The sequence below is a fragment of the Phyllobacterium zundukense genome (assembly GCF_025452195.1).
Lineage (GTDB): Bacteria > Pseudomonadota > Alphaproteobacteria > Rhizobiales > Rhizobiaceae > Phyllobacterium > Phyllobacterium zundukense_A.
This window is the reverse complement of record NZ_CP104970.1, coordinates 57,672-115,342: the sequence shown is the minus strand read 5'-3', so window position 1 is coordinate 115,342 and position 57,671 is coordinate 57,672. Positions and strand designations below refer to the sequence as shown.

General features: G+C 55.7%; 43 protein-coding genes and 7 pseudogenes (2 of these 50 cut by a window edge). 13 read left to right on the top strand and 37 right to left on the bottom strand.

The window, feature by feature from the left end:
- The 4 genes from N8E88_RS02315 to N8E88_RS02300 all read right to left on the bottom strand — a co-directional run.
- On the bottom strand, positions 1–807 hold the 5' portion of the coding sequence (locus N8E88_RS02315) for a MurR/RpiR family transcriptional regulator (protein WP_262290921.1). It extends 15 nt beyond the left edge of the window; 807 of the gene's 822 nt are visible here — the first part of the coding sequence; its start codon is at positions 805–807; its stop codon lies beyond the left edge, outside the window.
- Positions 808–1,183: 376 nt separating this feature from the next.
- A complete protein-coding gene (locus tag N8E88_RS02310; protein ID WP_262290920.1) occupies positions 1,184–1,930 on the bottom strand; it encodes a metallophosphoesterase in 747 nt (248 codons plus the stop codon).
- Between the two features lie 562 nt (positions 1,931–2,492).
- Positions 2,493–3,194 (bottom strand): HAD-IA family hydrolase, encoded by a 702-nt coding sequence (locus tag N8E88_RS02305; protein WP_262290919.1) that lies wholly within the window; start codon positions 3,192–3,194, stop codon positions 2,493–2,495.
- Between the two features lie 803 nt (positions 3,195–3,997).
- Positions 3,998–5,218, bottom strand: coding sequence for an ROK family transcriptional regulator (locus N8E88_RS02300; protein WP_262290918.1), 1,221 nt, complete (start codon positions 5,216–5,218; stop codon positions 3,998–4,000).
- A gap of 167 nt (positions 5,219–5,385) precedes the next feature.
- Here N8E88_RS02300 and N8E88_RS02295 point away from each other — a divergent pair, with 167 nt between their 5' ends.
- From N8E88_RS02295 to N8E88_RS02270, 6 genes are all read left to right on the top strand, one after another.
- Entirely contained in the window at positions 5,386–6,603 is a 1,218-nt protein-coding gene (locus N8E88_RS02295; protein ID WP_262290917.1) for an extracellular solute-binding protein, read from the top strand.
- Positions 6,604–6,766: 163 nt separating this feature from the next.
- Positions 6,767–7,522 carry a carbohydrate ABC transporter permease gene (locus tag N8E88_RS02290; RefSeq protein WP_262290916.1) on the top strand — a complete coding sequence of 252 codons (756 nt, stop codon included), beginning with the start codon at positions 6,767–6,769 and terminating at the stop codon, positions 7,520–7,522.
- Positions 7,519–8,367 carry a carbohydrate ABC transporter permease gene (locus N8E88_RS02285; RefSeq protein WP_262290915.1) on the top strand — a complete coding sequence of 283 codons (849 nt, stop codon included), beginning with the start codon at positions 7,519–7,521 and terminating at the stop codon, positions 8,365–8,367. Before N8E88_RS02290 ends, N8E88_RS02285 begins: the two co-directional genes overlap by 4 nt.
- A 7-nt stretch (positions 8,368–8,374) precedes the next feature.
- Positions 8,375–9,436: an ABC transporter ATP-binding protein gene (locus N8E88_RS02280; RefSeq protein ID WP_262290914.1), complete on the top strand. Its 1,062-nt coding sequence runs from the start codon at positions 8,375–8,377 to the stop codon at positions 9,434–9,436.
- 23 nt (positions 9,437–9,459) lie between these two features.
- Entirely contained in the window at positions 9,460–10,833 is a 1,374-nt protein-coding gene (locus N8E88_RS02275) for an aminotransferase (protein WP_262290913.1), read from the top strand.
- A 267-nt stretch (positions 10,834–11,100) separates the two neighbouring features.
- Positions 11,101–12,579: a sulfatase family protein gene (locus N8E88_RS02270; protein ID WP_315975195.1), complete on the top strand. Its 1,479-nt coding sequence runs from the start codon at positions 11,101–11,103 to the stop codon at positions 12,577–12,579.
- A gap of 443 nt (positions 12,580–13,022) precedes the next feature.
- Here the strand turns inward: N8E88_RS02270 and N8E88_RS02265 are convergent, their stop codons facing one another.
- The 8 genes from N8E88_RS02265 to N8E88_RS02230 all read right to left on the bottom strand — a co-directional run bounded on the left by N8E88_RS02265 (position 13,023) and on the right by N8E88_RS02230 (position 21,554).
- Positions 13,023–13,256 (bottom strand): hypothetical protein, encoded by a 234-nt coding sequence (locus N8E88_RS02265; RefSeq protein ID WP_262290912.1) that lies wholly within the window; start codon positions 13,254–13,256, stop codon positions 13,023–13,025.
- A 413-nt stretch (positions 13,257–13,669) separates the two neighbouring features.
- Positions 13,670–15,082, bottom strand: a complete 1,413-nt coding sequence (locus N8E88_RS02260; protein ID WP_262290911.1) for a Glu/Leu/Phe/Val family dehydrogenase — start codon at positions 15,080–15,082, stop codon at positions 13,670–13,672.
- 311 nt (positions 15,083–15,393) lie between these two features.
- Positions 15,394–15,873, bottom strand: a complete 480-nt coding sequence (locus N8E88_RS02255; protein ID WP_262290910.1) for a UPF0262 family protein — start codon at positions 15,871–15,873, stop codon at positions 15,394–15,396.
- A gap of 15 nt (positions 15,874–15,888) precedes the next feature.
- Positions 15,889–17,070, bottom strand: coding sequence for an acetyl-CoA C-acetyltransferase (locus N8E88_RS02250; RefSeq protein WP_262290909.1), 1,182 nt, complete (start codon positions 17,068–17,070; stop codon positions 15,889–15,891).
- Positions 17,071–17,135: 65 nt separating this feature from the next.
- On the bottom strand, positions 17,136–17,765 hold the full coding sequence (locus N8E88_RS02245) for a 3-oxoacid CoA-transferase subunit B (protein WP_262290908.1): 630 nt from the start codon (positions 17,763–17,765) through the stop codon (positions 17,136–17,138).
- 18 nt (positions 17,766–17,783) lie between these two features.
- Positions 17,784–18,482: a CoA transferase subunit A gene (locus N8E88_RS02240; RefSeq protein ID WP_262290907.1), complete on the bottom strand. Its 699-nt coding sequence runs from the start codon at positions 18,480–18,482 to the stop codon at positions 17,784–17,786.
- Positions 18,483–18,589: 107 nt separating this feature from the next.
- Positions 18,590–19,999 carry an aldehyde dehydrogenase family protein gene (locus N8E88_RS02235; RefSeq protein WP_262290906.1) on the bottom strand — a complete coding sequence of 470 codons (1,410 nt, stop codon included), beginning with the start codon at positions 19,997–19,999 and terminating at the stop codon, positions 18,590–18,592.
- A gap of 151 nt (positions 20,000–20,150) precedes the next feature.
- Positions 20,151–21,554: an aspartate aminotransferase family protein gene (locus tag N8E88_RS02230; protein ID WP_262290905.1), complete on the bottom strand. Its 1,404-nt coding sequence runs from the start codon at positions 21,552–21,554 to the stop codon at positions 20,151–20,153.
- A 199-nt stretch (positions 21,555–21,753) separates the two neighbouring features.
- Between N8E88_RS02230 and N8E88_RS02225 the strand changes: the two are divergent.
- A pseudogene (locus N8E88_RS02225) lies at positions 21,754–22,040 on the top strand (winged helix-turn-helix transcriptional regulator); the annotation flags it as partial.
- A gap of 325 nt (positions 22,041–22,365) precedes the next feature.
- Here the strand turns inward: N8E88_RS02225 and N8E88_RS02220 are convergent.
- The 11 genes and pseudogenes from N8E88_RS02220 to N8E88_RS02170 form a co-directional block, all read right to left on the bottom strand.
- Positions 22,366–23,052 (bottom strand): aspartate/glutamate racemase family protein, encoded by a 687-nt coding sequence (locus N8E88_RS02220; protein WP_262290904.1) that lies wholly within the window; start codon positions 23,050–23,052, stop codon positions 22,366–22,368.
- A gap of 261 nt (positions 23,053–23,313) precedes the next feature.
- Positions 23,314–24,394: pseudogene (locus tag N8E88_RS02215) on the bottom strand (tartrate dehydrogenase).
- Between the two features lie 25 nt (positions 24,395–24,419).
- Positions 24,420–25,874 carry an NAD-dependent succinate-semialdehyde dehydrogenase gene (locus tag N8E88_RS02210; RefSeq protein WP_262290903.1) on the bottom strand — a complete coding sequence of 485 codons (1,455 nt, stop codon included), beginning with the start codon at positions 25,872–25,874 and terminating at the stop codon, positions 24,420–24,422.
- 83 nt (positions 25,875–25,957) lie between these two features.
- Positions 25,958–27,331 carry an aminotransferase class III-fold pyridoxal phosphate-dependent enzyme gene (locus N8E88_RS02205; RefSeq protein WP_410010520.1) on the bottom strand — a complete coding sequence of 458 codons (1,374 nt, stop codon included), beginning with the start codon at positions 27,329–27,331 and terminating at the stop codon, positions 25,958–25,960.
- A gap of 18 nt (positions 27,332–27,349) precedes the next feature.
- On the bottom strand, positions 27,350–28,132 hold the full coding sequence (locus tag N8E88_RS02200; protein WP_262290901.1) for a gamma-glutamyl-gamma-aminobutyrate hydrolase family protein: 783 nt from the start codon (positions 28,130–28,132) through the stop codon (positions 27,350–27,352).
- A 1-nt stretch (position 28,133) separates the two neighbouring features.
- The gene (locus N8E88_RS02195; RefSeq protein ID WP_262290900.1) at positions 28,134–29,150 is read right to left on the bottom strand and encodes a D-2-hydroxyacid dehydrogenase; all 1,017 of its coding nucleotides are present in this window, start codon (positions 29,148–29,150) and stop codon (positions 28,134–28,136) included.
- Positions 29,147–30,322, bottom strand: coding sequence for a M24 family metallopeptidase (locus N8E88_RS02190; RefSeq protein ID WP_262290899.1), 1,176 nt, complete (start codon positions 30,320–30,322; stop codon positions 29,147–29,149). The genes N8E88_RS02195 and N8E88_RS02190 overlap by 4 nt, the downstream gene beginning before the upstream one ends.
- Entirely contained in the window at positions 30,315–32,087 is a 1,773-nt protein-coding gene (locus tag N8E88_RS02185) for an ABC transporter permease subunit (protein ID WP_262290898.1), read from the bottom strand. The genes N8E88_RS02190 and N8E88_RS02185 overlap by 8 nt, the downstream gene beginning before the upstream one ends.
- A gap of 11 nt (positions 32,088–32,098) precedes the next feature.
- Positions 32,099–33,082 (bottom strand): ABC transporter substrate-binding protein, encoded by a 984-nt coding sequence (locus tag N8E88_RS02180; protein WP_262290897.1) that lies wholly within the window; start codon positions 33,080–33,082, stop codon positions 32,099–32,101.
- A gap of 120 nt (positions 33,083–33,202) precedes the next feature.
- Positions 33,203–34,351, bottom strand: coding sequence for an ABC transporter ATP-binding protein (locus N8E88_RS02175; RefSeq protein ID WP_262291061.1), 1,149 nt, complete (start codon positions 34,349–34,351; stop codon positions 33,203–33,205).
- Between the two features lie 28 nt (positions 34,352–34,379).
- Positions 34,380–35,126, bottom strand: a complete 747-nt coding sequence (locus N8E88_RS02170; RefSeq protein WP_262290896.1) for a GntR family transcriptional regulator — start codon at positions 35,124–35,126, stop codon at positions 34,380–34,382.
- A gap of 189 nt (positions 35,127–35,315) precedes the next feature.
- On the opposite strand from N8E88_RS02170, the gene N8E88_RS02165 reads away from it, so the two are divergent.
- Positions 35,316–36,029 (top strand): GntR family transcriptional regulator, encoded by a 714-nt coding sequence (locus N8E88_RS02165; RefSeq protein WP_262290895.1) that lies wholly within the window; start codon positions 35,316–35,318, stop codon positions 36,027–36,029.
- A 117-nt stretch (positions 36,030–36,146) separates the two neighbouring features.
- Here N8E88_RS02165 and N8E88_RS02160 read toward each other — a convergent pair whose 3' ends face one another.
- From N8E88_RS02160 to N8E88_RS02105, 11 genes and pseudogenes are all read right to left on the bottom strand, one after another.
- The gene (locus N8E88_RS02160; protein WP_262290894.1) at positions 36,147–36,386 is read right to left on the bottom strand and encodes an aspartate/glutamate racemase family protein; all 240 of its coding nucleotides are present in this window, start codon (positions 36,384–36,386) and stop codon (positions 36,147–36,149) included.
- 314 nt (positions 36,387–36,700) lie between these two features.
- Positions 36,701–38,194 (bottom strand): amidohydrolase family protein, encoded by a 1,494-nt coding sequence (locus N8E88_RS02155; RefSeq protein ID WP_262290893.1) that lies wholly within the window; start codon positions 38,192–38,194, stop codon positions 36,701–36,703.
- A 70-nt stretch (positions 38,195–38,264) separates the two neighbouring features.
- Positions 38,265–38,613 (bottom strand): annotated as a pseudogene (locus N8E88_RS02150) (RidA family protein).
- A gap of 139 nt (positions 38,614–38,752) precedes the next feature.
- On the bottom strand, positions 38,753–40,045 hold the full coding sequence (locus tag N8E88_RS02145) for an NAD(P)/FAD-dependent oxidoreductase (RefSeq protein ID WP_262290892.1): 1,293 nt from the start codon (positions 40,043–40,045) through the stop codon (positions 38,753–38,755).
- Positions 40,042–40,771: pseudogene (locus N8E88_RS02140) on the bottom strand (amino acid ABC transporter ATP-binding protein). The gene N8E88_RS02145 and the pseudogene N8E88_RS02140 overlap by 4 nt, the downstream one beginning before the upstream one ends.
- A gap of 86 nt (positions 40,772–40,857) precedes the next feature.
- Positions 40,858–41,833: pseudogene (locus N8E88_RS02135) on the bottom strand (amino acid ABC transporter permease).
- A 61-nt stretch (positions 41,834–41,894) separates the two neighbouring features.
- Positions 41,895–42,728 (bottom strand): transporter substrate-binding domain-containing protein, encoded by an 834-nt coding sequence (locus N8E88_RS02130; RefSeq protein ID WP_262290891.1) that lies wholly within the window; start codon positions 42,726–42,728, stop codon positions 41,895–41,897.
- A gap of 820 nt (positions 42,729–43,548) precedes the next feature.
- Positions 43,549–43,809 (bottom strand): annotated as a pseudogene (locus N8E88_RS02125) (transposase); the annotation flags it as partial.
- 315 nt (positions 43,810–44,124) lie between these two features.
- Positions 44,125–44,808 carry an aspartate/glutamate racemase family protein gene (locus tag N8E88_RS02115; protein WP_262290890.1) on the bottom strand — a complete coding sequence of 228 codons (684 nt, stop codon included), beginning with the start codon at positions 44,806–44,808 and terminating at the stop codon, positions 44,125–44,127.
- A gap of 268 nt (positions 44,809–45,076) precedes the next feature.
- Positions 45,077–46,516: an amidase gene (locus N8E88_RS02110; RefSeq protein WP_262290889.1), complete on the bottom strand. Its 1,440-nt coding sequence runs from the start codon at positions 46,514–46,516 to the stop codon at positions 45,077–45,079.
- Between the two features lie 374 nt (positions 46,517–46,890).
- Entirely contained in the window at positions 46,891–48,696 is a 1,806-nt protein-coding gene (locus N8E88_RS02105; protein WP_262290888.1) for a CocE/NonD family hydrolase, read from the bottom strand.
- A gap of 725 nt (positions 48,697–49,421) precedes the next feature.
- Here N8E88_RS02105 and N8E88_RS02100 point away from each other — a divergent pair.
- A complete protein-coding gene (locus N8E88_RS02100) occupies positions 49,422–50,606 on the top strand; it encodes a serine hydrolase domain-containing protein (protein WP_262290887.1) in 1,185 nt (394 codons plus the stop codon).
- Positions 50,607–50,845: 239 nt separating this feature from the next.
- Positions 50,846–51,556, top strand: a complete 711-nt coding sequence (locus tag N8E88_RS02095; RefSeq protein ID WP_315975194.1) for an ABC transporter substrate-binding protein — start codon at positions 50,846–50,848, stop codon at positions 51,554–51,556.
- Here N8E88_RS02095 and N8E88_RS02090 read toward each other — a convergent pair.
- Together N8E88_RS02090 and N8E88_RS02085 are read right to left on the bottom strand one after the other, a co-directional pair.
- Positions 51,526–51,633: pseudogene (locus N8E88_RS02090) on the bottom strand (gamma-glutamyl-gamma-aminobutyrate hydrolase family protein); the annotation flags it as partial. The gene N8E88_RS02095 and the pseudogene N8E88_RS02090 sit on opposite strands and share 31 nt — an antisense overlap.
- A 335-nt stretch (positions 51,634–51,968) precedes the next feature.
- On the bottom strand, positions 51,969–53,573 hold the full coding sequence (locus tag N8E88_RS02085) for an ABC transporter substrate-binding protein (protein ID WP_262290886.1): 1,605 nt from the start codon (positions 53,571–53,573) through the stop codon (positions 51,969–51,971).
- 512 nt (positions 53,574–54,085) lie between these two features.
- Between N8E88_RS02085 and N8E88_RS02080 the strand changes: the two genes are divergently transcribed.
- Both N8E88_RS02080 and N8E88_RS02075 read left to right on the top strand, forming a co-directional pair.
- Positions 54,086–55,381 carry a beta-propeller domain-containing protein gene (locus N8E88_RS02080; protein ID WP_262290885.1) on the top strand — a complete coding sequence of 432 codons (1,296 nt, stop codon included), beginning with the start codon at positions 54,086–54,088 and terminating at the stop codon, positions 55,379–55,381.
- Positions 55,382–55,550: 169 nt separating this feature from the next.
- Positions 55,551–56,252 carry a prolyl oligopeptidase family serine peptidase gene (locus tag N8E88_RS02075; RefSeq protein ID WP_262290884.1) on the top strand — a complete coding sequence of 234 codons (702 nt, stop codon included), beginning with the start codon at positions 55,551–55,553 and terminating at the stop codon, positions 56,250–56,252.
- A gap of 656 nt (positions 56,253–56,908) precedes the next feature.
- On the opposite strand, the gene N8E88_RS31635 is transcribed toward N8E88_RS02075, so the two are convergent.
- On the bottom strand, positions 56,909–57,199 hold the full coding sequence (locus tag N8E88_RS31635) for a M24 family metallopeptidase (RefSeq protein ID WP_410010519.1): 291 nt from the start codon (positions 57,197–57,199) through the stop codon (positions 56,909–56,911).
- A gap of 336 nt (positions 57,200–57,535) precedes the next feature.
- Between N8E88_RS31635 and N8E88_RS02070 the strand changes: the two genes are divergently transcribed.
- Positions 57,536–57,671, top strand: the 5' end (the start) of a protein-coding gene (locus tag N8E88_RS02070; protein WP_262290883.1) for an ABC transporter substrate-binding protein. It continues 1,469 nt past the right edge of the window; the window shows 136 of its 1,605 coding nt (coding positions 1–136); it begins with the start codon at positions 57,536–57,538; its stop codon lies off the right edge, out of view.

The following is a 57,671-nucleotide window of genomic DNA, read 5'->3' as shown; positions in this document are numbered from 1 at the left end:
CTCCACCAATGTCTGAATGAGGCTCTCGATCACGAAGATCTTGCCGACCACAGGGGTCAGTGTGCCACCGATGGGGCGGTCATGAAGCCCCGATGCCTGCAGCGTAAAGTCTGCTGCCGTACCCAGCGGACTGCGAGCCCGGTTGGTAATGGCAACGGTCAGGGCACCCGCGGAGCGAGCGCCCTTCAGAAACTGCACGGTGTCGACCGAAAGCCCTGAGATCGAGAGCCCGATCGCCACACATCCTGGCCCAAGGCCATTAGCAACTTCGTGAGCCATGCTCGAGTTTCTGAATGCCAAGGCGGTCAGCCCTACACGCAACAGCCGATAGGCAAGCAGTTCAGCAGTTAAACCTGACAGGCCCGCTCCGTAAAGATCGATCCTTCTGCTAGCGGCAAGAGCTGCTGCGACCTTTTTGAGCGCCTCGCGATCGCTGTTGCCATGCGCAATGGCGAGGTTTTGAACCATCGTATCATGCAACTTTTGTGCGGCGCTATCCGCATTTTCACGAACGGCGGATGGCAGTCCCGGACGGCCGATCTCTGCGGCCAGAGCGAGCTTGAAATCCCGGTAGCCGGAAAAGCCAATCAGTCGGCAAAGCCGCACTATGCTTGCTTCACCGCTGCCCGCAAATTCACCTAACTCTGCGACTGAGTGATGCAACACCTTCTCGGGGTTTTCCAGAATGTACTTGGTAATGCGAGCCAGCGCGTTCGGGAGACTACCGATGTCCTCTTGCAGACGCGCCAGAATGCTCTCGTGCCGGCCCGCCGTTGCAGGTGCAGGTGAGTTGATGTTCGTTGCCAAGATAGCTTTTCCTTATTATGCCCAAGGTAACATACATGTCACCGCCTCGAAGCGTGAATCGCCCTTGGGTACGAGGTAGCACAATCTTATGAAATCTGGCGGCTGGATTGACCGGGACCCTTTCTTAAAAAAATGAGCTACGTCAAATTGGGGTACTCACACCTGACAACTTCCCGAGATACGGTTGCTGATCATCCCGTTCGGTTCCGGAAAGCATTGTCGTGATGTCGTCCGGCTGCGCATGAACGCCTCAGCCGCAAGCCTTACCGTGATGATCTTCGAGGCCATGATCTTACCTTCCAGCAGCGTCCCATCGAAATCGAAGATGATCAGTTGAAACTGATGCGACTGCGGGCAGCTTCCAGATGAGAAGTTATCATTTCGGGTCTCCGGCGCGAATGACAGGCAGCATCTCAAGTCCTTCGTGACGATGAACCACGACATCTCTCCGGTCTAGCATCACAACGTCGTACGACGGTGCCGCCGCAACGAATATTGGCTTACCATACTGTTCCCAATCCAGGACGATATGCTGCGCGGTGCCACGACTGGCAGTGAAAGATATTCCCGACAAAGTGCCACCTGCAGCAACGTGCCGGTGTCCGAAGAGCATGTGGCGGACCGATGATGTCCGGGTGACTATGGAAAAGAACCGATCCGTTTCCTTCATATCACTCGTTTTGAAGCAGGGTACATGCATGTTGCCTGGCGTGTGGTGCATAGCAAGGACGATCGGTCGACCTGCGGCATCGGCAATCTGCTCTTCCAGCCATTCAAAGCGGCCACCACCGAGACAACCGAAATGACTCACGTCGTCCTTCGTATCAAGCAGGACAACGCGCCAATCATCGAGGTCTACCGCAGCTTGAACAAAGCCTTCTCCACCGAAGACATCCCTGAATGCACCGCGGTCATCATGATTGCCGATGGTCAGATAAATTGGCAGCCGAACCTTCGACAGGATGTCGCGAAGGAGCATGTAAGCCGCAGGATCGCCGGTATCAGCGAGATCCCCTGTCATGAGGATGTGCTTTGCGTCGGCATGGACGCGTGACACATGAGTTAAGGTATCGCGTAATCTTTGCGCCGGATCGATGCCGTAAAGCATCGTGCCAGGTGCCACTAAATGGGGATCCGTTATGTGTATGATTTTTTGCATGGTTCGTCACTTATATAGCGCGCGACTCCGCGTCGAAGTTCGTGCAAGGGGGCGGTGAGAGATTGAATGGTGAAATAGGCGATTGGTTGTGGTGACAGTCAGGTTTCCAACGGTAAGAGCTCCGCGCCGAACCACCTACAATGAACTTATCCCAATGCGCCGAGTTGTCGGCAATGCCGCTTGGGTGATGTACCAATAATGTCCCGTAACATTCTGCACTTTATGGACGGGAACAGTATCGAAGCTCATGCATAAACGTCGAGTCCCATCTCTTTGAGCGCCTAGGTGAAGCCGGTGCTTGTCGAGATGCGTGAATAGAAACCGTCGTTCCCATGTGCTAGCTGCCTTTAAAATTGACGCGACCTCTTTTTAATGGAGCTTTTCTTCATTTTTATGTCAAGTGGAGTAAAACTCCCGATTTCCGCGATAGCGTGCCTGACGGAATTCGTCGCTCCGGAGAAATTGCGAACCTAGGGGGACCGCAACGCACACTGTGATGGCCGCCGGATTGTTGAAAGTTACCTATCTAAAAGGTTCCACACGCCTGTGGGGCAACCGCCGAACTTGCAAGCATGCTCAAAAGGTTGGGGATTTCGCTCCATCGTTGCGCGACTGCGTGCGCCCCTAAAGCCAGCAGCCTCTCGCCGTGGCCATTCAGGCAGTGCGCGCCACCGGTGAAACCGATGACTGACATTCCTGCGGCAATGCCGGCAGCCACCCCCGCGGGGCTGTCTTCAATTACGCAGCAACGATCAGGTGGCACTTGCATATCTCGCGCCGCATACAGAAACAGATCAGGTGCAGGTTTGCCGTGTTTGACGAGAACAGCGCTGTAAACATGCGGTGCAAAATGATTCGTTAATCCCGTGACATCAAGTGCGAGATCGAGTTTCTTTGGAGCGCTGCTAGACGCTACGCATTTTTTAATTTTCAACTCGCCAAGTATTTTCCCGACCTCAGGCAGCGGCAACAGGTCGTTTTTCAACGCTTCCTGAACGCGATTTGTAACGCTGAGAATAAAATCAGCTCCGATTGTTTTGCCGGTTTCTGCTTCGATGGCTTTTATCATATCGCCTTGAGAGACTCCGACGAACCGCGTAAGAATTTTCTCTAGCGGATAGCTGTCAAATCCTCGCCCAGCAAGTTCCTCCGCATCGACGCGGCAGGCGAGCACCTCGCTGTCGACGAGCACCCCGTCGCAATCGCAGATCAGTAGTTCAAATGGCATGTTTCATCCTTGCTAATTAAATGTTCCAAAGGACTTCTGTTGAACCGTCATGGCCTTTCAGTCGGGCCCCTCGATTGCCTGTTGACCTGGGCGATTTGCAACGGTCGCATGACGATAGGACCCATTCCTGGCTGACGAGCGGAATCTCGTAGCCAGATTGAGTTCCTATTGCTGGGGTTTACTTTTGCCGCCGTGTTGTAGTGCTCGCCACGTCAAGGAGTGCCTAGACCCTCATAGACGAGCGCGTCTGAGCATGCGCTTCTTCAAAGTTAACCTTCTGCTTCAATCATCCAGCATAAGCCAAATGAAAATTCAACATTACTCGCCCATCAAATGCCTGTTCAGATCATCCAGGGCGTTGTGGAGTACTACTCCATCTTGGCCAGCCATTCAATGGAATTTTACTCCATTTGTTAAAATTGTGTCAGTGACGACCCTCCGGAGAGGACCGTTGGCTTGCCCAGCTTCCGTCGTTCCGTGGGCGCGCTTGCCGAAGAGGAAAAGTGCCCATAGGGGGCATGGCAAAAACAGCAGCAACTCCCCGAAGTCGAAGCGTTAAAAGCCTGGTTCCAAACCAACATCATTAAAGACAATCCCGCAGCAACCACGCGCCAGGCAGGAATGGTGTGGACATGTTCTCATGGAACCATGGAGGATCTAGCCGCTGATGAGCGCACGGGCCTTCAAAGTGGCTGCCTAGTTGCGTACGAAGACGTACTGCAGGCGCAGTTTGGTGGTGCTTTATTTCATTTGGGTGCGGTGAACTGTGGTGGCTAACCTAATGCGAAACGCCTCTGTTGTGCCTAGGGCACCTTGCTATCGATGTCCGGCTTTGAGAAGAGGCTCGCGCGATGGCTTGATGCTCTGAAGCGGGGATTCAAGTACGCGAGTACGGGCAAATAGGCAGCACCCCGCGGCATCGCGTCAGCACCAAACTCTGATCTGATCAGTCGCGGCTGAGCAGAATCTGTCCGCCGAAGAGAAGGATAAAGCGGCTGAACCGCCTGAAAAAGGGCATCGATTAGCCAGTTGGGTGCATCTCCTCCGAACATCATTGTCTCTGGTTCGAATAGATTTTCCAAGGTGCTCAGGCCATTGCGTAATGGCTCGGACGCGTCCTGAATCCATTCTGCAACAAGCGAATGTTCGGCCGAATAACGAGACTCAAGTTCAGCAAAAGATTGGACAGGATCGCCCTGCCTGTTGAGAAATCGTTTCAATGAGGTCATCGACACATAGGTTTCAAGACAACCGCGCTTTCCGCAAACACACTTATTGCCGTTGGGCACGACTATTGTATGGCCAAATTCTCCCGCGTTTCCGTGGGCGCCACCGAACGCCATTCGATCGATCATCGATGCACTTCCCAACCCCTTCCCCAGCGAAATATAGACAAAGTCGGTGTACTTTGACGCGGTTTCGCCGAAATATGCTTCTGCCGTAATAGCGCATTGGCCCTCGTTGGCAAGAATGACCGGGTACTCCAAGTTCCTTCCCAAGTGGTCTCTCAACAAGGCACCGTCCCACCCGACCAGATGCGGCGGATGAATAACGCTTTCACCGAACGGGCCAGGGGTTGCAAGCCCCACCCCGAGAAAGTGGCTTTTCTTGAATCGCGTGCTCTCGATCATAGAGATCGTTTGTTCCTTTATCAGGTCGCTAATCTCTTCGATATCCATTCGAGCAATGGCTAAGTCACCACTTCTGATTACCTCACCGAGAAGATTTTGCTCTACATAGGCAAGCCGCCCCTCATCAACATGGAAGCCGAAGCTGAAGCCCCCTTTGGGATTTAGCGCTATTGGTACGGGTGGCTTGCCGACCTGCCGCACACGCGTCTTTTCCTGTCGCAGAAAGCCCAGGTCTATCAACTCTTCCACGATGTCGGACGTGGCTTGGCGCGACAGACCGGTCGCATCCGAGATTCGAATGCGAGGAAGAGGTCCATTTCGTCGCACTTCTTCAAAGACAACCCAGAGGTTAATACTCTTGGACTTCAATGCGTTAGTTGCGCTCAGCATCATGATTGCACCTTAATATGTCAAGTTGACAGAATAATTATTGACCGGGTTTGTTCCTTGTGACATGTTTCCCTTGTAAAATTCCAGAGGGCAAAAATATGCAAACAATGAATTCCTTCAACCGCCGCAGGTTTCTTGCATCCGCAGCCGCCTGTGGATCACTCCTGGCGATGACAGGCGCCGGACTTCAGGCGGCAAAGGCGCAATCAGCCAGCCTCAACGTCTTCGGCCCACTCCCGCCCGACCCGGCGCCACCGGGCGCTGCGCAATTTGCACTTGATGCATTCAACGCGTGGAAGGCCGCGAACGGCTCAGAGGTCAACTATGAACTCATAGCGTGGCCCCAGCTCCATGATCGCATGGCGACCGCGTTCGCGTCAGGCTCCTCTCCTTGGGACCTCATATACATGTGCGGCTGGGTGCCGGAGTTTGCAGATTTTCTTGAGCCCTTTGCTGATCGGCTCCCAGATGACCTCGTCCAGGACATGCCGCCTTCTAGCTTTGAGACGGTGAAATGGAACGGCAAACGGTATGGTGCGGTGTTCACCTTGTCTCTGCTGACCCTGTTCTTCAATAAAGAGCATCTCGAGCAGGCCGGCATTAAAGAGCCTCCAAAAGATTGGGACGAATTCAAGCGCTACACGAAGGAGCTTTCCCGCGATGGAAGGTTTGGCTTTGTTGCCAACTACGGCGACCCGACCAGCCTCGGCGGCACCTACTGGATGGCGTTCCTGCAGCAGGCTGGCGGAAAAATGTTTGACGACGCCGGTCAGCCGAGTTTCAACAACGAATATGGCGTTGCCGCTCTGCAGATGATGATCGACCTGACGGCTGCGGGCACAGATCCCGGTTCCATTTCCTATGTGGGTATCAATGACGCCAGCAACGTTTTTATTTCTGGCCGTGCATCGATGATGATGAATTGGCCCTTCATGTGGAATCCCGCGCAGGATCCAAATCAATCAAAAGTTGCGGGTAAATTGGGTTGTGCCTTGTTACCGGCCGGTCCGGCCGGCACTGCTTCGGTGGATGGCACCGACGCTTGGGTGATATCAAAGACCAGCCCGAACATCGCCAAAGCTGAGAAACTCGTTGAGTTTTATCTGGATAAGGATGTTCAAAAACGGCAGGCGCTTGACACCGGCTGGCTCCCGATCCGGCTGTCCGTTCTTCAAGATCCGGAGGTCCAGGCTAAGCTGCCCAACGCTGCAACTGTTTTGGAGCAGGCGAAACATCCCTACAACAACTTTATCACACCAGAGCACAATCAGGTTACGCAGGCGCTCGGTACGGAAATACAAAAGGCGCTGCAGGGGCAAGCCACGGCCGCCGAGGCTTTGAAATCTGCCCAAGACATGGTTGCCGCTATTGTGAAGCAACGCAGCTGAGGCGATGCTATGTCAGCTTCTCAGACTTTTGAGCAACACCGGCGGCTGGTCGGTGTTCTGTTTATCGCGCCTGCCCTCCTCGTACTAGCTGCGGTTCTTGCATTCCCGATCCTCGAATCCCTCATACTTGCGTTTCAACGGGTCCGGCTGGCAGGAGGGCTCCTTGAGCGATCTTGGGTTGGATCTCGACAATTATGTGTTGTTGTTCAGCGATAGCACTTTCATAAAAGCGCTGGGCAACACACTATACTTCACCGCGGTAGAGGTGGTGTGTGTCGCAATAATAGCCCTCGGTATCGCAGTTTTACTGCAACATCCGCTCGGGCGTAACGGCATATTTCGCATTCTATTGATCGTTCCATGGGCGATTGCTCCTGTTGCCAACGCTGTGCTGTGGAAATGGATTCTCAACTCCAACTACGGCATTCTAAATAGTCTACTGACCGGCATGGGCCTTATCCAGCATAACCAGGTTTGGCTCGGAACGCCCCGGTCAGCGCTGAATTTCCTTCTCCTTGTCGATATCTGGAAGTCAGTCCCATTCATTGCGCTCCTGCTGTTGGCTGGTCTCCAAAGGGTTCCGCAAACGCTCTATCGGGCTGCGTACATGGATGGCGCAAGTCGAATGCAAATGTTTCTCGCGGTGACCTTGCCCTCGATGAAATCCGCAATCGCAATCGCGGTCATCCTGCAGACCATCTGGGCTCTGCGCGTATTCGATATCGTTTTTGTTCTGACCCGTGGTGGCCCAGCAGATGGAACGGTATCCATGAACTTTCTCGCCTATCGGACGACCTTCAACTTCCTCCAATTCGGAAGCGGAGCTGCGATCGCTAATCTGATCTTTGTCACAACTTTCGCGCTCGCCATCGTCTACATAGTGGTCATTTCGCCTAAGAGCACGGGGGCTGGGCGATGAGCTTCCAACATTATCGAAACGGAGGATGGCTTTTTCAAAGCTTCATCGTCCTTTGCCTGGCGTTGTTCGTCGTCTGGTCAGCCGCGCCGATTGTTTGGCTCTTCTTTTCCAGTGTCATCAAACAAAACGCGCTCATTGCGCAACCGTTGAATTTGTCACTCTCGGATCTAACCATAGAGAATTACGTTACGGTCTCAAAATCCGCGGCATCGCTGGCATCGGGCATCTTGAATTCATTCATAGTTTCCCTGTTTTCGACGTCGATAGCCCTGACGCTCGGTGCACCTGCAGCGTATGCTTTGGCACGGCTTTCACTGCCACGCGCCAATGCGATTGCCTTTTTGGTACTGGCGACGCAAATGTTGCCCGGGATCGCCATCGCCATTCCGTTGTTCTTGCTGATCAGTAAGTTGGGCTTGATCGACAACGTTCTGGCTCTGGGTGTTGTATATCTCTCCTTCAACCTTCCGATCGTCATCTGGATTCTTCGCGGGTTCTTCCAGGCGATACCCCCAAGTATTGAGCGAGCTGCCGCAATCGATGGAGCGAACGTAGTTCAGACTTTTTGGTACATCGTTCTGCCGATTTCCGTTCCTCCGCTTACCGCCGCGGCCGTATTCGCGTTCGTCGAAGCCTGGAATGAGTTCTTCTTCGCCCTCATTCTCACGCGCCAGAACGCGCAGACGGTGCCGCTCGTGATCGCCAATTTTGCCGGGCAGTATCAGACCGTTTTCGGTCAGATGATGGCTGCGGCAGCTGTAAGCATCGTGCCGGTCATGCTGCTGGCAATCGTATTCCGTAACAGGATCATCCGTGGCTTCGCAGACGGCATGACAAAAGGGTAATGCTTCCATGTCACACATAATTCTCAAAGACGTCTGCAAGTCGTTCGGCGCGGTCGAGGTCTGCAAGAACATAAACCTGTCGATCGATAAAGGTGAGTTCATTACCCTGCTTGGTTCTTCAGGCTGCGGAAAGACAACAACTCTCAACATGGTCGCCGGCCTGGAGGATTGCTCCTCAGGCGATATACTTCTGGACGGTAAGAGGATCAACGAGCTCTCGCCTGTGCAGCGCGACGCTGCCATGGTGTTCCAGAACTATGCGCTTTATCCGCACATGACCGTTGCCCAAAATATCGGCTTTACGCTCAAGATGCGGGGGTTAGACCGTTCTGAAATAGACAGGCGCGTCGCGGTCGTCGCCGAAGCTTTGGAATTGGGGCACGTATTGCAGCGGTTGCCCGGGCAATTGTCCGGCGGGCAGCAGCAGCGCGTGGCAATCGGCCGCGCGATAGTGCGCGAACCGCGGCTGTTTCTCTTCGACGAACCCTTTTCGAATCTGGATGCATCGCTGCGCGTCAAAACGCGCGCAGAGATAAAGCAGCTACATGAGCGGCTCGGAGTCACCTCGATCTTCGTGACCCACGATCAGGAAGAGGCACTTTCAATCTCCGACCGCATCGCCGTCATGTACCAAGGACGGGTCGAACAGTTTGGGTCGCCAGACGAAATATATCTTCAGCCCCGCACGAGGTATGTCGCCACGTTCATTGGCAATCCGCAAATCGAACTCATGCCTGCTGAGCTGCGTGTGTCGGACGATGCTTCAATTCTCGCGATCAACGACGTCGAATTGCGGCTGGAACGACGTGACCTACCGAAAGGTACGCGAAGTGTGGAGGTAGGCCTGCGGCCAGAGCACGTGGTCTTGGGTGACTTCGAACGGAAAGCGGAAGTCCTTTTCGTGCAGCCTGTAGGTCCCTCGACCCATGTGGCGCTACGTTGGGCCGGTGGCCGGCTTACCGCTTCAGTCCCCGGGTTCATCCGCTTGAACCCCGGCAGCCAGATCGGCTTCGACATAAATCTTTCTCACCTCTTTCTGTTCGACCAGAAGACTGGTCTCCGAGTGTAACACTGTCCAAACGAGGCATGCCAATGACGACGATATCAAACTCAATCGCGCAGCGAGACATTCAGTTCCAGTTGCATTCACAGACGAACCCGAGACGCTTTGAAGAACAGGGGCCGCTGATCGTGACGAGAGGCGAAGGTGTGCGCGTGTATGACAATACGGGCAAAGCCTATATTGAGGGAATGGCGGGGCTCTGGTGCGCAACGCTCGGTTTCTCGAATGAGCGTCTCATCGCGGCAGCAAAGGCCCAGTACGACGAACTTCCTTACTACCACACATTCTTCCAGCGCACAGGCGAAGGCGCCACAAACCTCTCGGAGAAACTTGTAGAACTGACCGGAATGAAAGGTGGGAAAAGCTACTTCACCACGTCAGGCTCCGAGGCAAATGAGACGATGGTGAAACTCTCGTGGATCTATCACACGGTGCATGGCAAGCCGGGTAAGCGGAAGATAATCGCCCGCGACCGCGCATTCCATGGTTCTACTATCGCGGCCGCATCCATGTGCGGACTGGATTTCATGCATCGGGAATTCGGTCTTCCCCTGCCCGGCTTCCTGCATACTTCCGCGCCCTACAGCTATCGTGGAATGCAGGAGGGGGAAAATGAAGCCACGTATGTGGAACGGCTGGCGCGCGAGCTTGAGGACCTGATTGTCAGAGAGGGCCCTGAGACCATTGCAGCTTTCATAGCCGAACCTGTCTACGCAGGCGGTGGCATTATCGTCCCTCCGGCAGGCTATTTTCAGCGCATTCAGGAGGTTCTGAACAAGTATGATATATTGTGCCTGGATGACGAAATCGTCTGCGGTTTTGGGCGCACAGGTAAGTGGTTTGGCAAAGATCTTGTTGGAATGCAGCCCGACATGATGGCATTGGCAAAAGGTCTTTCGTCCTCGTACTTCCCAATTGCTGCGGTCGTTCTCGCTCCGAAAATCTACGACGCCGTAGCGGAATTCAACAAACAAGGCGGGGCCTTCGGTCATGGCTTCACCAATTCTGGCCACCCCGTGGGCGTCGCCGTCGCCCTGGAAGCCATCAAGATTTACGAAGAAATGAACATTCCGGAAAAGGTCCAAAAGATCGGCACCCGGCTACGCAACCGCTTCGAAGAGACCGCGGCAAGATCTCCCATCTTGGGCGAAGTCCGGGGTGCAGGTCTTATGTTGGGAATTGAAATCGTCAAGGACAAGCAAACCAAGGAACCGTTCGATGTCGAAAAGCAGGCAGGAGCGACATTCGACAGGATTGCCTACCGGAACGGGCTCATCGCACGGTGCATGGGTGATATCTTGGGTTTCGCACCGCCTCTTATCCTGTCTGAGGGTGAGGCGGATGAACTGGCGGATCTGTTCGACAAGAGTATAGCGGAGCTCGAAAAGACGCTTTACGCCTAGACCAAGGTCACGCCCTCACTGACGTTCGTTAGGTTACTTGTCTCAAAGGCGTGCTTCAACATCCGCGCGTTCAGAAGCGGACTGGCGCTATGAAAAAGGCGGTGGTTGGGGCGCTAACCCGAAAGCCGCCTTGGAGCATAATAGACTGATGCGGAGGGTATCCGGGCTGGATACTTGAACTACTTATGATATCGCCACCGGTGACGCGCTTGACGACGGACGGTAGGTCACAGGACTTGGCCTTGTATCACGCTTGGAGGACCAGAGTTGAGCAACTTTAATATTGTCTGGATTTGCAGTGATCAACAACGTTGGGACACGTTGCAGTGTCTAGGGTTCAAGGGCACGCAAACTCCCAATATTGACCGCTTGGCGGCGAGGGGAACAGCGTTTAGCCGCGCATATTGTCAAAGCCCTATCTGTACGCCGAGCCGAACGAGCTTCCTGACAGGGTTGTATCCGATCGCACACCAGGTGCATCAGAACGGCGCAGGTGCATTTCCTTCGCATCTCGTTTTGCTCCCGAAATTGATGGCGAATGCCGGATACTATACAGGCCACATAGGAAAGCTGCATCTGTCTGCCACGCGTCGTATGATAGAGAAGCGCCCTGACGACGGTTTTGCCGAATTCTACTGGAGTCCTGAGCCATTTCCAGAATGGTCCGGAAACCACGACTATCATGCGTGGATGTGGTCGAAAGGGGTCGACCCCGAGGCCTACTTCAAACCGTATCTTGACCAACACTATGGTCCGGGACCGGCAGCAGAATATCGGCAGGCGCGTTGGGCAGGAGATCGGGCTGAGCGTTTCATCCAGATGCATTCCAATCGCAGTTGGTATCTGGGGATCAACATCGACGCACCTCATCCGCCCCTCAATCCCCCACCAGACTACCTCAGGCGGTTCAACCCAAGTGATATGCCTGATCCAGCCTTCAAGCCGATCGATCTCGAGCACCACAAGAAATTCGAAAAAGTAGATCAGCAGGCGAAGTTCGCCGTGGATCCTTGGGAGGCGGCAACAGACGTGGGTGAGGCGCACAATGATGAATTGGCAGGCCCCACGCATGAAGCGCCGCCTACCAGCTTCAATATATGGGAGATGAGAGCCGCCTACCACGCGGAAGTGGCTCAAGTGGACGATCTGGTCGGCCGCATAATAGATGTTCTGACGGAAACCGGGCAGCTTGATCGCACGATCATCGTCTTCATGAGCGATCATGGTGATATGATGGGTGACCATGGGCTGCTCTACAAAGGCTGCCGGTTCTACGAGGGCGTGGTGCATGTGCCACTCGTGATTTCCGTACCCGGCAGCTCAGTACATGGATCGGTGTCGAATGCACTTGTCGAACTGGTCGATATTGCGCCAACGTTGCTCTCGTTATCGGGGCTTGAGATCCCCAAGGCTATGCAAGGACTGTCGCTCGACCAAATCCTGCTCGGCAAAACCTCATTGGATTACCACAAGCCATACGTCGTCAGTGAGTATCACAATTCCCTGCGTTTTCGGGGAAGCCGGGGCTCGCGGGCATCGATGTACTATGATGGCCGTTACAAACTAAATGTGTACCATGATGTCGGAATAGGAGAGCTGTTCGATCATCAGGAGGATCCCAATGAGCATGATGATCTTTGGGAGAGCGTCCATCATCGGGAGTTGAAAGTCGGCCTTTTGGAGAGCAGCTTTTCCGCAATGATGCTTAGAAGTGGGTCCGGTCCAGAAAGAATTGAGGACTACTAACGCCGAGGCGTAAGACCACCTTGTGGAACTGCTTTACCAGATCCTAACGGCGCACCCGAGAGGCACGTGTTGCCGACGGCAGAGTGATTGTGAAACCGATGGAACGCTATGGTCGCGAAAAAAATGGCTGCCGTTGAGCTTTGCGCGACGACAGCCAAGTTGCCTTGGGAGGCTTGGGAAACCAAACGTTACTCACATTGATGACCTTCTACACGCAGAGGGTTCTGGACGATCAACTTGCCAGACTTGACAATACATTCGCCCGCTTGGTGATTGCAGGCGTTCCCTCAGGGAAATGGATGAGAAACCTGCAAATTTCACCTGTTACACGCAGGATTCCACAACTTGCGAAACTGGCCGTGTAGATGCCGCACCTGTGGAGGCCGAATATCTAAGTTGCCCGCCGTCTGGAGAACTCAGCTTGGTGCCGGAGGTAGCCAGCGTTAAACAAAAACCGACTTCGCACCAAGGGCTTGATCGAGACCGCGGGTTCCAAAACATAGTAATGCCGGACACTGGCGACGGTCGCGACGGCTGATCTCCTTCACGATCTGCGGACGTCCAGCATCCGTGAGCCAAATGTCAGTGTTGCCGTAGAAGGTGGCGACATTGTTGACGCGGCATGATGACTGCGCGTTGGCGGCGAGTAGTAGCAGGCTCATGGGATTGCCGAACATCGAGCGTCCGATGTCGTGGCATCGAGGCCGGATGGGACCCCACGCCATGTGTGCGCTTCGCTAAGCTAATAGCGCCGGCCGTGGCGCAGGAGAATATACAGGTCGAAAGGTCGCTGATGCCGATCTTGCCGGCATTGGCCGCATCAGATTACGCGCTCCGCATTCAGATGTTTCGGCAACGGAGTCGCAGATGACCGAATCGGCGTTCAGTCCCGCAACCGCTCTCTCAAGCTTTTTCCTGGGTACCTTTTTCGTCAGGCTGTGTTGGGTAGATAGATCGCACTGCCTGCATTGTGCTTGTGGACGCACGACTTGGGTCAAGTCCGAGAAGGCCGTCAGGATTCGCTAAATGGATCGACTCAAGCTAGTCCTACGGCCTTCGTCGTTGCGATATACCCCACTTAGTCTAGGAATTAAATTCCAATCGCCTCGTATGCGTCAGCAATCTGTCGAATGGACGCGACATAGGCGGCTGTCCGGTAGTCGCCCAGTTCCGGCTGCGTCTCAAGAAGATCAGCAATCCGTGTCCAGGTACTGCGCATGACGTCCTCGAGCCCGGACCTTACCAGATCAATCTCGGCGCCTCCTTCAAGAAATTCGTCGCGGATATCGGCCGGAAACTCTTTGCCGGTCATCCGTTCAAGGGCTGCGGCTATCGTTTGGTTTCGCCGCTCGCGCCGGCGCCGTTCCATCAGACCGAAGGGGATATGGGTGAGATTCTTCACCCACTCGAAATAACTGACGACCACGCCGCCAGCATTGACATAGAGATCCGGGAGAATGGTCACTCCACGCGAGCGCAGGATCTGGTCGGCCTCGAATGTAACCGGGCCGTTGGCGGCTTCAACGACGAGGTGCGCCTTGATGCGCTCTGCGTTCTCGGCATGGATGGCGTTCTCCATCGCGGCCGGAATGAGGACATCGCAGGATTGTTCAACACCGGTCATATCGCCCGCGAAGGACCTGGCGCCTTCAAAGCCGAGTATGCTGCCGGTACGGATTTGATGCTGCTTCAGTTTCTCGATGGCCAGACCTTCGGGGTTGGCGATATAGCCGTCCCGTTCCGCAACGATGGTGACTCGCGCGCCGTCCTCCTCTGACAGGAATTTTGCGGCATGGTAGCCGACGTTGCCGAATCCCTGGACGATCACTGAGGCTCCCTTGAGATCCCGCCGACCGTTCAATCCCTTGGTGCGGTGATCTCGAAGGAAGCTTTGGATGGCGAACTGCACGCCTCTGCCCGTCGCCTCGCTGCGTCCGGCAATTCCACCCTTTGACAACGGCTTTCCCGTCACGCAGGCACGTGCATTGACCACATCGGTGGGATTGGCACGTCGGAATTCGTCCATCATCCAGGCCATTTCCCGCTCACCCGTGCCGACATCGGGGGCAGGAACGTTGAGGCCCGGCCCGATCAGACCGCGCTTGTTGAGTTCCTGGGTAAACCTTCGGGTGATGCGCTCAAGCTCTTGGGGCGTCCATTCGCGTGGATCAATCTTCAGTGCGCCTTTCGAGCCTCCGAAGGGCACGTCGACCAGCGAGCATTTGAGCGTCATCAGGGCTGCAAGCGCTTCCACCTCTTCGGCATCGGCGTTTGGCGCGTAGCGAATACCACCTTTGACGGGCTCACAGTGCTCACTGTGGACCGAGCGCCAACCGGTAAAGCTGTACATGCGCCCGCGCAGCCTGACGCCAAACCGCACCGTATAGGTCGAGTTGCACTGAATGATCCGCTCGGTCAAGCCCTCAGGAAGGTCGAGGAATGTCATGGCATGTCGGAAGTTCTGGTCGACGCTTTCCAGAAAGCCAATGGAATTAGCCTGCATCACTCACCTCTTGTCGCTCGAAGAGCGCTGCTTTTATTCCTGCATTCAGTCGCGCGGACTGACCTTTCGACGGAGGGCTCGGCTGTCATTACGACGCGCGCCTTACTATCAAGCTCTCGTAGTATTTCTGAACACAATTTAGGGGTCCTCCTTCTTGTTAATGGGGTGTTTCGCTGATGGATCGTCCGTGGCAGCGGTTGCAGTCAATTTCGCTGACGCACAGTTTGCATGGCTGCGCCTGCGTCTGCGTCTGCGTTCAATTGGGCTGTCGCCTTCCGCGTCCCCCTTATCTGCCATGGCGCTTCCTCGTCTTAGCTTGATAGAATGCGACTGCTGGCATTCCGCACGAGCAGGACGTAGAGAAGCGTGAACAGCCGGCGGGCCGTATGTTTGTCGATCGTTATCTTCGATACGAGCCGCTCTCTCAGCAGTTCGGATCCCTCGTCATGGATACCCCGACGACCCATATCCAGTGCTTGCAGCCTTTCAGGACCCGGGCGACGGATGGCGTCATAGTAGCTTTCGCACATGCGTGTATAATCTTTGAGCAGTGGGCGGAAAGGAGTTAGCGACAGATAGTGGCTCACGTCATACGCCTCCCTGTCGGTAGCAATGTGCAGCGCCAAGCGTCCTTCTGCCAATGCAATCCTGAGACGGTAGGGGCCGCCGGCATGGCCTACTGGTACGAACATGTTGTCCTCAAGCAGGTCGTGGACAGCAATGGCTTGTTCGCGCTCAATACGCGCGTCGTCAAGCGACACATCGCAGAGACAGAATGCCGGGTCGGCCATCTCACTCCCCTCCTCTCATATCGCCTCCACGCACATGGCCACCCCCATGCCGCCGCCGATGCAAAGCGTCGCAAGGCCCTTCGAGGCGCCGCGGCGCTTCATCTCGAAGAGCAGCGTGTTGAGGATACGGGCACCGGACGCGCCGATCGGATGACCAATGGCGATCGCGCCGCCGTTGACGTTGACGATCGACGGATCCCAGTCGAGGTCCTTGTTGACGGCGCAGGCCTGGGCCGCGAAGGCTTCGTTCGCCTCGACGAGATCGAGGTCCCCGATCTTCCAACCAGCCCTTTCGAGCGCCTTGCGGGAAGCCGGGATCGGGCCCGTGCCCATGATTTGCGGATCGACACCTGCCGTCGCCCAGGAAACGATGCGGGCCAGCGGCTGGATGCTGCGGCGCGAGGCCTCGGCCTCGCTCATCAGAAGCGCCGCAGCAGCGCCATCGTTGATGCCGGAGGCGTTGGCCGCCGTCACCGTGCCGTCCTTGTCGAAAGCGGGTTTCAGCTTGGTCATCTGGTCAAGCGTCGCACCGTGGCGGATATATTCATCCTGATCGACGATGATGTCGCCCTTGCGGGTCTTAACGACGAAGGGGACGAGCTCATCGCCGAACCTGCCGGCCTTCTGGGCGGCCTCCGCCTTGTTCTGCGAAGAAACGGCGAACGCGTCCTGCTCCTCGCGGGTGAGCTGCCACTTGCGGGCGACGTTTTCCGCGGTAATGCCCATATGGTAGCCGTAGAAGGCGTCGGTGAGGCCGTCCTTGATCATCGTGTCGATCATCTTGAAGTCCCCCATCTTCACGCCGCCGCGCAGATGTGCGCAGTGTGGCGCCATCGACATTGACTCCATGCCGCCGGCCACAATGATATTCGCGTCACCGGTGGCGATCTGTTGCATGCCGAGAGCGACGGCGCGAAGGCCCGAGCCGCAGAGCTGGTTCATGCCCAAGGCAGTCTTGTGCTGCGGGATCCCGCCCTTCATCGCCGCCTGACGCGCCGGATTTTGCCCTTCACCGGCCTGCAGCACCTGGCCGAGGATCACCTCATCCACCTCTTCCGTGTCGACACCCGCCCGTTCGAGCACCGCCTTGATCACGGTTGCGCCAAGCTCGTGCGCAGGCGTGTTGGCGAAGGCGCCGCTGAAGGACCCGACTGCCGTCCGGGCGGCGCTGGCGATAACGATGGATGGGCTGCTCATGATGGTTCCTTCCGTTGTTCTCAGGGCTTCGTGGTGGTTCCGCTTATCTACGACGAAGCGCCGTGTTAATTGACAATCGTTGCTTCCGTAGCTTTGCGCAGCTCGCTGTCGGTCACACCATCGGCGAGTTCCACCAGTCTCAAGCCGCCGTCTACGACATCGAACACGCCAAGATTGGTGATGATCCGATCGACCACCCGCTGGCCCGTCAGGGGCAGAGTGCAAGCTCGCAGCACCTTCGATTCCCCGGCCTTGTTGGTGTGATCCATGACCACGACCACTCGCTTCACACCGGCGACAAGATCCATCGCACCGCCCATGCCCTTCACGAGCTTGCCAGGGATCGTCCAGTTCGCAAGGTCGCCGTTCTCCGCCACTTCCATTGCGCCGAGGATCGCCACGGCGATTTTGCCGCCGCGGATCATTGCGAAGCTTTGCGCCGAGTCGAAGAACACCGCATGTGGCAGTGCCGTCACCGTCTGTTTGCCGGCATTGATGAGGTCGGCGTCGATCTCGTCTTCAGTCGGGAATGGACCAATGCCGAGCAGGCCGTTCTCCGACTGCAGTGTCACATAGACACCATCGGGGATATGATTGGCCACCAGGGTTGGAATGCCGATCCCGAGATTGACATAGGTTCCGTCCTGAAGTTCGCGCGCAGCCCGCGCCGCCATCTGGTTTCTGTCCCAAGCCATTTATCTCTCCTTCCTCTCTCAAGCCGCGGCGCGCGTCGTGCGCTGTTCGATGCGTTTCTCGTGCTCGCCCTGGATCACGCGGTGCACGTAGATACCCGGCAGGTGGATTTGGTCGGGATCAAGATTGCCGACGGGGACAATCTCCTCGACCTCGGCAATGCAGATCTTGCCGCACGTGGCGGCAGGCGGGTTGAAGTTGCGCGCTGTTTTGCGGAAGACGAGATTGCCGGTCGTGTCCGCTTTCCAGGCTTTGACGATAGATAAATCCGCGACGATGCCAGTTTCGAGCATGTAGGTCTCGCCGTTAAAGACCTTGTGTTCTTTGCCCTCGGCAACAACGGTGCCCACACCGGTCTTGGTATAGAAGCCGGCAATCCCTGCCCCGCCAGCCCGCATGCGCTCAGCCAGCGTCCCTTGTGGATTGAATTCGAGTTCCAGTTCGCTGCTCAGATACTGCCGCATGAACTCGGCATTTTCGCCGACATAGGAAGAGATCATCTTCTTGATCTGCCTCGTCTTCAGCAGCAGGCCGAGGCCGAAATCGTCGACACCACAGTTGTTCGATGCAATCGTCAGGTCCTTGGTGCCTGCCTCACAAATCGCACTGATCAACAGCTCCGGTATGCCGCAGAGACCAAACCCTCCCGCCGCAATGAACATCCCGTCGAACAGCAGACCTTCTAGTGCCGCATGCGAGTTGTCGTAAATCTTGTTCATAATCTCTCCGTGAGTTCTACAGTTTGTGGCGTGACGACAAATCTGGAAGATCTTGATGTCTACTTCCAGAGAATTGCGGCAGCCTTGGTTTGACTGCGCAGTCCCGTTCACCCGCGGTTAATGCAAATCACCTTTGGCTGGGTCATCTCTTCGTAGGCAAATCGAACGCCTTCTCTGCCCATGCTGCCGTATTTGAACCCGCCGAAGGGCATGGCATCGAACCGGTAGTCGGATGAATCATTGATCATTACCCCGCCAGCCTCGATTCTGCCTGCCGCTTTGAGTGCGACATTGAGATTGCTGGTGAAGATGCCGGCATGCAGGCTGTACTCCAGCTCATTGGCCATCTCGATGGCCTGATCAAGCGTTTCGAACGGAGCAAGCATCACGACAGGCGCAAACACTTCCTCATGCCACAAGCCGCAGGTCCGCGGTGTGCCTTCAAGCACCGTGGGATGATAAAGCGACCCGTCGCGGCGGTGGCCGCACAGCAGCTTGGCTCCAGCGGCAAGGGCGTCATTGACCGCCGTCTCGGTGCGTTGCGCCGATTGTGTCGAGATCATCGGGCCGACATCCGTGTCATCGTGCAATGGATCCCCGGACTTGAGCTTCGTGGTTCCAGCTACGAACGCATCACGAAACCGCTCATAAAGTGCTGACTGAACCAGAATACGTTGGGCACCGATGCAATTCTGTCCGGCCGCCCAGAAAGAACCAGAGACGCAGCCCTCGACCGCTTTGTCGAAGTCGCAGTCATTCATCACGATGACAGGCGCATTGCCGCCGAGTTCCATCGCCAGCTTCTTGAGGCCCGCCGAACGGCTGATTGCCTCGCCGGTGGAAAATCCGCCGGTGAATGACACCATGCGGATCTCCCGGGCAGAGACCATAGCAGTGACCAGCTCTCTATCACCATGAACGATGGTGATGACGTCCTGAGGCAGGCCGGCCTCAAAAAGCGCTTCGACGAGGTTTATTGCAGAAAATGGCGTCAAATTCGACGGTTTCAGCAGCACGGCGTTCCCGCCCGCGATCGCTGGACCGAGCTTATGAGCCACAAGGTTCAGCGGGTCGTTATATGGGGTAATCGCGGTGATGATACCGAGCGGCTCACGCGTGAACCAACCCTGGCGCTGTTCTGATCCGGCAAACGCATTGAAGGGCACGATCTCACCCGCATTACGCTTGGCTTCTTCTGCCGAGAGCTTCAGCGTATTGACGCAGCGACTGACTTCCTTGCGCGCCTGAACGATCGTCTTTCCGGCTTCGCGGACGATGGTCTCGGCAAAAGCATCGCGGCGGCGCTCGATATTTTGCGCAGCGCGCTCAAGGATGCTTGACCGCTTGTGCCGCGGCAGATTGCGCGAAAGCTCGGCTCCGCGCCGGGCACGACCGAGAAGTTCGCCGATCTCGCTTGCATCCGTCGTGTCGATCGATCCTATCAGAGACCCATCAAATGGGCTGTAAACGGATATGGGCGCCGAGCCCGTTTTTATATGAAGTTTGGCAACGGTCATTTGCCGGCTCCCCTACCCTGATGATGCGCCGCATGTGCGGCAATCGTATTTTTTGGACCAGGGTGTGGCCTGAGAACCACCCCCCGTCCTTACTTGATGTGTGACAACACCCCGTTGATCGTGACAGGGCTGAGAACTCCGGCAGCTAACGTCAGATCTTCTGGCCGTGGCGAACGAGTTCATCCATAACCGCGCGCACGGCGCTTTCAGCGATTGCGACGATCTCCTCGATTTCAGATTTGGTAGTAACCAGCGGCGGTGCGAAGCCAAGGATGTCGCCGTGCGGCATGGCGCGGGCGATCAGTCCGCGGTCGCGGGCAGCCTTGGAGACCCGTGCACCGACCTTCAGCGAGGGATCGAAACGTGTCTTGCCTTCGCGATCGCCGACAAATTCGATAGCGCCCATCAAGCCCACGCCACGCACCTCGCCGACTATCGGCAACTGTGCGAACTTCTCCCTAAGCTGGGCCTGGAAATAGGCACCGACTTCGCGGGCATTCCCCGGCAGGTCCTCCTTTTCGACAATGTCGAGGACGGCATTTGCCGCAGCCGCACCGATGGGGTGACCGGAGTAGGTGTAGCCGTGCGAGAACGCACCGACCCGGTCGGCTCCGTCTTCCAATACCTTGTAGACTTTCTCGCCAACGATCGCAGCCGAAAGCGGAAAGTAGGCGGAGGTCAGGCCCTTGGCAACAGTGATCAGGTCGGGCTCAATGCCGTAATGATGCGAGCCGAACATTGAACCGGTCCGACCAAATCCGGTGATGACTTCATCGGCGATCAGCAGTACGTCATGCTTCTTGAGCACCGGCTGGATGGCCTCCCAGTAACCTTCCGGAGGCGGCGTGATGCCACCAGTGCCAAGCACAGGTTCGGCGATAAAGCCGCCGACATTGTCGGGACCGAGCTGTTCAATCAGTTTATCGAGCTCGGCAGCGCGACGGGTGGAAAATTCCCGTTCCGTTTCGCCGGAAGTGGCGCCCCAGTAATGATGCGGCACGCCGGTGTGTGTGATCTGCGGCAGCGGCAAGTCCATATGATCGTGGTAGAAGCTCATGCCGGTCATCGAACCAGACACGACGCTGCACCCGTGGTAGCCGCGGTCCCGCGAGATGATCTTCTTTTTGGTGGGTTTGCCGCGCAGGTTGTTGTAATACCAGACTAGCTTGGCCTGGGTCTCGTTGGCGTCCGAACCGGACATACCGTAGAATACCTTGCTCATCTTGCCCGGCGCCATTTTAACCAAACGGTCAGACAGGATCGCCAACTCGTCGGTCGTGTGTGCTGCGTAGGAGTGGTAGTAAGCCAGTCGAAAGGCCTGACGCGAGATGGCTTCGGCTACCTCGGTGCGGCCATAGCCGACGTTGACGCAATATAGACCGGCAAAACCGTCGATCAGGTGGTTACCACGAGCGTCCTGAATTCGGATACCCTTCCCCGTTTCAACAATCGTTGGTTCGCCAAGCTTGCCTCTGGCAAAGTCTTTTAGCTGCGTGAATGGATGGAGAACCGAGTTGCGGTCCTTCTCAGCGATGTCCTGAATGTTGATTGTCACTACTACTTCCTTCTAAAACGAGACCGAAAGATCAGAGCCTCCGCCTCGACGATAAAGCTCACCGGAGAACGGTGTCGCTCTACTCCAAACCTTCATTGAATGCAGATTAGGCGGTTCCGCGCAGCAATTGACGGCGTAGATGGCTGTCACTAAGCAGAAATCCTGCACAAAGTTATTCGGATGGTAGGATATCGACAAAATGGAACTCGACCGCGCAGACTTGGCTCTCCTGGAGGCAGTTCAACATAACAATCGGTTGACCTCAGAAGAACTTGCAAAATTGCGAATCTCTCACCGACGGCGCGCCAGCGCAGACTGAAGAAACTAAGGGAAGAAGGTGTTATCGAAGCCGATGTATCCATCGTATCGCCAAAGGCGGTGGGGCGTCAGATGACAATGATCGTGCTGGTGTCGCCCGAGCGTGAACGGGCAGATATTGTTGATCGAATATGGTCAGGCGGTGAAATCGCGGATGAGAGTATGATAACCATCGGTTCGAGCCATCATCTCCAGCACCGTGCACAGGCTATATTCATTGACCTGCCTCGTACATGCGGCTAGTTTAAACGGGCCCGGAAAACCTAATTCGCTCATGAGAAGGGGGGCATTTCGCCTCCTCCCGTAAACAACCCCTATAGTCACAGCTCGATCACGTTCGGCAATCAGACGGACATTTCCTAGTCTTCAGTGTAACGAGGCCAATGCCGACCTGTCGCCGACCAGCGTTGGAATCCCGATCAAAATACCGTCGCTATCGGCGTTCTATATGTCGTTAAGCAAGCGAGCGGCATCTTACCAGATGTCCCTCACTTCACGAGACCGGGGGGCTCATCTCGATGAGCATTCTTGCCAAGCTGACATAGTCAGCTACAGGCAATCCCGTTGCGATCCGCACCGGTTCCGCCGTAAGTGGAAAGCCTGCGCATTCGAACACCAAGGCTGCGACAGCAGGATCTGTTTTGAGGAGAGACGTTGCCGCTGCCATCACGTCATTTATGAGTAATGCTTGCGGGATGACAGGAACTGGCTGAGCTAGCTGGTGCCACGACCCAGAACCTTCGATTCCTGCAATGGCAACGTCTATTACCGTTGACGACCATCCTGCGGCGCGAAAGTGTTCCTCTTTCAATTTGCTAGCGTCATAAGTTATGATGCCGACCCTCCGTCCGGGTGGTAGCGTCTTGGCTACAAGAGGTACCAGCAGAAGGCTTGAAAGAGCCACCGGTATCGAAACTGCGGCCGACACGTCGGCTTGGAGCACGGCGCTAAAGCCGCAATTTGCGATGATGGCTGCGACGCCTTCACTTTCTAATTGGCGAGCACTCCTAATGTAAGCGTCTTTGACTGAGTGATCCCCATCGACAACATTTCGTGTCGTTGCTCCAGGCACCGTTAAGCGCTTCACCGGAAACCGAAATGTTCCAGGCGCTGAAAGGGCCCCCGGGTGCTCCATCGGCTTATTCTCAAGTTCCAATATGCCGAGAGTTTTATTACTCATCTTGATCCTCCGATTGCAAACTTCAGTGGCAAAACAGGCTGCAGGCGGGGCATCAAACACTGCCTTCTACGAACTTGCGGCCCATTCTGCGCTGTGTCGCCTTAGTGGTGACATCCCTCCAATACTCGGCGCTTCAGCAGCTTTCTTTGCTGCGCTACTCGAGACTGCGTAGCTGATATCGTATTGCGCGGATCACCATTCTGGGCACTGCAGCTCGGCAAAATCGAGCGCAACCGGCACCAATATCCGACACTCTGTGGTTCATGGTCGCAAATACCTTGATCGCGAAACTTGCATTTGAGCGATGACTGCGTTTGCAACGTCGTTCGTTGTAGCCGCGCCTCCAAGATCGGGCGTTCGCACCTCACCCGCAGCCGTCACCTTTTCCATTGCGTCGAGGATTGCCCGAGAGCCTAAGTGCTCCCCCAGATGTTCAAGCATTAGGGCGCCCGACCAAAGTGTAGCCAGAGGATTGGCCTTACCGCGACCTGCCAGATCTGGCGCTGAGCCATGGACCGGTTCGAACATGGATGGGCCCCGGCCTACAGGATTTAAGTTTGCTGAGGCGGCAAAGCCCAAGCCACCTTGGATCGCCGCTCCGATATCGGTGAGGATGTCACCAAACAAATTGGACGCCACCACCACGTCCAATGTTTCCGGCTGCATGACGAACCGTGCAGCAATAGCATCAACATGATAACGCGTTACTGACACGTCTGGGTAATCAGCAGAAACCGCCTCTGTTATTTCATCCCAGAAGACCATAGAATGCTTCTGCGCATTTGATTTTGTCACGGAAGCAAGCTTCTTGCGCCGTTGCCTTGCTTGCTCAAAACCAAAACGTAGAATGCGTTCGACACCGCGGCGCGTGAAGATTGACGTCTCAACGGCGACCTCTTCTGGTGTTCCTTGATGAAGGCGGCCGCCAGCACCGCTATATTCGCCCTCCGTGTTCTCTCGAATGCAGAGAATATCGAAGTCTCGCGCCCGCGACGGGCCGGGAACACCAGCCAAGAGGCGATGGGGGCGTACATTTGCGTATAGATCGAACGCCTTCCGGATGGGCAACAACAAGCCATGGAGCGACACAGAATCAGGTACGCTCATAGGCCATCCCACAGCGCCTAAAAGGACGGCGTCAAACGCTCGCAACTGCTCGATGCCATCTTCCGGCATCATCCTACCATACTTCAGGTAGTAATTGCATGACCAATCGAGTTCTGTGCCATTGAGGACGAGATCCAAAACGGTCAGCCGCAGCGCTGAGCACACTCCAGGCGGCGTCAATAACGTCCACACCTATACCGTCACCCGGAATGAGAGCAACTTTGTACGTCTTCACGATCTCGCCCCCGGATATAATACGATCACGCCGCAATACCGCCAATGCACGTATATTTCACACTCAAATAGTCGTCGATTCCGTACTTTGACCCTTCCTTTCCGAGACCCGACTGCTTGAACCCACCGAACGGAGCTACCTCAGTCGTAATTAGACCTTCATTTACGCCGACCAATCCATATTTCAACTTCTCGGATACGCGATAGGTTCGGCCGAGATCTCTTGTATAAAAATAGCAGGCCAAACCATACTCAGTATCGTTCGCCAACTTGATGGCCTCCTCCTCGGTTTCGAATTTATAGACCGGAGCTAACGGACCAAAAATTTCCTCTTGCGAGCACCGCATATTAGGCCGGGCGTCGGCTAAAATCGTGGGCGGGAAAAACAAACTCTCCGGATCGCGCCTCGCGCCGCCCAACACGATTCTGGCGCCTTTCGTGCAAGCGTCGGCAACAAACTGCTCGACCTTTTCAACGGCGGGTCTATCGATAAGCGGGCCTTGGGTAATGCCGCTCTCAAGCCCTGAGCCGACCATCAGGTTGGCTGCTGCAGCCGCAAACCGCTCCAAGAACCGATCGTAAATGCCGGCCTGTACATAGAGCCTGTTTGTGCAAATGCAGGTCTGTCCCGAATTCCGAAATTTAGCCGCTACCGCACCGTCGACAGCGCGCTCCAGATCAGCGTCGTCAAAAACTATGAAAGGCGCATTCCCACCAAGCTCCATAGAGACCTTCTTAACGGTGTCCGCAGATTGCCGAAGCAACAGCCTCCCGACCTCAGTCGATCCGGTAAATGTGATCTTGGCGATGTCCGGGCTAGCGGTCATCTCGCCGCCGATTTCACGCGCCGAGCCGGTTAGTATGTTAATCACACCAGAGGGTACCCCGGCCTGCTCCGCTAGAATTCCATACGCAAGAGCCGAATATGGAGTCTGTGTCGCTGGCTTTGCGACCACGGTGCAGCCTGCTGCGAGTGCCGGCCCAATCTTTCGCGCCAACATGGAAGAAGGGAAGTTCCATGGTGTAATTGCCCCAACAACGCCAACTGGCTCTTTGGTTACCGCGATGCGGCGATCCGGCCACGGTGAGGGAATGATATCCCCGTAAATGCGGCGTGCCTCCTCAGCGAACCAGAGGATATAGGCGGCGCTCGAACCTACCTCGAGACGGGACTCAGCGAGCGGCTTACCTTGTTCCCGCGTCAACAGTTCCGCTAGCGCGTCCTGGTGATCTAGGATGCAGGCAGACAATTTGCGCAGCACCTTGCTTCGGTGATCTGCCGTCGTGCAGCTCCAAGCCTCAAATGCAGTCTTAGCGGCATCGATCGCTCGCCTTGCATCCCGCGTACCCGCATTGGCTATGGTCCCAATGGTTTCACCTGTTGCCGGGTCGGTGACGTCAATAGATAGGCCTGACTCCGCTTCGACCCAATTGCCTCCGATAAAGTTCTTTTCGCGCTTTAATTCACGCCAGTTTAGCATTATTTTTATCCTCATAGTTCTCGTTCGGCGCGGTTGTTGCCAGAGCACCGATGATTGCACTTCTCAGCACCGGAAAGGTCATCTCATGCTTCGCGCAAGTCAGTCTGGGCTGCACAGATTGCTCGAGCGAGTCGATCCAGCATCTGATCAATATCGCCCTCTCCGACCACCAATGGTGGCGCCAGGCCAATAACGTTGTCGGAGAATGCGCGGACGATGAGGCCGTTTTCGTAAGCTTTTCTTCGAACCAGCTGGCTGACGTTTAGCCGCGGATCGAATGATTCTCGGGTCTCCCGATTTGCAACCAGCTCGATAGCTGCGAGCAGCCCTTTGCCACGAACATCGCCGACCCAAGGATGTTCCCGAAGCGCATCGAGGCCGTTGAGCAGGTGAGCTCCGACCACCTTCGAGTTCTCCGGCAGCCGTTCGCGCTCATAAATTTCAAGGCACGCGAGAGCAACGGCTGCAGAGACGGGGTGGCCCGTGTAAGTGAAGCCGTGTGCGAAAGGTAGATCGCGCGGCACTTTGTCGACCAGGGCGCGGTAAATCTCGTCATTCATTAACACCGCTCCCATGGGCGAATAGCCTGAGGTCAACCCCTTTGCGATGATCATAATGTCGGGCTCGACACGCTCCCAATCGCACGCAAAAAGCTGGCCCGTGCGACCAAATCCGGTGATCACCTCGTCAACCACAAATAGGATGTCGAGCTTTGCGCAGGCATCGCGCATGGCAGCTAACCAGCCCTCCGGCGGCACAATGACGCCCCCTGACCCCTGCACCGGCTCGCAAAAAAATGCAGCTACTTTCTCCGACCCGCCGAGGTCAGTGACCTTCGTTTCAAGCGCGGCCACGCTCCCGCTGATGATCTCGGCATCTGTGACTCCATAGGAACTCCGATACCGATAATGAGATGGAATATGGTGCTGGTTCGGAAGAGGAAGATCGAAAAAGCGGTGGCAACTAGTAAGGCCGGTGAGACCCGCACCGGTCGAACTCACACCATGATAACCCCGCTCGAGCCCAATCACGTGTTTCTTCTCTGGCCGGCCCGTGACGTTGAAGAAATAGCGAATTGTTTTCAACGTGGAGTCGACAGCATCCGAGCCGCCTAACGTGAAGAAGACATGCTGAAGGCTTTCTGGAGAAAGCCGAACGAGTTCTTCCGCGAGCTGCAGTGCCGGCTCGTTAGCAAAACCAAAAAAACTGGAAGCATATGGCAGCTTTGACATTTGCCGCTGTGCTGCTTCGATAACTTCGCTTCGGCCATACCCAATGTTCACGCACCATAGCCCTGCGAAGCCGTCGAGCAACTCGCGGCCGTCACAGTCGGTTACCGTGACTCCCTTACCCGAGACGATCACATTTGGCCCATCGTCTTCGACCTCGGCAAGCTGGGTGAAGGGATGGATGAATTGGTTGGTCGCATTTGGATGCGACTTGGCTGGATTGAACATTATATACTTGGTCCTTGATTAAACGGATAACGGCTGAGCAGCGGAACGGCGCCTTTGATATGCGCGCCGCTGCACGGCCTCTCCAAAGGCCTTGAAAAGTGCCTGCGAGGGCGGATCCTCCCAAAAATGCCATTCCGGATGCCATTGAACGGCGACAGCAAACCCAGCGTCCCGAACGCGCACGGCTTCTATCACTCCATCCGGTGCCAGCGCCTCGATCTCCAGGTTTGCTGCCAGTTGATCTATTCCTTGCTCATGTAGTGAATTCACTTCGATGGTGTCTGCCCCAACCAATCCCGACAACAATGAGCCGCCGGCCAAGCTCACGGAGTGCGCCTTGCCGTAGCGCGTGTCCTTGGTCGCATTTGCAGTAGCTCGATGATCAATCTTGTCGGGCCGCGTGTGCAGCCGGGCACACAAGGTGCCGCCGAAGGCGACATTCAGCTCTTGCAACCCTCTGCAAACACCAAACAGCGGAATGTCCTGTTGGATCGCTAATTTAATGAGGCTAATGGCGGTTTCATCACGTTTGGGATCAAGAAAATCACCTTCGATCTCCTGCGAAGCACCGTAAATCTCTGGTGCAACGTTGGAGAGGCTGCCAGTCAAGAACAGCCCATCAAGGTGCGAGATGATACTCTTCGCATAGTCGGGGCCCAAGGCTGGCAACAAAACGGGGGCAAGGTGCGCGCAGACTGCCATTGCGACAATGTATTTGTCCTGCACGGCATGCCAGTCTTGACCCTCGATTGGCCGAATGCAGGTGGAGATTCCCACGAGAGGAGAGACGCTCTGCAGCATCCTAATACCCCCTCGCCAGGTTCACGACGTTGATGAGATCTTCGCCAGCCAGATATCGCCTGGCGTTCTCGAAAAAAATTTCAAGTATACGCCGAGGATACTCCGTTGGATTTCCTGCGATGTGCGATGTGACAATGACGTTCGGCATCGTCCAAAGAGGATTGGTAGGCGGAAGCGGCTCTACCTCAAACACGTCAAGAGCAGCGCCGGCGATCTGACCGTCTCCAATTGCTCTTATGAGAGCCAACTCATCCACAACCGATCCGCGAGAAATATTGATCAGGTAGCCCGAGCGCTTCATTGCGCTCAACTCCTTCGCGCCTACCAGCTTGTAAGTCTCGGTGGTCGCTGGCACCACCAGCACGACAAAGTCGGACCGAGAGAGAAACTCGTCGAACTCTTCTCTAGTATAATATTGATCGACTGGTTCGCCGAGCCGCGCGGATCCGCGCCTCATACCCAAGACAGTCATCCCAGCCGACTTTGCTCTTCTCGCTATCTCCGCACCGATCGCCCCCAAACCAACAATGCCGATCGTTTTACCTGACAGCGGATCAACAAACTTTGGTTTCCACTGTTGCGCGGCCTGCTGACGCAGCAAGTCCGGAAAGTCCCAGTGCAACATCGTCACTGTGCCCAAGACGTAGTCAGCCATAACCTCGCCGTGCACGCCACGAGCATTGGTGACCAAGGTATTCTTTAGGCGCTCGCGAACCGGCACGAGAAAGTCTACGCCTGAATTCGTCGACTGAATCCATTTGAGCCGTTGTGCATCCTGGAGCGCTTCCACAGGAAACCGTGGCGCCAATATGATTTCGGTATCGCCGATGTGCTGTCTTAGAAAATCGGGATCAGAACCAAAAACCACCTCTGCATCCGGAAGCGCCCGGCGAATGCCCACCACATAATCTTCCGGCTCGGGATGGTAGACAAGTATTTTGGCGGCCGACCGCGGGTCTCGAGATCTCGCGAAGCGATGTTCTTGTCTATGCTCGACCGCCGAAGTTAGGTCTTTCATGATACAATAAGCTCCCGAGGATAGTTTGTGAGTTTTTCATACCCAGTGGCAGTAATGGCTATCGTTTCGCTTACGGCAAAACCATCTACGACGAGATAGGTATGAAACGTCATGCCGACTTGGAATGACCACGTTGATTTCGGCGTGACTTCCAAATACTCAGCTCCATTTGGATAGAGCATCAATCCGACCGAGTAGAATGTCTTATTTATATACCGTTCTACTATTCCCGTTGCGACGACCCCCTCTCGGTAGATCTGATCTGGCACGGTTGCTCCAATGCCGGGAGCTATCTCGGACAATGCCCGATCCTGAATCTTGAATAGCTGATCCGCTAGTCGCTTTTCTGCGGCTGTTGCATGCCCGACTTTAAGCGGGCGCATGAAACGTGCATGATAGTTTTGGACGTGAGGGCACATTTCTAACTGAACTGTATCACCGGCATGCAGGATACGATCCGTGTACATGCAATGGATGGACTTCGCAGCCTCGCCCGACGCGATCGGTCCCGGCTCGGCCCGGTCACTGCCAGCGACCACCATGGCTGCCGCAACGGCAGCGCCTATATCTCTTTCGCGCTCTCCCGCACGGGCCACCTTGCGCGCAGCATCCATTGCCGCTTCAGCCGCGCGTCCTGCGCGCCGTTGGTAGTCTATCTCGGCCGGGGACTTGATGAGGCGTCGTTTCCGAACGAGGTTGCCAGCATCTATGATCGCCAAAGTCTTCGGCAGCAGACCTGTGAGCCTTTCGTACCGACTTGCGTTCAGTTGCCAAGCGAACTTCTCGATCCCAACCTTGGGCGATTCTCCGACAATTGATTTGATTGCACCTACAGCGAGAGCGTCAACGTCGTCTCCGTCCGCCCAGCGAAAATTTCTCTCGAACGCGGCGCTTCGTTGAAAATGGTAAGCTTCCAGATCGCGAAAGAACAGAACGGGATCGCCATCGACAGGAATGATGGCAAAATGAAAGCAGTTGTAACCTCTCGGCGAAAGGAAGCCGGTCAGGTAGGTGATTGATTCTGGTTCAAAAGCCAGCAGCGCATCGAGACCCTGAGATCGCATGTCAGACTGCACATTTCGAACTCTAGTGTCGTACTCTGCCTTCGAGAAGTTGAGGTTCGTGCCCATGCTGTTTCCTTTGATCAAAGTGATGCAACTCGTCTCACCCATCGGTGCGTCCAGCCGGGCGAGATCTCAGTGAAGCGAGTTGTGGCGCCACCAAGAGAGCGATTGAGACCATGATCATCAATGTGGAGACGGCAGCGATGGTTGGATCGACTTCGAAGCGGACTCCATCCCACATTCGCTTCGGAAGGGTGGTTGCCGATGTACCGCTGAGGAATAGTGCGAGGACGACATCATCGAAGGAGGCGAGAAAGGCAAAGAACGCTGCTGTAATAATACCGGGTTTGATCGCTGGCAGAGTAACCTTGAGAAAAGCTGTCATCGAAGTGGCCCCCAGGCTACGAGCCGCCTGCTCCGGTCGGATGTCGACGCTGCGCAATGCACCTGAAACGACGATTACAACCAACGGCAGAGCCAGCACCACGTGAGCGAGTACCAGCCCTGTGATGGTACCAACCAACTGGAACCGTGCAAACTGGAAGTAAACGGCCACGGCTGTTATCAGGGTCGGCACGATCGAAGGCGACACCAGAAACGCGGTGGCGAGACGAGCCCCCAGAAAGCGCCCCCGCACGATGCCGATGGCAGCTAGGGTCCCCAACAGCGTGGCTGCAAACATTGTGAGTGTCGCGACCTTGATACTAACCCAGGTAGCCGCGATCCAATCAGGTCGATTGAAATAGTTCTCATACCATTGCAACGAGAACCCACGTGGTGGAAATTCCAGGAACGGCGAGGCGCTCAAGCTAAGGGGGAACAAGATCAAGATAGGGGCAATCAGAAATCCGACAACAGCCCAGCCCAGTACCGGCGTGACGAAGCGGCTCGCGGACGAACTGGAACTGAATGCGGACTGCCAAGTAGCGAGCGCACGCGTTGCAGTGCGCAATGTCCGGCTCGGTGTCACTTGCCCACGACTTGCCCCGTCCTGGCCGGTAATTCCTACAAGCCTCCAATACATGGCAACAAGTATCAGGGTCGCGACCAGCAGGATAACCGCCATTGCCGCCGCTAGTTCCCAGTTGAGGGACTCATTCAATTGGCGCTCGATAAGCATGACGTATGTTACGTCGCCAGCCCCTCCCAGCAATGCCGGCGTGACGAAGAAACCAAGACTTAGGATAAAGACGAGAAGCGATCCCGCCACAATCCCGGACGCGGTAAGAGGAACGAATACCAAGGTGAAAGCTGCTAGTGCGCCAGCACCGGCGCTTCTGGCCGCATCTACTAGTCGCAGATCAACCCGTTTCATGGCTGCGTAGAGCGGCAGGATCATATAAGGCAGCATAATATGAACCATGCCGACGTAGACGCCGAACCGATTGTACAAGAGTGTGAGAGGTTCTGAGATCAGCCCGCCATCCGCCAGAAGCTGATTTACAATCCCGTTGCGGCCTAGCACCACAATCCATGCGTATGATCGCACGAGTACACTGGTCCACATAGGTAATACGACTAGGATTGTGAGAACCTGGGTCCAGCGAGGGCCGGACCTGATCATTAGATAGGCAACGGGATAGCCCAGAAGCAGGCACAATGCTGTGACCTCTGCCGATAAACGGAGAGTGCTTAGAAGCACCTTCCACATGTAGCGATCCGTCAGCGCTACCTCGTAGCTGTTCAAGGACCATTCATTCGCGCCGAAACTGGTGGCGAGCAGCCTAAAAATGGGCACCCCATAAACCGCACCCAGTAGTAAAAGCGCCGGAAGCATGAGCAGCAGGAAGCCGTGGCGGCGGAGCAGCTCTGTAAAAAACTTCTCGCACTGAACACCCGCGTGTGTTCTGGCTGTCGCAGCTCCTGTGCTCATTTGTTATCTCCTCAGCGCTGCAACCAAGCGTTCCACATGTCGATGTTTCGTTCGATATTCGATTTCCCATTGGACTTTTGAGCCCACCATGCAGCGTCGAGCCAAACTTGCTTTTGCAGGTTATCTGGGGCGGTCGCGAGGTCCTTAGCTTGCTCATCAGTGAGCAGCTTGAAAGCGTCGGGGTTTGACGGAGAGTATGGGATCAATTTGCTGAGTTCAGCTTGAGGCTCAGGTCGTGATGCGAACTCTATGAACTTGAGAGCGTTCTGGACGTTCTTCGCCCCCTTAGGGATTCCCCAATAGTCAGCAGCAACGAGACCTTGGTTCCAGTCGTAGTCAACTGGCGCTCCCTGCGCCTTCAACTGCGCAATGCGCCCTTGGGACGCCATACCGAAGTCGGCTTCGCCATCGACAATTGCTTGGGGAGCCATGGCACCCGTCGTTTGCCATTTCACGACGTGCGGCTTTATGTTGGAAAGACTACGATAGGAGCGCTCCAGATCGAGCGGATACAGCTGCTGAGGTTGAATTCCATCCGCCAATAGCGCGAACTCGTTCGGGCGTACGACATAGGTACCGGACGGCATAATTCTCGGACCGGGAAATTTTTGGACATCCCAAACCTCAGCCCAACTCCGCGGATGCTTGCCGGTCGGATATCGCTTCGTATTGAATGCGATGACGTTTGAATAGAACAGCGCCCCAACCCCGTAAGGATGCACTACGCGCCTGTCCACTCTCGCGATAATGTTTTTATCGATGGCGCTATAGTCGATCTTCTCAAGGAGATTGTTCTCCGCCAGTACCAGGAAGTCTGCAGGCGTAAACTCAGCCACATCCCATTCGATGTTGCCGCTCATATTCATCGTGCGCACTTTCGCGAGCGAAGGTCCCGTCGCTTCCACTACCTTGATGCCGGTAGACTTTTCGAATGGCTCAAAGAGCGCTTTTCGCTGGGCATCTTGAAACTGGCCGCCAAATGAAGCGATCACCACCGTGCCGGAGCTCTGGGCTCGCGCTCGGCCAAAGCTTGCGAGTGCGGCACCCGCTGCGAGGCCCGAGGTGAATGAGCGCCGCGTCAAATTCTGTCCCATAATATTCCTCCCTGTTTTTTGTTAGTTCCGGCATTCGCTGATCGAGTTCATCGGCACGAAGACCACAGCGTCATCGGGTCTCCAGCCGACTATTGTGGCATCTCCGACACGCAACCGAGGCTGATGCCGTACGTTCCGGGTTCTCGCTACCAAAGTGTCTTCGCGCGAAATTCGGATCACATACTTGATAGAGTCTCCGGCATAGGTGACGTTCTCAATCACGCCATCAAACCGGTTCGCGACATCAGCAACTTCTTGTCCCACGAGAACATGCTCAGGACGCACTACCAACGCTGCAACGCTTGCATCATGCCCGTGGCGTGTCTGGCCCGTACATTCGATCGCCCCAGTAGTGAGGATCGTACAAAATTCCCCAGCTATAGTGCGGACCGTCCCCATAATGCGATTTGTGTCACCCACAAAATCCGCAACGAATGGCGTGGCCGGATATTGGTAAAGCTCTTCAGGAGAACCAATCTGCTCAAGTTGACCGTTGCTCATGACCGCGATTCGATCAGATATAGTCAGCGCCTCTTCCTGGTCATGGGTGACCATGATCGTCGTTATCCCGAGCTGCCGTTGAAGTCTTTTCAACTCGGCTTGCATGCTTTCACGCAACTTGCGATCGAGCGCGCCTAAAGGCTCATCAAGCAGAAGAACAGGAGGGTCAAAAACAACCGCGCGCGCGAATGCAACCCGTTGTTGTTGGCCGCCGCTCAGCTGAGACGGTAGCCTTTCGCCAAAGGCGGGCAACTCCACCAGTTCGAGCACACGCCGAACCCGTACGCGGACCTCGTCCTCGGGGACGCCTCTCATCCTCAGGGGGAACGCCACGTTGTCTGCGACCGACATATGCGGGAAAAGCGCTAGATGCTGAAACACAACCCCGATATTGCGACGATTGGGCGGTAGGTGATCTATACGGGTTTCATCAATTAGGATTGTGCCGGAGCTTAGATCCGTGAACCCGGCGATCGCCATCATCATCGTCGTCTTTCCTGAGCCGCTTGGCCCTAACAGCGTCAGGAACTCGCCTGGATTGACTGTTAAAGTGACGTCTTTCAGCGCCGCGAAATCACCATAGAATTTGGAGGCGAGCCTAACCTGGACGCTTTTACCAAGGCCTCGTGGTTCTGTGCTTGGACATGAGGAGAAGCCTAACTCTGGCATCGAATATTCGAGAGTGGGAGTTATTTGGCTAGACACAGGAGCCTCCTTTATTAATTTGGGGGCCAGCCGCCCGGTGGTGCACGATTTCCATCGGGATCGATGCTCTAGCTGGGGCGAACAATGCTTCACGGGCGCGCATGACGGAGATGACGTGCTCCCTTGCCGAACGAAGATGCACCCGGATCACCTCCGCCGCCTCCTGCCCCCGGCCAGTGTCGACCAAGTCGACGATTAGCTTATGCTCGCGATGCGAGGTCGCAGAAGCCTCCTCGCTCTCATTGAGAACCTCCATCCAGACAAAGGTCAGCATCTGGTCCAACAACCGGTCGAGGGCCTGTTGTATTGCTCTGTTGCCGCTCGAACGGGCGAGAATCTGATGAATAGCCAGCCCTAAGCGGACCTCTTCACCTTTGCGTGCCGGATTGGCCTGCAATTTCTCAATTTGCAGCAGGATGTCGCGAAGCTCTTGAATATCGGTCGGCTGGACATTCGCAGCTGCGAGTTGGATCGAACCCACCTCTAAGATCTCTCGGAGGTGATAGAGATCCGCAACTCGCCGTGAATCCGCATTGACAACGTAGAACCCTCGCTCGCGGTAATCGACGATGCCGATCTCGACTAAGCGGCCCAACGCTTCCCGGACGGGGGTACGACTCACTCCCAGATCGCGGGCCAGAGCACGATCGACGAGTTTCATTCCTGGTCGCAGTTCGTTGCTGATGATCATCGTTCTAAGTCGATCGAGGATGACGTCGCCTAATTGGCGCTCGCTCATAATTGCATTCCTTTTGGTATTCCATTTCAAATGCCATAATTCTCGCATTTAGTCAAGTTCCGTTTTGGTCGGGTCGACCGGGTAACTCTATCCGCGGCCTTCATACCAATGGAACGATGCCTTGACACGCAACGGGATGGCTGCTAGCCGGAGAGACGAGGTATTCCAAATGACATTCCGAGAATATAGATGAGCGACGCCCAGATCGGAACAGCTGTACTCAACACACTGCGCAATATGATTCTGCGCCACGAACTTCGCCCGGGTGAAAAGCTGGTCGATCGCACGTTAGCTGCCCGGTTGCGAGCCAGTCGCACGCCAGTTCGTGAGGCATTTGGGAGGCTTGAAGAACTGGGACTGGTTGAGAAACGCGACCGCGGCTACTTCGTTGTAGAAATGAGTTCTTCGCGAGCTTTCGACCTTTACCAGCTTCGAGAGATACTTGAAGTTGCGGCTGTTCATCTGGCCGCTGAAAAAGCCACAGAAAGCGAGCTCCAGGAATTCCGGGATATCGTCGGACAAGTGAACCATCTCCGAACTTTACCGGGGCGGCGTGCAGACGAAGTTAGGATTGGGATGACCCTTCATGAATCAATCGCCCGTGTCAGCGGAAATAAGGAACTACACCAAGCCCTCGTTCGTATTTTAAGCCAGATGGTTACCTTCATGTGGATCGAGGTCTTGCATGAACCTCAAGGTGCGTCAGCGGGTTCCCAAGATGATCACGAGCGGATTGTCAAGTACATCGAGATGAAAGACGGATTCAACGCAGCCGAGGTTATGCGCTCGCACATTCGGGCCGGCAGGGAACGCCTTACGACGGTCCTGCTGGCACGAGAGGCCCAATCGAACTTTGTCTTGCCGGTCGGCTATGGCCTGTCCGGATTATCCAAGCAGCGATGATAGAAGGCAGAGGCAAGGGCGCCGGCTCATACGTTCGGCATTAAGGCTAAAGTACTCAGCGCGTGGGCTATTCAGGCAAGTGTGGGTTTGCATTTTGGCGACTGTCCTTGAAAACTCTCAGCCAACCGCCGCTGCAAGGTCTGCGACGTTCAGCACAGCATAATGGACTGGTAAATTCGTGAGCTTGCGTATTCGAGGTGCAAACCGTGCGAAGAATGTACACTCGCAGACAATAGTTGCGATGCCATCATGCTTGCGGACACGCGCGATGATATCGTCTGTATCGGCAAGCGCATCCGCGACGCTGGTTCTCCCGTCTTTCACCATCATGTAGTCGTACAACTTCGTACCTTCCAATTCCTCGACCGCCAGTCTCGAAGGCCCTTGATGCCCGGGACATTCATGATACTCGCATCCAGGTATCGCGAGTCGTAGGTCATTACAGCGACCTTCTTGGTCGCGGGAAGCTGGGCCAGCAGCATCGGGAGAAAAAGCAGGCTTGACGTCGATACGGGTACCGACACGGCCGACGAGATGGCCTTTCTGGAACCGGACGGTAGACCCACAATCGCAGGAGATTGAACTTACACATATAGTTCTCCAACTTTTTCGTCTTTCACGTCCGGTCTCTTAGGCTCATCTTCTGACGGAAGACGTAATTATAAGCCTGCTTACAGGGGTTTCGTGCTGCGAACGGCTTGGCCTGGAAACAGGTCAGGCACGACCTTGCTGTCCACGAGAGTGGGTACGCCAGTTACGATCACGTACCGGATGCCGACAGACGGCTGCATTGGCTTTTGATAGGTGGCCATATCCTTGATCGCGACGGGATCAAAGACGGTGATATCGGCATCGGCGCCGACCTGCAGCCGTCCCTTTCTGGCCATCTGCTCTGAAATAGCCTCGAGCCGCCGCGCCGGCATGATCGTCATCTTGGCAAGCGCCAGCTTGAGGTCGAGCCCCTTGTCTCGGACATAATGACCCAACACGCGAGAGAACGTTCCCGCACCCCGCGGATGCGACCTATCGTCGAGGCCATCGGATGCGATCATGACGGTCGGGTCCATGATGGCGGCGTCCACCGCCGCTTGAGGAGTACTAAAACCGATCACGACCGCTTCGGGATGCTCATCGCGCATTCGGTTGAAGCTGTCCTCCGTCATCCTCTCGCCGGTCTCAGGCAATTGGAGGTCAGAATAGGTAATGCCGTACTTTTGCTGCCAGCCAGGACGAAAGATTGCGTCTCCCAAGGCGTTGGACCATCCATTGTACGGATAGACCTCTGTCGTAATATCCGCGCCATTTTTACGAGAGCCCTTTATCATTTCGAGGATTACCGCTGTGTCAGCCGCTCCGGTCGACGGCAGGTGGACAATCTGCACGGGCGCGTCGGTCGCCGCAGCGTCCGCAATCACTTCTTGGTTGGTGGCGATGCTCGTGCCGGGACCAACATCGACGTCTGGCCGGGCGCGTACATGAATGAACACGGGATAGCGGGTGGATGCCGCCGCTTTGAAGATCTCGTAAACTTTGCGGCGGCCGGAGGCCGGCACATAACCGGTAAGAAGACCATAGCCAAGCGCACCGTTGGCGATCTCATCATTCAACATCCGAACGATGCGCTGCTCCTGCTCGGGCGTAGTCGGAGTATTTTGCGCAGCGACATGTTGCGCACTTGTTCCGTCCTGGGGCTCGTTGATGGCCCAATGGCCGTGGCAGGAAAGGTTGGCGACAACCTTTAGCCGCGCGCAAGTATTACTGGCGGTCGCGCCGAAGTTGATCATCGCGCGGCCAGACAGCGCGTCGAACATCGCCCGGATCGGGAGCGCGCCTGCTTCCATGTCCAGAGCGGTTGTTACGCCGTCCTGTATCTGCAGCATCTGGGCTTCAGGGTTCTGGCCATGCGCGTGCAGGTCAACGAAGCCCGGCGCAATTACCAGACCTTCGGCATCGAGCATCCGCTTGCCCTGAAGGGGCGACGTCGAGATTGCGGTGATGCTTTGGCCGCTGATGCCGACATCAGCAATCTCGTCGCGGCCGCTCGCCGGATCGATGACGCGTCCACCATGGATCACGATATCGTAATCGGCGGCGAGAGCCGGTGATATGATGCTGCCCAGTGCGAACAATACGAAAATCAAGTCGTGAACAGTTGACCGCTTCACAAGAGTCCTCCTCACGAAAAATGCTCACATGCATGCTGCTGATCCGCGCGATCCTAGAAGCAGATCCAGCCTACCGTCCTGCGGTGACCTGGATCTCTACCGCATATCCGGATCCTGCTAGATTTGCCTCAACGCAAGCCCTGCAAGGCGTGCTTCCTGGGACCACCCAGCGGTCCCATACGTCATTCATTTCCGCAAAGGACGATATATCGGTCAACCAGATTGTTGCTGTGAGTATCTTGCTCTTGTCTACTCCAGCCTCTGCAAGCAGATCGTCGATTCTGGCAAGTATGTCTGCCGTCTGTTCTGCAACAGGAGTGCTGGGGGTGCGCGCAACTACCCCCGCTATAGACGACATTTCCGTAAGAAACTGCTTGGCTCATACGGGGTCCGACTTCATAGCGATTTAATTCATTCATGATTATTTCCTTTCAAGTGACGCTGACGCATCCCGGCCTATCCGAGAAGATGCAATTGAAGTTCCCGGATTTTCTTCCTTGGAAATTAACTTCCTTGTCGCAATCATAAGCTGCAATAAGAGGAAATCGGTTGCAGAATTTACATAACAGGATTGAACGTTCTGCTTCGGGACGCAAAACGCTCTATGGAATATGGCCGCGGATCTGTGAAAGGCTCCTTCCCTGTTATTAGATCGGCCAATAAACGCCCGGTTACCGGTCCAAGGGTGAGGCCCTGATGATTGTGGCCGAAAGCGCACCATAGCCCTTGATGCCTTGGGGCAGCTCCAATGACTGGGCGCATGTCCGGCAGACAAGGGCGGGCCCCCATCCACGGTTGCGGATCAATCCATTTCTCGAGGGGGAAAATCTCACGTGCTAGCGGCTCTGTTCGAGCCAGTTGCAGAGGCGTTGGAGCGGAGTCGCGGGCAGCAAACTCCACACCGGTGGTCAGGCGAATACCGCGGGTCATTGGCGCCAAAAGATATCCGCCGTCCACATCGACCACAGGATGATGAAGCATAGATCCGGCTCTGGCCTTGAAGTGCACGTGGTACCCACGCTTGACAGCTAACGGGATCCGATAGCCGAGGGGACGAAGGACGGTGTCCGACCACGGACCAAGGGCGACGACAACATCGTGCGCCCGAACTTCGCTACTTCCGCTGCCCACTGTCCAGTCAGTGCCCACCTGCTGGAGCGTGTCGGCATCACCCTGAACAAAGCGGCCACCGCGCCGCAAAAACAGATCAGCGTATCCCTTCACCAGACCGCCAGGATCAGGAACTGAAGCCGGATCCCGCCAATGAATCCCACCGATGAGGGCCTCGGACGTGTGAGGCTCACGCTCGCGTAGAGCCTTGCTGTCGAGCAGATCGAAACGCAACCCATAGGATTCGAGAGCAACCGCACTCTTCGCCGCTTGGTCAAGAGACTTTTGGCTCCGGTAGACGCCGATCCAACCTGTCCGGCGCAATTGCCCTAGGATCCCGGCTTCAGTCATGAGGAGTTCATGCTCGATGACCGACCGCTCAAGGAGCGGCAGCATATCGGCAGCCGCCATTTGCAAGCGTTCCGGAGCAGACTCTCGCCAGAAGCGCCAAAGCCAAGGAGCAATATGCGGCAGGAAGCGCCAGTCGGTACGAACGTCAGCCGAACGATTCAGAGCGTAGACGAGGACGGTCCAGAGATCCCGTGGAAACCCATAGGGAATGACACTCGAACGTTCAATCAGCCCTGCATTGCCATAGCTAGTTTCTTCGCCAATGCCGCGGCGGTCAACCAAGACGACGTCTCGGCCCCGCATCTGAAGATGCAAAGCGACGGATACGCCCACGATTCCGGCTCCCAGCACGATAACATCAGAGCGGATTTCTGCATGAGGACGGGTCATGAGTGCCTCAAGATCTGACTGAGAAAAAGCTTCGCTCTCTCGTGCTGCGGATTGGTAAAAAAAGTCGTGGGGCACACCCTCTTCGACGATCTGGCCCCGATCCATGAAGATCACTCGGTCCGCAACCGCGCGCGCAAACCCCATCTCGTGCGTGACGCAGACCATGGTCATGCCGTCGCGCGCGAGGCCGGTCATCGTCTCCAGCACTTCCGCGACCATTTCCGGATCGAGTGCCGATGTCGGCTCATCGAAGAGCATGACGGAAGGCTCCATGCAGAGAGAGCGTGCAATTGCGACGCGCTGCTGCTGCCCCCCGGAAAGCTGAGCCGGATACTTATTCGCCTGCTCCGGTATCCGCACGCGCTCCAGGAATTTCAGCGCGAGCTTTCTTGCCTCGGCCTCGGACACACCCTTGATCCACATCGGGGCGGCCATGCAGTTCATCAGCACCGTCATGTGTGGAAAGAGATTGAAGTTCTGGAAAACCATGCCCACGTTCTTGCGAACTTCAGTCACTTTCCGCATTTTGCTGTGCAGGCTGATTCCGTTAACGGTGATCTCACCCTCTTGATGCGCTTCGAGCCGATTGAAGCAGCGAATCAGAGTCGACTTTCCCGATCCGGACGGGCCACAGATGACGATGCGCTCGCCTCTGCGAACAACGAGGTTTATGTCAGTCAAGACTCTGAACGAGCCATACCATTTCGAGACATTTCTAACTTCGATAACCGCGTCGCTCGCAGACGTCTGCCCCTGGCCGGTAGGCTTGTGCAGCCCCGAAGTATCTTCTAGTTTATCTATTTTATCGACAATCATCGCACCTTACTCCTTGCGAAGTGGCGCTCGATCCTTGACTGGACGAGCTCAAGGCAAATCGAAACGACCCAATAGACAATAGCCGCCGCGACTAGCATCTCCATGTGGTGGAAAGTCGGCTGGCCGATAGTTCGAGCGAGGAAAGTCAACTCCCATACGCCAAGGACCGAAACGAGTGAGCTGTCCTTTAGCATAGCAATGAATGTATTTCCCATTGGTGGAATGATAACCGGAAGCGCCTGCGGTAGGATAATCTTGCGCATCGTCAGTCCAAATCCGAACCCCATTGACCGGGACGCTTCCCACTGGCCACGGTCGATGCTTTGAATGCCTGCGCGGAAGATTTCCGTCATATATGCTCCAACACAAAGCGAGAGTGCCAACACGCCAGAAGGCACGGCATCCAAAACGATACCAAGCTGTGGTAGGCCGAGGTAGATCAGGTAAATCTGCATGAGTAGCGGCAAACCGCGGAAGAACGAGGTGTAAAAAGTAGCGATGCCGTAGGCGAACCCATTGCTCGACAATTTGGCAACGGCCCCTAGTATTGCAATAATTGATGCGAATACGAGGGAGATCGCCGAAACGTAGATTGTTGTTACCAAGCCCTGACTAAGCAAGTAAGGCAGGTTCGCCCAAATGAATGGCATGCTCAGATTGAAGGATTGGAAGAATGCGAGAAATAGGAGCAGCAACTCAATCCATACGATGCCAATCTGCATCCTAAGTGGAGTAAAGCCGAGTAGAACGACGTTGAGGCAAAACGTAACCGCAATCACAAAGGCGATTGCAAAACGCCCATAGAGCCCGCTCTGCGCCGGGTCACCGATGACCGGTCGCATGAGTTCGCCCATAGTAGTTCCGGTAACGTTTACTATGAGGAAGGCCGCTAATACGACCACGAAGAGCGACGCGATAAAGCATGGTCTATGGACTAAGACCTCAGATCTCGACGGTATCTTTATAAAGCATAGGATCTCACTTTGCGAGGTCAGCGGATCCAGACGCTGGATCCGTTGAATCTTCGCCTCTGCTATTTTTCGACAGAATAATCTTTCCCGTACCACTTGACCGACAGCGTCGAGAGCGTTCCGCTTTTTCTCATACTCTCGATGGCAGCCGCAATTTTATCGGCAAGCTCTTTGTCACCTCGCAAAATCGAAATGGCACCTGGCGCAGAGTACAGCTGATCGCCAAGCAGCCTGAGCGGATAACCGCCTTGTATTGCGTTATCCGCTATCGTGCCGTCAGTGAGGAAGGCAGTGAGTCGAACTCCGTCGCCCAGTCGCAAGTCGTCAAAGCCGATGTTGCTACTTGCGTAGGTTTTAATCTCGCTCGGCTTAAAGCTATACTCTATACGGGGAGCGTTGAGCCAGTCCCCCGTCAAGCGATGATTTGCATATTGCTCCTGCGTATTGCCAGCAGCAACGCCCACAACCTTGTCATTGATGTCGGAAAGCTTAGTTGCCTTACTATCCTTATGTATGACAGCGACAGCTCTTTCATAGAAATACACCGCCGGAAACGCCAGTTTTTCAGCGCGCGCTTGAGTTGGAGTCATTTGGCCCATAGCCATGTCCCAACGGCCCTGCCAGTTTCCTGCCGCAATGACGTCAAAGCCGGGCGTGACGAATTTGATCTTCAAGCTCAAAGATTGCGCGACGCCTTTGGCAACATCGACGTCATAGCCATCGAGTTCATGCTTGTCGTTCAAGAACGACATCTTCCCCCAGTCCGTCCCGACCGCCACCGTCAGAGTCTTCGTAGCGAGCATCTTATCGAGCACGGCGCCTGCGCTGGCCGACGAACTGACCAAGGAAGCTGCTAGCGAGGCTGCCAGGGCCACCATCAATGTACGTTTGTTCATATTACTCCCCATTGTCATTGTTATCTGCTGTTGCGGTTTAATTCCGCCCGGGCTCGCGCACGAGCCAAGTTGTCGCGATTCCTAGCAAAGGTAGGGCCCGACTTTTTTGTCGGTTCTGCGGGCATAGCTCCTTCTGTCGAGTATACGGATGGAATACCATAATGAATACCACGTCGAGGACGTTGTCAATTCTTTCGGAAGGCCAGAAGAACGTTATCCTGCGTTTTGCGAGAGGTGCCCTGTGCTATGATCGTCGCGCTCGCCCGGAAGCTCCTGATTGCGCTGTGGCGGATGGTGAAGACCGGCGAGTTGCCCGAGGGCGTGCGCGTCCGACCGCATGCCACGGCAGCTGCCGCATAGTCGCGAGAGGACAGGCGAAGAGTTCCGTCTGCCTGTTAGCGAACCCGAGGTGGCGGGCGCCCGTTACATGACATGGTTCCAATACCGCTTTCCAGATGGGGACCGCCGCCCGGAGCCTGGTTGCCGATGCGGATGACTGCATGATGGTTCGGGCTTCCCTACGGCCCACCGAATACAAGGTCGCAGCGCACCTTGTGCGCCCCGCAAACCGGCTCCGCCTTTGACCACCTCGGCCCGTTCTTCCCGGGATTGAAGCGCCGTGCTCAGGACCTTCAAGGACTCTTCGCGCTGCAGTGCAGTGCCCTGCGGGCCTCCTTGACCGCCCCTGCGCGCGGCGCTGGTGAGAAGTCAGGCCGGGACGAAGGAATGCCCGCCCCGGCTGAACATAGGAATGGAGGTAACGATGCAGGCTTATTGACTTCGCGGTCGCCCATACAAGCGTCATGTATCTGGCACGCTAGACGGCCGATTCGTCGTTTTGCTCGAGCAGGATCGCGCCGACGAGGCGGACAATGACGTCATCATTGGGGAAGATGCCGACGATCGGATTTGTCGAGTGCAGCTTGGCGCGATGCTCCTTGGGGAAGGCCATGTAGGCCAGCACGTCGGGCTCGGCGTCATCCATGATGGCGGCGAGCTTGGGCACCTTCGGCCGGATTTGATCGGCGACGGTGCGCAATTGTGTGCTCGCGGCTTGCGGCGTCTCCTGGGCGAAGGCGGAGAAGCTCGTGGTCTCCGATGCGCACGAAGGCCTCAAGGCGGCCGTTGTTCGGCAAAGCATCGGTTGCCGTCTTCGGCTCCGTCGTAATCGCCAGTGGCACAAAGGCGGGTTCGATAGGCCCGTCCGCAAAGGCCGACACGGCCGTCATCGGTTCAGCAGGCAGCGCCAGAAGACCCTGACGCGCCTGCCGTCGCCAGGCCGATTCGCACCGCGATAAGCTGACCACCTAGTACGCGAGATGCATCGGCACATCGATTTTCCGTCTGGGCACGCACCCCGCATTGGATAACTTTAGAGGCGAGGAAAGCCCCGCACCTAACTTACGCCGGCCATAAGAAGACCTGCGTTGTGCCCTGCATCATAAACCGGCAGCCCCGTCGATCTTCGGATTCGAGGCGAGACACGCACGAATACCGTACATTCGCAAAGAATCGCGGCTACCTTTTCATGTTTTTGAACGCGAGCAATGATATCGTCGGTATCAGCCAAGACGTCCTGGACATTGATTTCGCCTTTCTCGGCCCACATGTAAGCGTATGTTGCTGTGTCCTCGAGCCCTTCGAAAATCAACCTTGATGGATCCGTGATAGAGAGCGCAGCCCAAATTTCCGCATCTATGCAGCGCGAATCCGCAGTCAGTACTGCTATCTTCTTGTCCGGGGGGACGGTGGACAGAAGTGCTGGCAATAGTAGTAGGCTTGAAGTTGATACCGGTATTGATACGGCCGAAGCAATGGCCTTCTGGTACCGAACAGTGAAGCCACAGTCACATGTGAGCGCCGAAGCTCCGGCTCGTTCAAGCTCTTTGGCGGCTTTCACGTACTCGATTTCGCAAGCATGATCGCCTGAAACGACATTATTTGCCCAAGCGCCGGGAATCTGTTTTAGCATCGGAGGAGACGCATAACGGCTCGGATGGCCAATGCCGTAACCAAAATCGGGATGCTGGCCAATGTACCGGCCGTCGTTCGACAGGGACAAAACTCCTATAGTCGCCATAAGTTGCTCCTTTGTGCAGTTCTTGACTAATGATGCGTCTCATAACAGCCTCGCCCAAGCTTTTCTCTAAGTTGATTAGATCGCAAAAACCTGCGCTTCATTGTTGCAACGCGGCGATCTCGATCTGCACCATTTCCTGCATGACGATGGAGAAGCCCGCGAATCTTGCACGCGGACAGAGACCTTCTAAGCTCAGTGCCCGTCGAAGAAAAATAGCTGTCGTATTCGACGAACGTTGGATCCGATGTCATTCACCGGCATCCGAAAATCAATGCTGTTGGCCAGCCCAAACTCTCGGGTGCCGGCCCCTCCAGGGCCTCGCCTCCTCCAGATCCCGTGCGATGCGAACCAGCGTCGCCTCGTCGCCAAAACGGCCAACTATTTGCAGGCCGATAGGCATGCCGTTGGAACTTTGTCCCAATGGCAAGGATACAGCTGCATGTCCCGTGACATTCAGCACTCCAAGATATTGATAAAGCGCAGCATCCGCTTCCATGAATTCTTCCGCCGAGAGCGTTGGGTTGGTCGTGCAGTAAATAGTGCCGTGTGGTAGAGCCGCCGTTGGCAAAGTGGGCGTTAGCAGTATGTCGTACGGTTCGACCGCCTCAGCTACGCGCACCCGCAGTCTTCGCATGAGCTCATGTACGTCCCCCATTAGAAATGGTGATGCTCTTCGGCCATATTCATAAATCTTTAAATTGATGGGTTCCACGGTATCCGTATTAATGGTCCGCCCCATTGCCTGGGCCGATTCCCCAAGTAGGTGCGCGCTTCGAGCAGAACCGGCGAGGAATATTCTGGAATATTCTGCAGGTTCGTAAGGTGGCTCGATTTCGATGATCCTGTGCCCCATTTCCTCAAGCAAAGTGGCCACTGAATCGACGACCTCAAGGACTTCCGGCTCCAAATCCACGGCACCCCATTTGGTCCTCGCAACTCCCACCCTCAAAACGCGCGTCAGCTGTGAAAGTTCTTCGCAATAAGAACGCTTCGGTTGGGTGATGATGAACGGATCGCCAGGATGAGGGCCGGAAAAAACATCGAGCGCGGCGGCCATGTCACGGACCGTCCGACAGAGAACAAACTCCCGACTACGGCCAAATGATGCGTCTTGGTTGTTTGGGCCGCCGGAGACGCGTCCGCGAGATGGATTCAAGCCGACAAGACCGCACCAGGATGCCGGTATACGAATTGATCCGCCGCCGTCGCTACTGTGTGCGATGGGCGTAATGCCGGCAGCAACAGCAGCCGCGGATCCCGAGGACGATCCACCCGCAGACCGGTCCAAATCCCAAGGGTTGCCAGTGACACCATTTAAAATCGATTGGCTCATGCCTGATGTCCCGAATTCGGGCATCGTTGTTCTTCCGAGGGTCCTGAGCCCTGCCTCCCGTGCGCGGCGAAAATAATAGCTATCTGTATCAGGTCGGCAGCCCTTGAACAGACGGCTTCCTTTTTCCTGGAGGCGGCCAGCCTCGCTTGCTCCGGTGTCTTTTCGAAGAAATGGTACACCGGCAAAAATACCGTCATTCGCACCGGCGACAGATTCGGCATCCTCGTAGAACTCGATGACAGCGTTTACCCGGGGATTCACCTCATCGTGCGCTTCTCGTGCCAAGCGCGTTAGCTCCAACGGTGTAATTTCACCCGCTTTCACGAGAGACGCCAGACCGGTGGCGTCTTGCTGCACATATTCATCAAGCCTCACCGCGACTGTCCTCTCTTTACGAGTGTCTCAGGCACTCAATTCACCGGAGTCCCGCGTGTCGGATACTAAGTCGCAGGTTTCGCCCACAAATGCAACGATTGTTTTACTTCTTTATTTTTGATGCAATTGTTTTCTGGTGCAATTTGAACTCCAGGTCGGCACTTGACGATCGGCGTCTTAAACCAAGCCTTTTGCTACCGTCACATAGCCCTTCTCTCAAGCGGAAGCTCCGAGACCGGGCATAGGCTTCTAGCGATGGCCCCCGCCCGGCCGCAACGTTCTGGCACGGACCCGTTGATTGAGCGAGGCCGGCCTTAAGCCATCCCTAATCGAGGGCACTTCGATTTCACAACAATGCAGCACCAACTCACGCCCTAATTCGGAACCACCGGGAGGAGGACGTGGGAAGGATGATCGGCATCATGGTAAATTACGTTCTCGGCAACCTTCATCTCGGTTTGCGTATTGTCCCCGCCAGTGTTTAGGTTTCGAGCATAGGAAGGAAATAGACTGCTCGACACCTGCACGGCGATGCGGTGCCCCGGACCAAACCAATAGCCGGTTGCCTGCATATTGATGTCAACGCGGTAGATTTTGCCCGGCGCGAGAAATTCCGGTCGCGTATAGTCTTGTAGATATCGGCGCGATTCCTTGTAGGCTTCCCGATAGCGTGCGCGGGAAAGTCCCATCTGAATCGGATAGACTCTTCCGTCCGGATATATGTCATTGAGTTGTACAAAGAAGTCGGTGTCAACAGCCGACGACGAAATGTATAGAACGGCGCGCAACGGCCCAGTCACTTCCATACCCTCCTTGAGCGGCTTGCTCTTATAGACAAGGCGGTCAAGTCGCTGATCTACAGGCCGTTGGTCGATCGGCGGACCTCCATCGCCGGGAACAGGATCAGCGGGGTCGTATTTGTAGCGGTCGGGCGGTCCCTTCGCGATGACGGTGGACAGTTCACCGTCACCCCGACCCGTATTAGCATTTCCACCACTCGTCATAAAATAGGGAACAAATCGCGTCCCAGGCAGCGGCCAACTGTCACTGGATTTCCAGAGATTTGCCCCCATCAAATAGTACTGAACGTGGGGTAGATTGAGACCACCAGGGCGCCCGTACAACCAATGCTCGTACCAGCGCAAATATAACCCCCAGTAATCTTGCCGCACGTCCCCGAAATTGCGCTCTCCATAAACATATGGCGACTGATTGGTCTCGGTTTGGCAGTGTGAGGTTGGGGAGATGATTATGTACTGGTTGCGGCGCGACCGTTCCGAGACCGACTGTTCTTGGAACGCGTTGAACAGGTCGAGTTGGTCCCCGACGTTGGGATCGAACCAGGAATTGACGTGGAGCGCAGCTACGTCCGGCCGCGAGTTTTTGTCAAAGAGCTGGTATCGATCCCACCAAGGCTCGCCGGCAGCATGGGTGGTCCAATCGCGCCAATCGTTCGGATAACCGCCAGACCGCTCGGTCATATCAGCAATTGGCAACGTACGAACGAATGCGGCAATGTCGGTATTCGGCGGCTGGCTGCCCCACGTTGGGTTGTCGCGAAGGAATCTGAACCACCGGCTGAATCTGGGAAGGTTGTCGGGTTGAAAGTCGTAAGGCATGTTGCGCATCGAGCCGGAAGCGCCTTGCGGAACAATAGCCGCGAGCCCCGGCGGACGGCGCTGCGACATCATGATTTGTGCAATGCCGAGCGCCGAGCAACCAAAGCCGCCGACCTTGCCGTTTGACCAATGTTGTGATGTGATCCAACTGATGGTCTCGTAACCATCGTCAACGTCGCCTAGCAAAATGTGGTAGGGCCCCTCCGAACTATATCGGCCGCGAACGTCCTGAACCACGACTGCAAAGCCCTGCCCGGCGAACATGTAGGCTACGCCACTATGTGCAGCCGACTCATGCCGCTCTTGGTAGGGCGCTTTACTGTATGGTGTGCGGATCAGAATTGTCGGCAACCGGCTATCCACCCCTTGCGGACGATAGATATCGGCGTAGAGACCGATCCCATCGCTCATCTGGATGCGAACGTCCTTTTCGATATTTACCTCGTAGCGGGGCCGTGGGAAAGGAATAACGCCGGCGCCGTCGGCTTGCACGCCTGAGGAGCATTCGGTACAGGCAGTTGCTGAGCTTGCGACGGGAACCAGATCAGTGGAAGCAGCCATCGCGAGGGCTCCCTTTACCTAGCCGCCGCGCTTTGGATGAAGTTGCCGTCACGGCAAGCCTCCTCGTTTGGGGCCTGCGCATGAACGGCAGGCCAATTGATCGACTGCTTGATAGACGCCAGACCGTGACGTCATGCTGACATACTCATCAAGCCTCACCGCGACTGTTCGGTCTTCTCGAATGTCCCTAGGCACTCTATTCACCGGATGTCGCATGTTGGGGTAGTGAGTTGCAGGTTTTGCCAGAAAATGCAACGTTTGTTTTAGATTCGAAGTTTTAATGCATTTGTTCTCTTGGGATCGTGAAATGACGCCGGATACCCACTTGACGCCGGTGACACCGGTTTTGAGACAGGAGAGAATGTCGCGGCCAGGCGGCGATCCCCCCGGTAAGGACGATCCAGGTAGAGGACTGCCGGTCGGGCGTGTTTAACTCAGCGCAGCCTGCGTTCCAATTTATGAAACGTATGGATTATCTGTTGTCATCTACAACATATGTTGCAAGTCCAATCGAGCTGAGGTACAGATGCCGTTGACGCAAGTATTTAGGGTTTCAGACATTGAAGATTCCGCAGCTCGTTAAGTCACGACGGTGCATGGCCACCGTTTAGGTGCAGTTGATTCACGACCGCGTCCGCATTGCAGTTCAAGGCATTTCCATAGCGGCAACCCGGAAATGAAAAACGGCGTATCGAGCACGCTGATGGAAAAAAGAGGAAGAAAGTATGACTGACATGCGGTTGCGCGACCGCCGTAGCCCCGGCGCACCGATCATCCCGCGAGATGGGTGGGAGTTGCCGCCCTGGAACCGCTGGACCAACCAGCATGTCCGCGAGATGACGGCAACGGCCCCGATTTGGCGGGGCGACGGTCCCGTGCGGCCACTACCCGAGAGCCTTCAGCCACTTGGCGACATTATGATCGATTTCCGTGAAGGCAAACGATCCGTCGACGAGTTCCTTAACGAGAGCTCTACAGACGGGTTCCTCGTTTTGCATCGGGGCCGGATCATATTTGAGCGTTACATGAATGAACTCGCCCCGCACAAGCAGCATCTTATTCACTCGGCGACCAAATCGTTCATAGGTACGCTCGCCGGAATTGTCGAGGATAAAGGTTTGCTCGATGTCAAAGAGCCGGTCACAGAATATCTGCCGGAACTCGCTGCAACCGCCTTCCGGGGAGCGACGGTGCAGCAGCTGCTCGACATGACTGGCGGTGTATTCTTCGACGAATCCACGAATGAAGATTCCCACATCCGGAAGCTTTTTCTCGCCAACGGCTGGTACCCGCACAACCGACCAGACTGGCCACGCACTGTATGGGACCTGATCCTCTCGCTCGATAAAGCAGCGCGGCCACACGGTGCCTCGTTCCATTATTGCAACATCACAACCAACGTGCTGGGCTGTGTCTTGGAGCGGGCGTCTGGGCTGTCGTTGGCCGATCTCATGAGCCAAGAGATTTGGGCGCAAATGGGCGCTGCTGAGGATGCCTATATCACTGTGGACCACGCCGGTTTAGCCGCGGCGGGCGGCGGCTTGTGCGCGACTCTGCGTGATCTGGGTCGGTTTGCAATGTTGCTGGTTGACGGAGGTGCCCGGGACGGGCGCCAAATCATTCCGCACAGTTGGATAGAAGAAACACGGAGCGGCGGTGTCGAACTCTCAGGCAGCAGCCGCCAGTCACTTCCCAACGGAGCCTATCACAACCATTGGTGGATAGAAGATAGGCGTTGTGGCACTTTGTGGGCGCGTGGACAGGATGGGCAGATCGTCTTTATCGACCCGGACGCTGAGTTTGTAGCCGTAAAGCTTTCCTCTCTCACCAACGACGAAAACTACACCCAACGTCGCCTTGACGAAAGGCCGGCGCTGCTTGCGATCCGCGATGCGCTGAGCACAACCTGACACCTTCAACCAGCGACTCCTACGCTCCGCGCTCGCCTCTCCGATTAACAGGGTCAATGACCTCATGCCGTGCAACTTTAGAGTCTGAACGTCCTCAACTGTCGGCTCACTACATTGCTCGCGGGAAGTGCAGATCCTACCGATTGCCAAACCTTGCGACTTTTCGAGGTGCGTACCCAACGGCTTCGAGGCGAGGTGCTGCTAAGACTTAGTTAACAGTCCAAAATGGGAGGTGAATCATGATTATATCTCGGCGCGACATCATCAAGATGGGCATGGCGGCAGGAGCTGCGCTATCCTTTCCGCCAATTCCGCGCGTACATGCTGCCTCAACGGCAGCGGGTACCGTTCGCATGGCGATGCACAGTCACCTCCTTGCCTATGATCCGTATTATTCGTATTCAACTATAACTTGGGATCACGCCCTCGCAATTTATGACACCCTTTTCGGCCTTGACAGCCAAATGAAACCGCAACCACAGATGGTGGGTGAGTGGAAGGTTTCCGGGGACAAAAGGAGTTACACATTCGAACTGCGGGATGGCTTGGCGTGGCATGACGGGACTCCAGTCACTGCGGCTGACTGTGTCGCCTCGCTTCGCCGCTGGGGTCAGATGAAGGCGGGTGTTGGACCACTGGTAACGGAACGAGTCAAGGATATTTCAACCAAGGGCGCTAAGACCTTTATTATTGAGCTCAAGGAGCCGCTGAGCTTGCTGATCGACATCTTGGCGGCCGAACGTATTTTTGTCATGCGAGAGAAGGATGCAATTCGTCCCCCAACCCAGCAGGTTACCGCGAATATTGGGTCGGGGCCTTTCAAGTTCAATCTTGATCTCGCCAAGCCGGGCGCAAGCGTTACTTACGATCGCAACTTAAATTATGTGCCGCGTGCGGAGCCGCCAGATATGTATGCAGGCGGCAATGTGGTCGGATCCCTCGCAGGATAGTAGGGACCATTTGCCTGACTCCCGTCACCGCCATAGAGCGATGGATGCACATTTGACCCGGACCCCGTTACAATCAGTCAGAGATATTTGTATAGCTCAACGACATCCGCCGAAATGGCAACAAGCGGCTGACGAGGCAGTGGGCGGACACCCGTAGATGCGACCGCATAAATCCCGCCACGTAAAGTCTTTGCTCTCATTCATTTCGGCCCCTCATATGAACTTGATCCGTTTAATTCATTATTGAATAAGATGCAACATTTGTTTTACCGCGGGATGTGCCGACGTTTGGTAAGTTTGACTCGCCAGCACCACAGTCCTTGGAGGCTCCTTTCGAAGTAAAACATTCGGCCATCGCCGTCATAGCGATGGCCGAACCTCTGACTCGTGCGAGTTATACTCTTGTCGGGCGCTACGCTTTCCTGAGATTCCACATGGGAAGAATCTGCGGCATACCAATCAGGCCGGTTAGAGCTTTTCTATATGCAATAGGCTGGGAATTTTGACCAAGCCTCATATCGCCGACGAAATCCCACCATACAGTTTGCATCTGCCGAGCCAGATCCTTGCGTTGGTCAAGCGTTTCAACGTCCGCCCATTTGGCCCGCAACGCCTCATACTCATCGGATTTCGGCCAACCGTACCAGGCGTCGTCACCGCTCGCGACCAAGAAAGGCGAGCCAATGGGATTTCCAAGGGCGTAGTCTGACTGGTCCGAAATGAAGAGACTCCAGCCACCATTGTCGACTGGGCCTTTGTTAGACCGGCGCGTGGCAAGCTCACCCCAAGCCATCGGGGCAAGCTCTGCATTGACTCCAACTTTGCGTAGGGTGTCTGCTAGCAGTTGGCAGGCGCTACTTGCTGCCAATCCCAAGTCAGTCGGTTGGAGAATGAGAACCTTTTCGCCCGCATAACCGGCCTCCTTGAAGAGCTGCTTGGCCTTCTCCGGATCCCCTCCCTTCTTGAACCATCCCGTATTTGCATCATTTGTGTAAAGCGTGGAATGTCCGAATATAGATGTAACGGTGCTACGGAATCTTGGATCCGGGAACAGGATATTTAGGAACGCTTCCTGGTCAATCAGATGGAGCAAGGCCTGACGGGCCTTCACATTGTTGAACGGAGGCTGCAAGAAGTTCATCCGCAGGACATTGTTCAACCCCCCTTGATTCAGGTCCCGAACCTCAAGGTTAGGATCGGCATCGATGACTGACAGAAGATCAACTGCCGGACTGTCGAGGAGATCGACCTCGCCCGCTTGAAGTGCTGCTAGAGCAGTCTGCTGGTCCGAAATGATGTTCCAAACCACGCGATCTACGTTCACGATCTTGCCGCCGGCCAATCCGTTAGAAGCTTCCTGTCGCGGTACATATTGATCGTTGCGATCATATGCAAAGCTGGCGCCGGGCCTAGCAAGGTTTTTGTTGAACCTGAAGGGGCCCGACCCAATGTTTGAGGTTACCTGCTCAGTGGCAGGGAGCTCTGCGTCTTTTTCACGCATCATGAATGGCAGTGGCGCAGTGACGTCCCCTAGAATATTGATCAGCAACGAAAGAGGTTCGTTGAGTACTATAGTGAAGGTGCGTTGATCCTTCGCAGAGATGTCTCTTGCCCGCGCCATGATCAATTTTCCACCGGGATGGACTTTTGCCCACCGGCGAAGCGAGGCGACACAGTCAGCCGCAGTGACTGGAGTGCCGTCATGCCACGCCAAGCCATCCCTCAGTTCGAACGTGTAAGTCCTTTTGTCCTCGGAAACGCCCCAGTTGCCCACCATTTGTGGTTGCGGCATGAATTTCGAATCAAGGGCGAACAATGTGTCGTAGATTGCCGCGCCATGATTAGCGGTTACGCCGGATGTGGTCCAAATTGGATCATAGACCTTAAGGTTGTCCCTTACCATACGGATCGTTAGAGGTTCGGCAGCCGCTGCCTTAGAGCGCAGGACCGATGGGGTCGAGAGAGCCGCTCCGGCGGCCAGACTCACTTTGAAGAGTTCGCGTCGAGAGATCGTCATGCTTCGGTTCCCTTCTTTATGTTTTGTTGCAAGCAATTAGCGTAGCTTTGTAGCCAGTCTTGCTCATGACACGCTGTCAGTCGTCACAGCTACCATTCCACAAACGAGCTTGCAACATTTGTTTTGCATCGTATTATATGCTCCAATCGTATCATCTAGCAAGATATCATCGATCGAATACGACAGTTCTTGCGCTAAGGTCTTTGCCTCGGATGTTCCCGGGTGTGTTGAGGTTTTTCATACAGGCTGTGATTTTTCCTCAATTCACAACCAGAGGGAGCAAACTTGATTGGTCGATCGGAAACATTGAAGTATCCGGTATCGCCGACTTTCATGATAGGACGCCAGATTGCAGATATTCGCTTAATTTATCGGCGTCCCTGCATAAAACGGGCTCCGGGATCCAAGTAAGCTCTTATGGGAAATCTTTTGGGAGATACGTCAAATGCCCAGTCTAAAACGTTGGTGCGCTCTGCCAAGCTCGACCAATCTTTTCACTTAGGAGCGGTGGCATGAGAGATAGTAACCTCCGGCCACCCCTTCCCCGTGCCGAGCCCCGGATCCGGGTCCTTCATGAGGATATCACGATAGACTCGTTCGGTTGGCTGCGTAACCACCAAGATCCGGATATCTTCGCGTATTTTGAAGCCGAGAACAGCTACGCTGAGCAAGCTACGGCTCATCTAGCAGGGCTCAAGGCGGAGCTGGGCGCTGAAATCGAGGGGCGTCATGCCTGCGGCGGAGCCCCACCGCCGTTCCAAGTTGGACTTTTCGAATACTTTCAAACGCACGAGCGGGGCCTGCCTCACCCAGCTTGGTGGCGCCGGCCGATGACCGGTGGCCCGGCTGAGCTTGTTCTCGACGCGAACATGATTCCTGGGGCCGAGGTTTTCTATTCGCTCGGTGTCTTCGAACCAAGCGACGACGGACGTTATGTGGCATTTAGCTTTGATCTGATCGGCGACGAGGGGTACGAGTTGAGAGTACGGGATGTCACCCACGACTGTGACGTCTGGCGAGAGTCTGGACGAGCCGGGCGAGTTGTCTGGGCGGCTGATAATCGTACGCTCTTTTTCACACGGGAACGGACTGATCGCCGGCACCACGACCGGGTCGTTCGACTAGATGTCGAGGTTGGAAGTCCCGAAGTAGTGTTCGAGGAAGCCAACGAGCGACTGGCGGTGCTGATCCGGCGTTCGGCTAGTGGCGCTTGGCTGTTCCTCGACGTCGTGTCAACCACAGACAGTGCCCCTCTCGTTCAGCGAGGTGCTGTAGAGGTATGGTGTCTTCCTGCCGACAAGGCAGGCGCCAGCTGGCGCCGGATCGCGAGGCGTGAACTCGGGCACAAAATCTACTCGGAACATTGGGGCGACAGCTTCCTGTTTCGGGTCAACGACGTTGGAGAGTGTTGGCGACTCGTCCGTGCGCCCATAGAAGATCCGTCCCCGTCGCGGTGGGACGAGATCGTACCGCATCGATCCGGCGTGATGCTCGAGGAGATCCATGTTCTTGAACAGCACCTGGTTTTGCTCGAACGAGTAGGCCTTAGCCCTCGCCTGGCCGCCCGTGATGGAGGAGGGCGGGTCAGCGTGACGATCGTTCCCGACGAGTCGAGCTGCACTGTAAAGGTCGGTCTGTCGGCAGGTGGTCGTTATTCCACGGCACGGCATGTGTTCCGGAGCCACAAGTTGATTTATTCGGTCAGCTCGTTTGTGACGCCGGACACCGTCGTCGAGCATGATCTCGCTGCCGACCGGTCGGCAGTATTGTACCAGGCTCGCATTGCTGGATATGATCCAGCTCATTGAGGCGACAGTAGTGATGGTGGAGGCCGAAGACGGAGTGCAGATCCCCGTCTCCTTGGTGGGGCGGCGTGACCGAAAAAGCCCCGGGCCGGTACTACTCAACGTTTACGGCTGTTACGGGCTATCGAGACGGCCCTCGTTCTTTGCGCAGCCCTCGTCCATGAGGGAGCGGTTGAGCCTGCTCGATCGAGGAGTTGTTTTCGGCTTTGCGCATGTACGAGGGGGCGGCGAACTCGGGCCCCGATGGCACGAGGCGGCTCGCCGCGATCGAAAGCGCATAACCTACACAGATCTGATTGCAGTTGCCGAGGGGCTGGTTAAGCGGGGACTCGCGGCCCGCGATGGCATCGTTCTTGAGGGCATAAGTGCAGGCGGTGGCACCGTGCTTGCCACTGCCGCCTTACGGCCCGATTTGTTCCGCGCCGTACTCGCCGAAGTTCCCCTCGCGGACGTCCTTGATACCGAGCTCGACTTCACGAGACCATTCGCGCTGAACGAAACCGCGGAGTACGGAGATCCCCGACTTCCCCACGAGTATCGTTATCTGCGCGCGTACGATCCGTATTACAGCCTCGGGCATGATCGTCCACTTCCGCCGACATACGTTGACGCTGCGCTCAATGATGCTGGATGGCTGGTCCACTGGAGTAGCACAGTGATGAAGTGCACCCTGCCTGGGACACTTCAAGGAGACGAGACTGGGACATGGCTAGACGGCAAAGAGTTATTGATGAGGATAAAAACTCAGCGACGCGGGCAAAGTGCCAGCAAGTCTACAGATGAGGCTGGCATCAGTCTTCAACAACTTAGGAGTGGCATAATCCGAAGTTACGCTGGCGCGGCCGACCTGCCAGATGGTCAGGAAGAGTTGTAGGCGTCGCGAATCTGCTTAGCGCAAGCAATGTGCCGGCGCCTCAGGAACGGGCACGGACCAAGGCCTAGCGCCAAGCGCCGGATCAGGGAAACAAGCAAAAGTCGGGCAGAGCACCCCGATCTCATTTTTCGCGCAGCCTTACGGAACTTCGAGGAAAATCATTTTCCCGAAGTCCCGCTGAGGATGTGAACCGGCAGCCATTGAGCCCCAGCCGTTCGCGGATACTAGTGATCACCTGTGGCGTGGCCGCGTCCCCGGCGATGATGACCCCCGGGTCGCCTGGCGCTTGCCTGAAAACAGGACGAAGATCTCGACATCGCCATGATAGCCACGGCCGGATCCATCCTGGGCAGGATGTGTAATGCCCATAGGATATCAACCCCTCTGCATGTTCCACATCGCCGTGAGCCTCTGCATGCCGATGACGCCGGTCAGCCTTTTGCGGCGTGCGATCGGCGTGAAAAAGTGGCCCAGCCGGATCACCTGCATGCGGGCGTCAGCATAAGAGTCTACGCTCTAATTTGGTTAAGCGTTTCCCGCCCTCCGGTGCAACAACAACGGTTTCGCTAAACGGTGGGGCACGCGCGGACGTATACATGTGGAAGACCTGGTTTTCAAGTTGCCAGTCGCTGTCGGCCAGGAAGACGCGGGTGAAATCACTGGTGCGAGGAGGCACTTGAGGGCGAGCGTATAACCAGTGATACCGGTGTAGCTGTCGCGCAGTCCAGCCGCCAACATCCCTTCGCGCACGACGCAGTCAACGTTCCTTGTATATACGCCGGCCTCATGGTGCGGAACTGCTCGTCCTGAATCCGGATCATCGTTTCGGCGGTCCGGATTTGCTCATCGGTCGGCGCACCGATTACTTTCGGGCGCATTAATCGCGCGGTGTAGCCGCGAAAGTACGGGACCGGTTCCACAAACACGATGTCCCCCTTCTCCAACATACGGTCGCTGAGCGAGGCGTGAAACGATGTCGAAGGTCCCGACGAGATGACGGCGACCTGCGCATCGTCCGCGCCAACTGTGCCACGCTTCGCTGATCATGGCTGCGCAGCGTTTCAATGGCGCCTCGCGAATGACTCGGGTCGCAGTTGGATTGGCAAACTTCGGTAACGTCAAGGGCATGTGAGACGTTTGGATTATCATCACATATATACAACATTTGTTGCAAATCGATATCAGCTGCGATACATATGTCGTAGGCGCGAGCGTTTACGTTGCAGACATTCCGAAGCGGCGGGAAGTCCTTACAACAAACAACCGAAAGGGGAACTTCGATCATGATTATCTCTCGACGAGACGTTTTGAAGATGGGAATGGCCACGGGAGCAACGCTTGCGACGCCATCGTTCCTGCGTGCTCAAACTAAGCCGGTTGATGGGCGGACGGTCCAGATGGTGATGAGTGGTGACCTCA

Coding starts and splice junctions, on each gene's coding strand:
- N8E88_RS02305 (WP_262290919.1), bottom strand. CDS start 3,194: ATGCCATTTGAACTACTGATCTGCGATTGCGACGGGGTGCTCGTCGAC.
- N8E88_RS02300 (WP_262290918.1), bottom strand. CDS start 5,218: ATGATGCTGAGCGCAACTAACGCATTGAAGTCCAAGAGTATTAACCTC.
- N8E88_RS02295 (WP_262290917.1), top strand. CDS start 5,386: ATGACAGGCGCCGGACTTCAGGCGGCAAAGGCGCAATCAGCCAGCCTC.
- N8E88_RS02285 (WP_262290915.1), top strand. CDS start 7,519: ATGAGCTTCCAACATTATCGAAACGGAGGATGGCTTTTTCAAAGCTTC.
- N8E88_RS02280 (WP_262290914.1), top strand. CDS start 8,375: ATGTCACACATAATTCTCAAAGACGTCTGCAAGTCGTTCGGCGCGGTC.
- N8E88_RS02275 (WP_262290913.1), top strand. CDS start 9,460: ATGACGACGATATCAAACTCAATCGCGCAGCGAGACATTCAGTTCCAG.
- N8E88_RS02265 (WP_262290912.1), bottom strand. CDS start 13,256: ATGTTCGGCAATCCCATGAGCCTGCTACTACTCGCCGCCAACGCGCAG.
- N8E88_RS02260 (WP_262290911.1), bottom strand. CDS start 15,082: ATGCAGGCTAATTCCATTGGCTTTCTGGAAAGCGTCGACCAGAACTTC.
- N8E88_RS02255 (WP_262290910.1), bottom strand. CDS start 15,873: ATGGCCGACCCGGCATTCTGTCTCTGCGATGTGTCGCTTGACGACGCG.
- N8E88_RS02250 (WP_262290909.1), bottom strand. CDS start 17,070: ATGAGCAGCCCATCCATCGTTATCGCCAGCGCCGCCCGGACGGCAGTC.
- N8E88_RS02245 (WP_262290908.1), bottom strand. CDS start 17,765: ATGGCTTGGGACAGAAACCAGATGGCGGCGCGGGCTGCGCGCGAACTT.
- N8E88_RS02240 (WP_262290907.1), bottom strand. CDS start 18,482: ATGAACAAGATTTACGACAACTCGCATGCGGCACTAGAAGGTCTGCTG.
- N8E88_RS02235 (WP_262290906.1), bottom strand. CDS start 19,999: ATGACCGTTGCCAAACTTCATATAAAAACGGGCTCGGCGCCCATATCC.
- N8E88_RS02220 (WP_262290904.1), bottom strand. CDS start 23,052: ATGAGTAATAAAACTCTCGGCATATTGGAACTTGAGAATAAGCCGATG.
- N8E88_RS02210 (WP_262290903.1), bottom strand. CDS start 25,874: ATGCTAAACTGGCGTGAATTAAAGCGCGAAAAGAACTTTATCGGAGGC.
- N8E88_RS02205 (WP_410010520.1), bottom strand. CDS start 27,331: ATGTTCAATCCAGCCAAGTCGCATCCAAATGCGACCAACCAATTCATC.
- N8E88_RS02200 (WP_262290901.1), bottom strand. CDS start 28,132: ATGCTGCAGAGCGTCTCTCCTCTCGTGGGAATCTCCACCTGCATTCGG.
- N8E88_RS02195 (WP_262290900.1), bottom strand. CDS start 29,150: ATGAAAGACCTAACTTCGGCGGTCGAGCATAGACAAGAACATCGCTTC.
- N8E88_RS02190 (WP_262290899.1), bottom strand. CDS start 30,322: ATGGGTGAGACGAGTTGCATCACTTTGATCAAAGGAAACAGCATGGGC.
- N8E88_RS02185 (WP_262290898.1), bottom strand. CDS start 32,087: ATGAGCACAGGAGCTGCGACAGCCAGAACACACGCGGGTGTTCAGTGC.
- N8E88_RS02175 (WP_262291061.1), bottom strand. CDS start 34,351: ATGCCAGAGTTAGGCTTCTCCTCATGTCCAAGCACAGAACCACGAGGC.
- N8E88_RS02170 (WP_262290896.1), bottom strand. CDS start 35,126: ATGAGCGAGCGCCAATTAGGCGACGTCATCCTCGATCGACTTAGAACG.
- N8E88_RS02165 (WP_262290895.1), top strand. CDS start 35,316: ATGAGCGACGCCCAGATCGGAACAGCTGTACTCAACACACTGCGCAAT.
- N8E88_RS02145 (WP_262290892.1), bottom strand. CDS start 40,045: ATGACCCGTCCTCATGCAGAAATCCGCTCTGATGTTATCGTGCTGGGA.
- N8E88_RS02130 (WP_262290891.1), bottom strand. CDS start 42,728: ATGAACAAACGTACATTGATGGTGGCCCTGGCAGCCTCGCTAGCAGCT.
- N8E88_RS02115 (WP_262290890.1), bottom strand. CDS start 44,808: ATGGCGACTATAGGAGTTTTGTCCCTGTCGAACGACGGCCGGTACATT.
- N8E88_RS02105 (WP_262290888.1), bottom strand. CDS start 48,696: ATGGCTGCTTCCACTGATCTGGTTCCCGTCGCAAGCTCAGCAACTGCC.
- N8E88_RS02100 (WP_262290887.1), top strand. CDS start 49,422: ATGACTGACATGCGGTTGCGCGACCGCCGTAGCCCCGGCGCACCGATC.
- N8E88_RS02095 (WP_315975194.1), top strand. CDS start 50,846: ATGATTATATCTCGGCGCGACATCATCAAGATGGGCATGGCGGCAGGA.
- N8E88_RS02085 (WP_262290886.1), bottom strand. CDS start 53,573: ATGACGATCTCTCGACGCGAACTCTTCAAAGTGAGTCTGGCCGCCGGA.
- N8E88_RS02080 (WP_262290885.1), top strand. CDS start 54,086: ATGAGAGATAGTAACCTCCGGCCACCCCTTCCCCGTGCCGAGCCCCGG.
- N8E88_RS31635 (WP_410010519.1), bottom strand. CDS start 57,199: ATGTTGGAGAAGGGGGACATCGTGTTTGTGGAACCGGTCCCGTACTTT.